The organism is Faecalicatena contorta, from assembly GCF_021531895.1.
Lineage (GTDB): Bacteria > Bacillota > Clostridia > Lachnospirales > Lachnospiraceae > JAFBIX01.
This window is the reverse complement of the sequence record NZ_JAFBIX010000011.1, coordinates 1-57,671: the sequence shown is the minus strand read 5'-3', so window position 1 is coordinate 57,671 and position 57,671 is coordinate 1. Positions and strand designations below refer to the sequence as shown.

The following is a 57,671-nucleotide window of genomic DNA, read 5'->3' as shown; positions in this document are numbered from 1 at the left end:
TTATTTTGACTTCTCCTTCGCAAGCAGCGCTGCACCCAGCGCTCCCGCATATCTTCCATGTTCTGTCGGTTCTACTTTCTGTCCAATCTTGGCAGACAGTATACTTGTAAAATATTGGCTGTGACTTAATCCACCTGTCAATATCACTTTTTCGGGCAGACTCTTTCTCTGACTGAGCTGCGACACTTTTGCTGCCACAGAATCTACCACTCCAGCCGCAATGTCTTCTCGTTTTCTTCCTTCTCCGATATAATTAATTACTTCTGATTCTGCAAATACTGTACACAGCGAACTAATCGGAAGGACCGTACCTGATTCCGCCATATCAAACAGCTCCTGCAAGGCAATTCCAAGGCGATTTGCCATAATTTCCAAAAATTTTCCAGTTCCTGCTGAACACTTATCATTCATGAGAAAATCTTGTACCATTCCATGTTCGACCAGAATCACTTTGGTATCCTGCCCCCCTACATCAATGATTGCACAGTCATTGCCCGCCATCTCTCTGCCACCCCGGGCATGACAGGTAATCTCTGTAATTACATAATCTGCGAAATCTACAGCTACACGTCCGTATCCTGTTGCTACCACTTTAGTGTCATTTGACAAAACATCGATGCCATTTTCTTTCAACTTTTCTTTAATTGTCAGAGTTGTTTCTTTGCTGCTCCATCCAGTCGGCAACACAAACTGCATCTCATGATCTCCTATTGCCACTACCTTTGATGCTGTCGACCCAATATCAATTCCTACATAATTCACTTTTTTTACCTCTTTTAGCAATATTTATCCCTTCTGGGATTGATGTCCCTCTCAACAGCTGCGATTTTCAGAATCTCTATCTCATGCTCTTTAATGCAAGTTCTGATTATATCCAGATCTTCTTCCCTTACCATCAGAGAGATTCCACAGCATTTGCTCGCAGTTCTGGGGGTAGGAGCAATGGTTGCCCGAACCCCCAGATTTTTTAATTCTTTATATAACCGCATGCCGTTATCATGATTGGGAAAAAGCACATAATGCTGTATGTTCTGCATATGTACACTTCCTTTTTGTATTTTAATTATTTAACATCTCAACAAAAGCGCTGATTCTTGTGCGAAGCTGCTGTGCATCACTGTCTGTATAATCTGTCTCAATTCCAAGAACCGGAATTCCGGCTTCTTTCATCGCACGTTCCACGAAATATCCTTCCGTATCATACAGATTACAGAACTTCAAGTTGACATCAATAATACCATCGACCTTATATTCTTTTGCAAAGCGTAAAATATCATCGATTCTTGCCTGGTTTGGAGTGAAGCATGCACAGTTAATTCCCATATATCTTTCAGCCAGCGCATCAATCTGTCCATCGATAGTTGTCTGAGTCTCGTCCACCAATCGCTCAAAATAACGTGTACCTGTACACATCTCTTCACAGACAACGACTGCGCCACTTGTCTCTACTATATTATGCAGCTTCCAGTTCGGAATTGCAAGAGGTGTACCTGTCAACATAATACGTTTTGTTCCGGCTGGAACTACACTTACTCCGTCCTGAATGCGCTGTTCCAACTCATCACACAGCTTGTTCGTCATCTGTGTAAATCTTGCCGGATCATCGTAGAATGCAATCTGTGATATCACAAGTGCATCAGTACCGCTGATTGGAAGATTCTCACTCTTACGCGTCTCATATAATCTTGCCAAAGCTTTTCTCTTCGCATTAATAAGCTTGATACTTTCTGCAAGTGATTCCTCTGTCACTTTATTGCCGGTAAATTCTTCTACTACATTTTTCAGCTCTTTAATCTCTTCGGCCCACGCTTTCACATCTTTCGCGCGTTTCATCTGCGGAAGATCCATTACATGAACCGGAACATCTTCTGACAGGATCTCCCATGCCTTCTTCTTACCATCGCAGGTTGTCTCCCCAATATACATATCTGCAATGCGGAAAAATGGGCAGGTACGGTCTAATCTTGCTCCGACAGATGCCTTGATCAACGGACAAGTATTCGTCGGAAGCACTTTCTCACCGCCTGGAACCCAGAACTGTGATCCGCCGCAAAGTCCCGTTGCAATTGCATCAGCTGCAAAAATGATCTCATCTGGTACATACACACAGAATGTACCGAATACTTTTCCACCTTTCTTCTGATGCTCGATTAATTCTGCCGGGCGAATGCCGTGAATGTCTGCTACAACCATATTGTAGTAATCCATGCACTCCGGGCGATTTTCCTGAGACAAGAAAACATCTCCAAACGCCTGCGGAAGCACCGCGCACAATTGATCATGCAGCTCAATATCCATTCCCAGATCTTCCCACATTTTACGATAATCAGCCATATTATTTTCCTCCTTGTGACTCTTTGTCGTACTTATAATTACTAGCTTAACCGTAACATGTTTGTTTTAATGGGGCAATAAATTCAGGTCAGAATATATATTGATTTTTCTTATATTATTACTAGGTTTATTTATATATTCTATACTGATAATATTTCTCGAAATCCCTCTATGCATTGATCAATCTCGCCTCTCGTATTGGAAGCACTAAAAGCAAAACGAACCGTTCCCTGTGGATAAGTATGCAATGTGCGATGTGCTATTGGTGCACAATGAAGGCCGACTCTTGTCATAATTCCATAATATTGTTCTAACTCAAAAGCAACAACCGCGTTATCCTCCTGCACGAAATCCAACGAAACAACCGCAACACGATCCTTCATTCCTTTTTTTCCCACAATACGGATGTTGGAGAATTCCTTTACATTTTCCAGAAAATACTGTGTCAACTCCATTTTCTTACGATGAATCGTCTCTATTCCAGTTTCTTCTATATACGACAGAGCCGCATGAAGGCCGATGATTCCCGGAAGATTCATAGTTCCGCTTTCATACTTGTCCGGAAGGCTTTCCGGCATCAGAAGTACATCTGACTGACTCCCTGTTCCGCCTGCGATATATGGCTTCATCTGATCATTCAGCTCTTCAGATATAAGAAAACCACCGATGCCCTGCGGCCCCAAAAATCCTTTATGCCCGGTAAATGCAAGGAAATCAACATTACATTCCTGCATATCTACTGGAATTGTACCCGCACTCTGAGCCGTATCAACAACAAAAAACAGATGATGCCTGCGGCAGATCTCTCCAATTGCCTTAATCGGGACAATGGTACCACACACATTTGAAGCGTGAAGCATAATCATTGCTTTTGTATTATTCTTAATGGCAAGCTCCACATCTTCGGGTTGAATCGTCCCATCCACTTCTGTTCTTACCACATCATAGGTAACGCCGATTGCCTCCATCTGTTTTAACGGACGCATAACTGCATTATGCTCCATCCCTGACACCAGGACATGATCTCCTGATTGCAGAAAACCTTTGATGAAGTAATTCAGAGAGTACGTAATTCCAGGTGTAAATATAACACTTCGAGAATCTTTTGCATGAAACAGACGTGCCAGCTGTTCCCGCGTATCCAGAACCGTTGCTTCCACCTCATAAGCACCTTCATAATTACCTCTGTTAATATTGAATGCCCCGTGAGTCAACAGATCAGCCATAGCTTCTGCCACTTTTGGCGCTTTTGGCCATGACGTACTGCCATTGTCAAAATAAATCTTCTCCATATTCAATCCCCACCAATACCAAACCATTCGGCGGCGCTGTCACGCCCGCTTCTGTCCGTTCTTTTGCATCTAATATTTCTTTCACCCGTTCAGGTGTATAGAAACCTCTTCCGACTCGAATTAACGTCCCCGCAATAATGCGCACCATATTATACAAAAAACCATTTCCGGTAATTCGTATGGTAATCTCAGGACCTTGCTGTTCAATCTGTATCTCCTTCACTGTACGAACAGTATCTTCCACATTCGTTCGTACATTACAGAAACTAACAAAATCATGTTCTCCGATTAGATACGATGCTCCTTGCCGCATCTTTTCTACGTCCATCGGGAAAGACACAAAGGTACTATATCTTCGTTTTAAAGGATTCGGCACAGGCGCATTATAAATGTGATATTCATACATCTTCGTCACCTCATCCTGATAACGGGGATGCCAATCCAACGGAACCTCCTCTGATCTTACAATCACAATATCCTCCGGAAGGCGTTGGTTCAATGCATACGCCATCCGTTCTGGCGGAATCGACGATTCCGTATCGAATACCGCCACATTTCCCAATGCATGCACTCCTGAATCCGTACGGCTGGCTCCTATAATACGAATCTTTTCACCTGTCAATTTTTGAAGCTTCGCATTCAACACCTCTTCAACCGTAATTCCATTCGGCTGAACCTGCCATCCACAATAATTTGTACCATCATAAGCAACAACAATTCTGACTCTTCTCATCTCATACCTCAAAAGGGACAGGGTAAATTGCAATTTGGGACGGAGTAAATTGAAAAAACCCCCGTCCCAAATTAATATCACCCTATCAAAACTACAGCAATTACATATACAATTACAACAATATAAGCCACATAATCTCTCTTTTGATAGTGGAGTGGTTTCATTTTTGTCCTTCCTTCTCCGCCGCGGTAACACCTTGCCTCCATGGCCATGGCAAGATCGTTGGCACGGCGAAAGGCGGATACGAACAGTGGAACCAGGATTGGAATCATGCTTTTTGCTTTTTGTATCATATTACCACTTTCCAGATCTGCCCCACGAGCTATCTGTGCTTTCATTATCTTGTCGGTCTCTTCCAGAAGGATCGGTATAAAACGCAATGCGATGGACATCATCATTGCCACTTCATGTACGGGAACATGGATTCTGTTCAATGGGTGCAGCAAGGCTTCAATTCCATCTGTCAATTCGTTTGGTGTCGTCGTAAATGTCATGAGCGAAGAACCGATAATTAAGTATATCAGGCGGATTGCCATATATACCGCCGTAATAAGCCCACCTTCTGTAATGGTAAAAATCCAGGCATGAAACAACACCTCACCGTCTCTTGTAAGGAACAGGTTAAAAAGAACGGTTATCATCAAGAGCATAACGATGGGTTTAAGGCCTCTTACAATATAGGAAAATGGAACCGTCGATATCTTGATTATAATTGCCAGGAAAATTGTTGCCACAATATACCCTGGAACGCTTCTGAATAAAAATAATGATACCAGATACAATAATGTGCATACTAGTTTTACTCTTGGATCCAATCTGTGTAATATACTTTTTGCCGGATAATATTGTCCTATTGTTATATCTCGAATCATCTTTTCTTCTCCAGTACCTTCATAATCTCATCTGCCGCTTCTTCCACCGTTGTAACATTCACCTTTACCGGCAGCCCTTTTTCTGCCAGATCATGCATGATATAAGTAACCTGCGGTGCTGCAAGCCCTATCTTCTCCAATTCCTGATAATGCTCGAACACTTTTTCCGGCTTATCATTATACATCACAGAGCCGTGATTCATTACAATAATGCGATCCGCATATCTCGCAATATCTTCCATGCTATGCGATACAAGAATGACTGTCATATCACTTTGCCGATGCAGATAGGCAATCTGATCCAAGATGTCATCTCGTCCTTTTGGGTCAAGGCCAGCCGTCGGTTCATCTAACACCAACACCTTCGGGCGCATTGCCAAAACACCGGCAATGGCTGCTCTTCTCTTCTGCCCACCAGATAATTCAAACGGAGAAGAGCGGTAGTATTTCTCCTTAAGACCTACAAGCTTCAATGCCTCCAACGCACGCTTCTCGCATTCCTCTGGTGTCAGTCCCTGATTCTTAGGACCAAAACATACATCTGTCATCACATCCACTTCAAACAGCTGATGCTCAGGATACTGAAATACAAGCCCTACCTGATTTCGCAATTCGTGCATGTTGTATCCTTCTGAATAAATATTTTCTCCATTAAAATACAATTCTCCACTGGTAGCTTTAAGCAATCCGTTCAGGTGCTGTATCAGTGTAGACTTTCCCGAGCCAGTGTGACCAATAATTCCTATGAACTCTCCATCTGGGATCTCCAGACAAATATCATTCAAGGCTTTTTTCTCATATGCCGTTCCTGGACTGTATACATAATTCAGATGTTCTAACTTCATTGACATAATGCTTCCACCAACTCTTCTTTTTTTAAAATACCGGCCGGTATATCCAGACCTCGTTTTTTCAACTCATCTGCCAATATAGTAACCTGTGGCACATCCAGACGATATTTTTTTAATACATCTACTTGTGAAAATATTTCCCGCGGTGTTCCTTCCATCACAACATGTCCATGGTCCATAACATAAATCTTATCTGCATCAACCACTTCTTCCATATAATGTGTTATTAGGATTACCGTAACTTTCTTCTGTTCCTGAAGCTTCTGTACTGTCTTCAAAACTTCTTTTCTTCCCACCGGATCCAACATTGCCGTCGGTTCATCCAGGACAATGCATTTTGGTTCCATAGCCACCACTCCGGCGATCGCCACACGCTGCTTTTGTCCACCGGAAAGTTTATTCGGAGAATGATGTCTATATTCTATCATTCCTACTGCTTTTAAGCTTTCTTCTACACGCTGCCAGATCTCGTCCGTCGGTACACCAAGATTCTCCGGTCCAAACCCGACATCTTCTTCCACAACCGTTCCTATAATCTGATTATCCGGATTCTGAAACACCATGCCAGCCGACTGCCGCACATTCCAAAGTTCATTTGGATCACTGGTATCTTTCCCATTGACCCACATCGTTCCTTCTGTAGGGACAAGGATCGCATTGATATGCTTAGCCAATGTAGATTTACCAGAGCCATTGTGGCCTAAGATAGCAATGAATTGACCTTCCTTCACATCTATATCCACTTCATCAATCGCACGAGACATTCCTATGACATTTCCTTCTTCATCGCGCTTTTCATATTCAAATATCAGTTTTTCTGTCTGTACCATATCCATGGATTCTGCCTCCAGCTTTTCTTATGCTTTCTCTGGTTCTGGATAAGTTTCACCCTGTGTATCAACCGTCACTTTCTTCATCTTTTGTTCCTCTAACGGTCTGTCACTATAATCTGTATCCGTCTCTGCAATCTTATTTACCACATCCATACCTTCCACAATCTTTCCGAAAGCTGCATATGCACCATCCAGATGCGGAGAATTTTTATGCATGATGAAGAACTGTGAACCTGCTGAATCTGGATGCATTGCTCTGGCCATTGAAAGGACGCCTTCTGTATGTGCCAGATCATTTTTGAAACCATTCTGTGAAAATTCTCCCTTAATGTTATACCCCGGGCCACCCATTCCAGTTCCATTCGGGCATCCGCCCTGAATCATAAACCCACGGATTACACGATGAAAAATCAATCCATCATAGAATCCTTTCTGTACCAGTGATATAAAATTATTCACGGTATTCGGAGCAATCTCCGGATACAATTCTGCTTTCATAATATCTCCATTTTCCATCTCAAATGTTACAATTGGATTTGCCATAACACTTTCCCCTTTTCTACTATATTTTTCTTTTTTTGACTATGTTTTCTATTGTAACGGATATTGAACCATTCGTAAAGTATACGACTTATTCTTTCTGGCTTCCTGCAAAATAAAACCCTTCAAAATCATATTTATATACACGATATACGAATGTCTCTACATCCATCTGAAAACTTGCAATCAGTTCATGGTTCTTATTATATTCACCAAACACACCTTGCCTGCCAGAATCGACCACTGTATTCTCATCCAGATTCTGAACACTGCTTCCACAATCAGAATAAGGAACTTCAAATGAATCTGTCAACTCGAATGATCCAGTATTTTCATCAATCAGATATTTATAATAATATGAAATTTCATTGATTTCTATATTATTATGAAACAGATCCACATAATACTGTCCTTCCGAAAGGCTTTCATCCTTAACATAGGTAATGCTGTTCTGTCCCCCCTGAATGGTAAAGTCTCCATTTTTCTGGAATACCAGGCTTTCATATTCCGTATCAGCCCAGACTGACTTTTCCCCTATAATATAAGAAACCGTCGGTGAATCATAGACATTATCGATCTTAATAATAGAAGATGTTTCTCTGGAACTTAATAAGATGGATCCATTTCCAATCCACTGAATGGTATTGATATGCATCCAGTCCAACTTCTCGTCAGAATTCTTCTGACATTCTGCCTTGTAACTTCCAAATAAATCTCCAAGATCCAGAATCTCTGTCACTGTTCCTGAATTCACATCCAGTTTTATCACGATATCCTCAACACTATCCTGTGTCTTATCCGTTGCCAGAATCAGCATATTACCGTTGTCATCAAATACATAATCATGATGCAATTCATAGTTTCCAAGTTCATACACTTGTGTGACCTGTCCTAAACGGTTCACTTGCACCATCTTTGTCTCAGAAATACTGTAATACATATAATCCTGCTCAAAAATCAACCTACAGCTTCGATAACCCAGCAATGGGACTTCTCCGCGAAGTACTCCATTGTTATCATAATAGTACATGAAATTCAACTTCTCGCTGTCATTTCCCAGAACAACGTACAATCCTTCTTCCAGATCTTCCACATTTCCTTTTACTTCTTGTTCCAGCTTCACTTCTTCTGTTCCCAGAGCATCTCCCATCTCAAATACAATTTCTTTTGTGTCAGTGGATCCATCTTCCCTTGTCAAGAAAAAAGTAATCTGATTCTCCATATTTGGCACGAGACCGATAACTTGAAATTCATGCTCTGTCTGATATCTTTCTGTTTGATATACATTCTGGGCGAAATCGCTGACAGAAGAGTCTTTCACATGAATAGTATAGCTGACATTCATTGGTTCATCCGTATTAAAATAAACATACAATGACTGATTGTTAGTGCCAAAAGGGTTCTGCTCGATCAGCATATTATTGATCGTATAATCCTGAGACTTTTTCTTCTCTTCCAGACGGCTGGCAATCTCTTTTTGCTCTTCTACATCATAAGTCTTACTTATCTTTTCCAGCATCTCCTGCTGTTCCCGGGATAGTCCATCCTCTTCTTTTTCTGTCGACTCCGTCTGTTCCTCGACAGCTTCCGGTTCTTCCTTCATATCACTATTCGCACCAGACCTTCCCAGTACCACTGCAATGCAAAGAGCTGCTGCCACAATGCCTCCTTGTATAATCCGTCTTTTTTTCATCCTGTAAACCTGCCTTTTCTCTATGATGTCATAATCAAAAGCCCCACCTATGAGTAAGCTCATGTGAGTTTAGGCCTTTGGACCCTGGTATCATATAATACAATTCCACCTTTTTCATCCATTCCGGTATCCCATAATTCCTTCATTGATAATCTGGTCTCTTCTCCATAAGTCGCCACATAGATATCCATACCTTCTTTTGTCTCTTCATACCCAACGACCAGGAACCAGTGCCATATAAAGTCTTTATACTTTTCCGGCTTCTTGTGCTTCAGCATTAAATATGGCACGGGAATTCCAGCATCAATCTGGTATTTGACTGCACGGGAAGCTTCCTCATAAGAACATTCCCCGCTAAGTCCGCGCATTCCGATCTTAATCTGTGTATTTTCCCGGTGATTCACATCTTGAATATATTTGTTCAATCCTTCCATATACCATTCCAGCTTTTTTACACCACCAACTCTGGGACGGATATAGGGCTTCATTATCTGGCTGAACCTGCGGTACTCTTCCTTCGTAAGATGATTGATATCATAAGGATATAAGGCTGTCATTCCCATCTGTTTTGCAAAATAAATACAGCTGTCGCATGCAGTCGCCGCGCCACAACCTCCGATATTCATTACAACATTGGTGAACCATTCCTGATTGCCGCCATATGCATCTTCTATCGTAAAATAAGCTAAACTTTTCTTCAAATGCCCACCTTCTTTTTATATCTTTTCTCAAATCTTTATTATCTTACCACATTTTATTTTTTATGAACAGCAAAAAGTATCCTGACCAAACGGCCGGATACTTTTCGCTACTTGAGGGATTCTTATGTCAATTATTATTGGATTATAAGCTCTTGGAAATCTCTTCGCATACTTTCATTGCTTCGATGATCGCACTTCTAAATCCACGTTCTTCCAACGTACGAACAGCTTCAATTGTGGTTCCTGCAGGAGAACATACCATGTCTTTTAACTCACCCGGATGCTTTCCTGTGTCTAATACCATCTTCGCACTTCCCAAAACTGCCTGAGCAGCAAACTGATATGCCTGTGCTCTTGGCATTCCACCAGATACTGCTGCATCTGCCATTGCTTCAATCATAACAAATACATAAGCCGGAGAACTTCCGCTGACAGATACTACTACGTCCATCAAACGCTCTGGAACGATCTCTACACGACTAAAGCTTTCCAGAAGTGTACGCACATATGCGATCTCTTCCTCTGTCATATGCTCATTCGGGCAGGCAGCTGTCATACCTTCACCTACCATTGCCGGAGTATTTGGCATAGTGCGGACAAGTTTTACATCTTTACCAAACTTTTCAGAGAGCCAAGCCAGGGTCTTACCTGGAGCAATTGTTATAACAATCTGATCTTTCTTAATATCATCTTTAATCTCATTGATTACACTTTCATAAAACTGTGGCTTAACAGACAGGATGATGACTTCTGCTTTTTCAACGACCTCTTTGTTGCTGTCAGTCACATGAATGCCAAATTGCTTTTGTACACGTTCTCTTCCTGGCGCGAACAGATCGGCACCGATAATCTCCTCTGCCGGAATGATCGCTTTCTTAATAATACCACCCATAATTGCTGATGCCATGTTACCCGTACCGATAAATCCTAATTTCATCTTTCCTACCTTCCTTATCTCAAAAATCAGCTTTATTTTGTATACGTTTTTTAAATTTGTATACAATTTGTTTTCTGTATCGACTATACCATGTATAGAATCAAAAGTCAACATTTTTCTTGAGTTTTTCTTGAAAATACGTTATAATTTGTATACATTTTCAAAAAACGTATACGCTCATGATGTATATTTCCCCAAAAGCAAAGAATAATTTGAACGGAAGGTGTCCTATGGCTGAAAAAAACACATCCCTGGCAGATCAGGCTTATGAAACAATCAAAAACAACATTCTAAATCTGACATATCCACCTGGAATGCCACTTACAGAAGCTTTTCTTACGAAAGAACTGGGAATGAGCAGAAGCCCGGTACGAACCGCCATCCAGATGTTGCAGGCAGAAGGATTGATCGTATCTGACTATTACAAATCAATGACCGTCAAAGAGATTACCGACCAAGATATTAACGAGATCTATCAATTACGTGAATTATTAGAGGGGGCTGCATTCCGGTTAATCTTCACTTCCGGACGCAACGAAGAATATTCTTATCGAATTGAAGAGAAGATCGTCCGCATGTGTGCCGTCGCATCTGACGTGTATGAATGGGAGATTGCAGATACTGCTATGCATATGGAGATCATCAGTATTTTTGAAAATGAACGGATTAACAGAATCTATGAAAACAACTTATCAGAGCTGATCCGTATCGGACAATACTCTATCAAAAACGGTATGCGTATACCAAAGACAAACGAAAATTTAAAGGAAATGATAAAATACATGCGCAGCGGGAATTATGAAAAAGCATATGAAATTCTGAAAGCTGATCATTTTGGCATTGGGAAAAACAGCGCTTTAAAAGGGAGGTAGAACGCCTCCCTTTATCTATACTTTAAAATGTTCCATCATGTATGGCATGCACTCTTTACTGTACTCTCCCAAAGAGTATTTTCCTTTATTCAGACACCAGTCTGATACCAGTGCACGTTCACACAATGCATAATATCTTGTCACCTCACTGACAGAAATATCGGCACGGATCTGCCCACGCTTCTGTCCTTCATCCACAATCTTTGTAATCAATTTATAATAATTACGATTCTGATCCAGAAGATGACTTTGTCTCTCTGACACGAGCTGTGTAGAATAAAGAGATGCCAGCAATTCCCTGCTGATCTTCTCTTCCATCATTGTATGCACCTTATAATTCAGATATAATAATTTGTGAAAACTATTCATCTTCGGATCCATCTCAGTCTCCAACTCTTCATAGTAATCATCCAAAATTAATGACAATGTATCCAAAAGTTCATCCTTAGTACTAAAATAATAGTAAAAAGAGCCTTTTGAAGTGTCCGACAACGCAATAATGTCATCTACGGTTGTTCCATTATACCCCTTCTCATAAAATAACTGCCACGCCGCCGCAACAATTCTGCTCTTAACATCTTTCTTTTTCACACTTTTTTCCATAATCCTCACCTTTTTGTAAATCGGGGACGGGGGTTTTCTCATTTTCCTCCGTCCCTAATTCAATTTGCCGTGTCCCTTTTTATCCTTTTATATATCTTATCATACTAACGTACATAAAAACAACTTTCTGGTTCTACAGGAATTTCTTCCGTATCAATCCACTCAATGGTTATAAACATATTATGATTCAATCCTTCCATCAGCTTATATATCATCGGCTCACGACCTTGAATTTCCATTACTACAGTGCCATCATACTCATTTTTTACCCACCCTGTCAATCCCAATGACTGTGCCAGGCGCTTTGCTGTATAACGAAATCCTACACCTTGTACTCTTCCATAAAATACGATACGTTTTCTTACTTCTGCCATCTACTTAACCATCCCCTCAAAAACTGGAATACATTTCTGGCAAATCGAACAAAGAGATCTGGTTATCTCTACTCGACTTTACTTCCCGATCCGTAATAACTTCATCACCCTTCAGATGTCCTATCAACAATGGTGATTTTGCATCATGCTGCTGATTTTTTTTCTTTGCACTCTCCAATCCACTATTCGCATAACAATATTTACATCCATGAATGCAAGTATCATACATACCGATATCAATACTTTCTACGCATCTGCATTCTCTGCGCTGTCCGGTATCTTTCTTAAGATCCAGCTTATACCCAATGAGCTGGTGTATCTTCTCCTTATCAATACAAGATCCATGCATAATACCATATTTACTTAAATCAATCTTTTCTGCACATGTATACAACGGAAGCTGATACCTTCGGGCTATGTCCGAAAGGCCTTTCGCAAGTTCTTCCATCTCTTCTCTTTCCAATTCCAGATAAGGGCTTTCTCTTCCAGAATCGACAAAACTGATGATACATCTTGTCGTTGCATGATGCAGCCATTCACACATAAGTTCAAACTTTTCCAAATGATATGCAATGGTATATTTCTTTGTCAAGAGAATCGGATCAAACCGCCAGTCAATTCTTTCTTTTCCCAACCGTTCGCTCATTAAGAGAAATGTTGCCATGGACGCTGCCATATCCGGAAGATTTTCTTCAATATCGTCTTCATAATCTGTAATCGTCATCTGAAAATAATAATCATAATCCATGTCATCTATCTCTTTCAAGAACGGAAGCATCGGTTCTGGATTCTTTGTCCAGAACACAATGCAGTCTACCGTATCCGGTGACAGGAGGATACGGCTGACTTTTTTTCGATTGTATGGATTAGGAACCAATACTTCTCCCGCTTTGAGGCGATTCACAAACCACTCTGGATACAAAGCCGGAATATCCGTTCTTCTGCTTGCACTGATAATCATCTTTACACTCCTGACTACCTTTTATTTTTATCCAAAATTCTTCTCGATCAGCCGACAATATTCCTCATAAAATTCTACGCCGCTGAACGCTTCTTTCAATGCATCCCTGATTCCTTTATAATACCAGCCTATAATCTCTTTATCCTTCATCCGGAATCGATTCCACAATTCTTCCCCGTACACTGGATAATCCCGATCTATATCCCTCATATTCGACAGCTTATCCGCAAGACCGACCATCTGCACTTCTCTCGGTGCATTACGAATATGTTCAATGGTACTCCGTTTTCTCTCCATCCAGGTCTTTGATTTATCTTCACTTTCCTGAGCCACAATATAGGCAACTCTTTCCGAAAATTCCTGCGCAAGGATCCTCTGCGTTATCCCTTCGCAATCTTCAATTGTATCATGCAATACTGCCGCACTGATTACTTCCTCATCTTTTGTCATAGAAGATACAATATCACTTACTTCAATTGGATGGACAATGTAGGGACGTTTTGTTCCTTTTCTGAATTGTCCTTCATGTGCTTTGGTTGCGAATTCGATTGCCTTGTTAATCATAACTGTACCTCTCCTATCATTTCTGATCTATCAGGGGTTCATTCTCTTCAATCTCCTCACGAAGCCTTGCTTTCTCTCTTCTGTGAAACAAATCGAAAATACAGGGAACTACCACCAGGGTTAGTATTGTACCATATATTAAGCCTCCGATAGTCACGACTGCCATCGGCTGCACCATATCGGCTCCCATTCCGAATCCAAGTGCCATAGTGGACAAGCCCAGAATGGTTGTTAAAGCGGTCATGATAATCGGTCGCAGTCTGGTCTTTCCAGCTTCTACCAATGCATCCTTTTGAGTCATTCCGCCTTCCATCAGTTGATTTGTATAGTCAATGAACACAATTCCATTATTGACAATAATACCAGATAACATTACAAATCCAATCATTGCAATGACACTGACCGGCATTCCTGCCAGCCAAAGTGCCAGCAGACCTCCGGTAAATGCAAGGGGCACTGTAAACATAACAATAAATGGAGACCTGAGAGACTGGAACTGTGCCACCATGATCAGGTACATGAATACAAGTGCCAGCCCCATCATTTTAAACAACTCTATCATTGCTTCATTAATCGTCTCATCTTCCCCTGTCATTTCAATCTCATATCCCTCTGGCGCATCATAAGCAGCAAGTGCTTTTTTCACTCGATTGCTGACCAGCCCAATATTATCGTCATCTTTGATCTCTGCCGTTACATTCATATATCTGCTCTGGTCAATTCGACTGATTGCCTGAAGTCCAGATGCGTCCTCAAAAGTCGCGATATCTGCCAATTTCAGCTCTTCCGTTGTACCATCCTGCTTCTCAATCTGTAGTGTCATATTTCGAATATCATCACGACTCATGCTTTCATTAGCATCATCCAGAACATAGACATCATAATCATTCGTATCGGTCGTCAAAGTTGTTGCTTTCTGTGCCTCCGCAAGCTTTCCATACAATTCCTGATATACCTGTGCTACAGTAAGCCCGTGCTGTGTTGCTTTTGCCTTATCCACTACAACCCGAAGTTCTTCTTTGTTGTCCTCTGTTCCATCCGATACATTCTGTGTTCCTTTGACATCTTCCACAATCTTTTTCACATCTTTTGCAACGCTCTGTAGCTTATCCAGATCTTTTCCTTTAATCTGAATATTGATTCCAGAAGCGCCAAGGGAACTCATATCCATATTGGACATATTGACCGTCAGTTCACCATCTATTCCTTTGGTAACCTTCTCAATCTCTTTTTTAAGTTCCGCATTTGACATGGACGGATTTTCCTTTGTTATTGCATAGAAGGAAACGAGATTCGTATCCTGACTACCTCCCATCATGGATGAAGATGACACAAGACCACCAATATCTTCAATATCATCGATGGCACCTACTTTGTCCATGACTTCATCAGCAACCTTTGACGTATCTTCCAGACTGGTTCCCTTTTCTGTCTCTAAAGTCATACTGACCTGTGTGCTTTCCATGCTAGGCATAAATTCTGTTCCTTTTGACAATTCCAATGCAATGCTTATTATAAATAATGCCAGTGCACCGATCAATACGAAGACTTTTTTATTCAATGCTTTCCGAAGAATGATTCCATACTTCTCCCGAACCACAGCAAATAAGCGAGATTCTTTTTCCTCCGTCTTTCTCAACAGACCAGCAGACATCATTGGAACCAGCGTCAATGCCACGAGCAGACTGGCAAGCAAAGAATAAGCAATGGTAAGCCCCATATCTACGAATAACTGTCTGGTAATTCCCGAAGTAAACACAATTGGCAAGAATACACACACCGTCGTCAGCGTAGATGCCGTAATCGCACCAGCCACCTGTCTTGCTCCCTGAATAGCCGCATCTTTCGCAGACGCCCTTTCTTCATTTCGCATACGATAAATATTCTCAATTACAACAATCGAATTATCTACCAGCATACCTACACCCAGAGCTAATCCTGACAGTGATATGATATTCAATGTAACTCCGGAGAAATACATAGTAACCAATGCCGTCACAATACTGATTGGAATAGAGCATGCAATGACAAACGTAGGTCTGACACTCTTTAGGAATACCAGTAGAATAATAATTGCCAGTACTGCACCATATACAAGATTCTTCAGCACAGAATTCACGATCAGATCAATATAGACTCCCTGATCCATGAGTGTAATCGTCTGGATTTCCTTATGTTCTTTTTCTACCTGCTCTAACCTTTCCAGAACTCTGTCACTCACATCTCCAGTAGAATAGCCTGTCTGTTTCTGAATCGTCAACATCACACCCGGATTGCCATTGATCTTCGCATAAGTCTCATCCGAATTATCTACAAGTTCTACACTGGCCACATCAGACAGTTTTACCGGATCAATTCCTTCCATATCGACTAGAACCAGATCTTTCAACTCATCAAGACTCTGGAATTTTTCTCCGATTCGCACCAGATAATCCAGTCCATCTTCTTCCGTCACGTATCCTGCCGGCATACTGAAATTCTGTGCCGTCAATATAGTTTTAATCGTATCAATCGATAAGATACTTTCTGCATTCATTGACGCTGCAGATTCAGTCAATGCGGAATTCATCTGAGATTCTTGCATCTGGATCGCTACCTGTCCTGCCGCCAGCTGGGCAGCACCTTCTCCAAGACCTGCTGCCGCCTCCAGCTGACCGGATGCCAGTTGTCCTCTGGCCTGGGCCAGAGTCATAGCTCCATCATTGACCTGTTGCTGAATCGTATTCAACTGCTGCCTTCCTGCATCAATCTGCTGTTGCGCCGACTGTAGCTGCTGAACCTGTCCCTGAACTTCCTGAATTTTATCATTCAAAGACACAAAAGTAATTCCCTGCTGTTCCAGCTGAGCACGGAGCTGCTCTAATTGTTCCTGTGCCTGAGCTTTCTGCTCTTCATCGAGACTTCCATTGATGATATCTGATAATTTCTGATACTGTTCTTGCACTGCCTGCAATGTCTGGAGTTCTATCTGCACGATTGCAAGCTGCTGTTGTATCTGTGTCTCTGCAAGATCTAGCTCAGACTTTTTTTCATTGATCTCAAGCTGAGCCTGATTAATCTCTTCACCCTTCATCGACAATTGTGCTTCTGCCTGTGAAAGTCCGGCTGCCGCCTGTGCTTTTCCAGCTGCAAGTGCGTTCTGTCCACTTTCCACCTGAGCTTTCGCTTCGTCCAATGCACTTTTCGCCTCATTAACTTTTGCTTCCATCTCTGCTTTAATATCGCCACTAAGCTCATTAATCTTCTGTTCATTCAGGACAATTTCAACCGTCTCTTCAATACTTCCGGTCGTTATTACAGAAGCAACACCTTCGACACTTTCCACCTCAGGAATAACCTGCTCTTCTATCAACTTGCTGGCTTTTACCGCATCTGCATCTTTGACACTGACAGCAGTGACCAGCACCGGCATCATATCAGGATTTAATTTCATAATAATGGGATTAGATACAGCATCCGGCCAAAAACCCTGAATCTGGTCAAGATTCTCTCTCATCTCAATCGTGACCGAATCCATATTGGCAGTCTGATCGAACTCTAGAATAACTGTGGATGCATTTTCATTAGATATAGACTGAACCGTCTTGATATTACTGACAGTAGCCATTGCCTGCTCAACCGGCTTTGTCACTACCTCTTCTACTTCTTCCGGGCTTGCGCCTACATAGGTTGTCATGACCATCGCATACGGAAGATTCATATTGGGCAGTAAGTCTACCGTCATTTTCGTAAACGATACCACTCCCAGTATAATAATTAAAACCACTCCTACCACAACGGTATATGGTTTCTTTACACTGAATTTTGATAACATATAGTGTCCTCTTCTTTCTTATCCGTCTCCGTTACTTCCTGCATGTAAAAATGAAATTAACTATGTAAATCATAACACTTGACACTTTAATTCGCAACAATTCCGAGATATAATAACGGTGTATAAAACCTAGATTTAATAAATATTTAATAAATAAAAGACAGGAGTTCTATATGAATAAGAAAAACATCTTGATTACCGGTGCCTCCCGGGGAATCGGAAAGGCCACTGCATTATTATTTGCCAAGAAAGGATATCATGTATTTTTGAACTGCCGTACATCAGTTGCTGAATTAGAAGACGTCAAAAAAATCATTGAGAATAAATATCAGAGTACTTGTACGATTGTTACCGGGGATGTTGGAAACCCCGACGATGTTACTCAGATATTCCAAACCATCTATCAATCCTGTGATTATCTGGATATTTTAGTCAATAATGCGGGCATCTCACACATTGGATTAATGATGGATATGAGCAATGATGAATGGGAGCGAATCATACAGACCAACCTCTCTTCCGTATTCTATTGCAGTCGTGCCGCCGTACCTGCAATGATCTCTCGAAAATCTGGAAAGATTATTAATATTTCCTCTATGTGGGGCACTTCTGGAGCCTCTTGCGAAGTAGCTTATTCTGCCTCCAAATCCGGCATGAATGGATTCACCAGAGCTCTTGCCAAAGAACTGGCGCCAAGCAATATTCAGGTAAATGCTATTGCCTGCGGCGTCATTGATACAATTATGAATCAACAGCTATCGGCTGAAGAGAGAAAAGCATTAGAAGAAGAGATTCCTGCCGGAAGATATGGTACGGTAGAAGAAATCGCTGATATGATCTGGAACGTAGCCAATGCTCCGGCCTACATGACCGGACAAGTCATCGGAATAGATGGGGGAATCTTGTAGTTTAACACCACAAGATTCCCCCTTGAAACTTATTATTTTATTGAAAATCCAGCTCTACCGGGCAATGATCAGATCCCATCACATCCGTCAGGATCTTAGCATCTACAAGACGTTCTTTTAAAGCTTCAGATACACAGAAGTAGTCAATACGCCACCCTGCATTCTTTGCTCTTGCACTGAATCGATAAGACCACCAGGAATAGATCCCTTCAGCATCCGGATAAAAATATCGGAAAGTATCAATAAACCCAGCATCCAAAAGCGAAGAGAATTTTTCTCTCTCTTCATCCGTAAAACCGGCATTCTTCCGGTTCGTCTTAGGATTCTTAAGGTCAATCTCCTTGTGTGCAACATTCAGATCCCCGCAGAAGACTACTGGTTTCTTCTCTTCCAGCTTCTTGAGATATGCCAGAAAATCATCTTCCCACTGCATTCTGTATGGAAGTCTTGCCAATTCATTTTGAGAATTCGGTGTATATACCGTAATAAAATAATAGTCTTCAAATTCCAGTGTAATCACGCGGCCTTCCTGGTCATGCTCTTCAATCCCAATACCATAGGACACAGAAATCGGCTCTTTTTTTGTAAATATTGCTGTCCCTGAATATCCTTTTCTTTTCGCATAGTTCCAATACTGGTAATATCCAGGAGTATTCAACTCCAGCTGACCTTCCTGCATCTTAGATTCCTGGATACAGAATATATCCGCATCCGCCTGCTGAAAGAATTCCTCAAATCCCTTCTGCACACAGGCACGGATTCCATTAACATTCCATGAAATAAACTTCATTGATTATCCTCCCACTCTTTCGAGAATCTTTATTTTTAATAATATACTTTCCGCAGGAACAATCCTCTTGCCGGTGCCAGAAAACCAGCCAGACTTCTGTCCTCCGCAGCAATAACGACCGGAAGCTTAGACGCATCCCTCTTGCCAGTACCAATCTCTAATAATGTTCCAGTCAATATTCTTACCATATGATATAAAAATCCGGTACCATAGTAGGTGATCCTGACTTTCTCACCATTACTTACGATCTTAATATTGGTAATCCGGCGGATAGGATCTTTGCATTCCTTATCGTCGGTAAAACTGGTAAAATTCTTCGGCCCGATCAAATACTTGGTCGCATCACGCATCGCTTCAATATCCAGTTTCTCAGGATAATGATAGCAGTATCTGCGTGAAAATACATCCGGCTTCTCTCTACAGTCAATATAATATTCATATTTTTTCCCTTTTGCACTCTTGCGGGCATGGAAACCATTCTTTACAAGTTCCACCTTCACAATACGAATATCTTCAGGAAGATACCGGTTCAATGAATCTTTTAACTCTTTGGTATCATATAACTTTGTTAATTTTACGCTCGCCACCTGGCCTCGGGCATGCACTCCGGCATCCGTTCTGCCAGACCCATCAACATGTACCCGATATCCGACCAGCTTCCCAATGCTCCATTCCAGAATAAACTGAATGGTGTTGTCAGTGGTAGCCTGACGCTGCCATCCCTGGTATCTGCTGCCATCATAAGAAATGGTTAACTTGTATGTTCTCATATATCTCACCCAATCTATAATCGTATCTCTATAGCACCATCTGTTTCTGTTAAAAATATATAATATAAAAAAGGAAGAAGCAATCCCTTTTTCTTGCTTCTTCCCTTATTCTATCACTTTATTACTATCTAAGCAAATATCTTCTTATTTTAATATTTTTTTCAGTTCATCCATAAAGGTGTTCACATCTTTGAATTCTCTGTATACAGACGCAAAACGCACATATGCAACTTCATCGAGTTCTTTTAATTCTTCCATTACAAGTTCTCCAATCATACTGCTTGGAATCTCCTTCGCCTCCTGGTTAAATATCTTCGTCTCGATCCTGTCGATTGCATGCTGTATAGCTTCAGCAGATACCGGTCTTTTGTAACAGGCCCTTAAAATTCCATTCTCAATCTTACCGCGGTTATACTGCTCACGGTTATTATCCTTCTTGATAATGATCAATGGAATCGTCTCTACCTTTTCATATGTCGTAAACCGCTTTCCACACACATCACAGGAACGGCGCCGGCGAATTGAATTGCCATCCTCGGCAGGTCTGGAATCAATAACTCTGGTATCTGGATGATTACAATATGGACACTTCATCTTGCGTTATTCCTTTCTCATCGTACTTGTATACAGTATATCGGTTAAATGAACAGAAGTCAAATTACTTTTGGCTGATATCTAATTTTAAATTCACAATCCGCCTTACAGATTCATTGATTCGTTCTTCTGTCAGCCTGCCATCTCCTACCGCAGATAACACACCCTGATACGCTTCCTGAAAATTCTCTGGCATTAACAGGATATCTACGCCAGCCTGCAATGCCTGTACAGCTGCCTGTCCTGATGAATATTCTTCAGCAATTGCACCCATATTCAATGCATCTGTCGTTACAACTCCCTGATAGCCTAACTGACCACGCAAGATATCGTTGATCATAACTCCAGACAGAGAAGACGGCGTATTATCTCCGACAATATTCGGGCAGGAAATATGCGCAGCCATTATAACTTTCACTCCGGCATTGATACCATTGATAAACGGAACCAGCTCATTTGCCATCATCTCATTCAAGGTTTTATTCGTATACGCATATCCGGCATGCGTATCAGCCTCTGTCGCTCCATGCCCGGGATAGTGCTTTATGACTGGGATAATATTCTGATCCTGTAGTCCCTTCATCTCTGCCAGCATCATCTCAGAAACCAGATTACAGTCTGTTCCAAATGATCTGGAACCAATCACAGTATTCGACGGATTCGTCAGCACATCTGCATCCGGTGCATTATCCATATTAAATCCCAGATCATACAGGAAGCTTCCAATCTTTGCTCCTACATTATAGGCATTCTGAGGGTCTCCAGTTGCACCGATCACACTCATACTGTCAATCTTCTCCAGATTAAAATTCGGATTATTGCTAAACCGGCTGACTGTACCGCCTTCTTCATCCACACTGATAAATAATGGCAGTCCTATTCTCTGATAAGAATACTCCTGGACATTCTTCACCATTTCCCGTACTTGTTCCGGATTCTCAAGATTCTGTGACATGTAGATAAAGCCGCCGACCGGATACTGGCTGATTGCATTCTGAGTCGTCTCGCCTGCGGCAATGACAACTCCTACTCCTGTCAATTCTTCTGGGGTTACAATGAATAACTGTGCTACTTTCTCATCTAAAGTCAGAGAATTTACGATTTCCTCTACTTCTTCCTTGCGCTGTTCCTCTTCGGATAACTCAGGTTCCACAGTCTGAACAGATTCCTGCTTTTTATCAGATTCTGATTTTACTTCTGACTGTGTCTCTTCAAACTTATCATTCTGTTTTACGATCTGATGATACCAAAGACCGGCCGCGACTGCCAGTAGAGCCGCAGCAGTAATTGCTATGATTCCAATATATTTCTTCATATTATTCAAACTCTATGATATATCCAACTTTTCCACTCAGAAGGCTCGGATAATTAGCCGCCAGATTATCTGAGGAGTCATTGAGATACCATGTTCCATTTACATAGAACAGATTCATTACATTTTCCTGAATATTTCCGTTCGCATCAGATCCCGTATCGACAAAGCTCGGTTCATTGATATACCAATATCCATTGCTCCAGGATTCAGAACGGTTTAGAGCATCTCCTATAAATTCGTTATTCTGGTTCACCCAGTAATAATCGCTTCCGCTTGCATCTCTGCGTCCACCAAGATAAAAATGCTGTTTTGTATACCCTCTTGATGTCAGCATATTCGTAATATAATTGTATTCTTCTACAGAGTTGATTCTGGCAAGATATCCTCCGGCACTTTCACATGCTTCTTTTGCCTGACTCCAGGAGACATCAGAAATCACTACATTATATTCATGGATTGCAGTATCATCCTCATCTACTTCATCCGTCCAGGCATCTGTTACACTCATCAGTATCCGATCATTGTCAATCGTAAGCGAACCTGTCACCGTCGTCATCTTTCCATCAAAATCTCTCATATCAATGCTGCTGGAAGAATCAATACACACCTCGCTTACATCTTCTAATAAGGCCTTCTTATTGTCCGTTGTGTAAGCATAGAAATTAAGTGGTGGATCTAATCTGACCACTGCCGGTGAAACCATATAATCGATTTTCCCCGTATACTCCCAATGGTTCACATTCACTGCATTGACATCTACCAGCGAAAGATCAATCTCTTCTTCTGTAGTTTCGGGTTCTTCCGCAGGCACATCCTGCTCATACTGATACATCTGCTCTGCTTCTTTCTTTGCTTTCATGCCGCGCACGATGAAGACTGCTGCAACAATCAATAACAATATAACTACCACTGCCACGACATAAGCCGGCTTGAAACTAATGGTTACCTTCCCATCATGGCTTACATTGTCCCCAGATGATCTTCCTCCAGATGAACTGCTCCCGGACGAAGAACCGCCAGTTGATGCAGGTTTAACTCCCAGACCATAGATATCTTCTTCCTGTGCTTCTCGGACAGAATCTTTTTTTACTGAAGATTTTTCTTCTGGTTCTTTCACAGCAGGTTCTTCCTCTATTGCAGGTTCTTCTACTATTGCATATTCTTCTGCCGGATTCGGGATTATCGGTTCCTCTATAACTGGCTCTTCCACTGCTGGTTCTTCTTTTTTCTTTTTGGTACTGAACCGCTTTTTCTTTTCCGGTTCACTTGCCACTGCGCTGTTCGTCTCTGTATCAATCAGCGGTATCCCACATATCGGGCACACATTTTCATGTTCATACTCGTTCCCACATATTGGACATTTTTTCATCCTATGTTCCTCCCTCTTTTCCTAACTCTCTGGAATATAATCCATTTCTACCGGATATGCATCTGTATCTTCAAAATGCCACCACTCGCCATAATATGGTTCAAAACCATACTTCACCATGATTTCTTCGAGAAATCTGGCATTCTGGGCCTCTTCTTTCAGACAGTCGCTGTAATCTCGGTCTGCTTTTGCTGAAAAATCATCAAATCCTGTCGGCATCGGGATCTCTGTCCCATCTTTATTTACGATCGTCAAATCTACGGTATTTCCTTTACTATGTGAAGAATATCCCTTATTAGGATTGGCAACGTAGATGCTGTTTGGGCATATTTCCCACAGATCGAACTGAGCGTATACCGGCCGATAGGCATCCCATATTTTCAGCACATACCCTTTTCCCTGAATCTCTTGCTGCACTTGCAGCAGTTTTTCTATCGTTCCATAGCGCAGATATGCATCATGAAAATCGTAGATAATCTCTCCGGTAAAGTTGTTCTGTGTTGCATATCTTAGCTCAACTATAATATCCGGTATATAATCCTTAACGCAGACCAATTCCTCCTTCTCCGGAATTTTTTTTATTTTAATTTGACCTTTGATCTCTGTCACACTTGTCCTGACTGCTTCTGTCATCCACGTGACATCATGACATGAAAGTGCCGGAACACTCTCTGCACCTGAACATCCGGTGCTGCTCAAGACAAATGCGAGCAGGCTATACAAAGCTATTCTTTTTATCCTCATACTCAAAACAGTTTGATTTCTGATATACAGGTATCTTCGTACTTTGTTCCCGGATATACAGAGTTAATGATAATCCGGATATAACTCGTTTCTTTCGGTGTCGAAAATGTTACGACCTGTTCCTGATCATACACATCTGCTAATGAATAATTTTCAACACTGCCATCTGAGAATTCCACACTGATAGTCTCAGGCCTTGAATTATTGTAATATACATAATCATTTTTCTGATAACCTGCGCATATTCTCAGACCGCTGACCTGATAGGTTCCGTCAAATGTCAATACAAGCTTCTCACCGATACCTTGCCCTGCTGCACCTTCTACCCAGGCCGTATCAGGATCTCCATCCAGAACACGCCCTGCAAAATGTGTCATGTTAGATTCTGACAGTTCAGAAGAAGCCATCACATCTTCCACATGATCCATAGAAATCACCGGGATATTGGTATTTTCCCCTTCCTCCAGATCATTTTCAGCCTCTGAGATATCGGTATCCTCCACAATATCCTTATCATCTTGATTATCTTGTTGTTCCACTTCTGCAGCCGCCTGAGCCTGCATTCTCTGCTCCGCCTCTTTTTTTGCTCTAGTATTCGATACCATAAATACTGCCGCTGCGATAACAAGCACTATAACAACGACAAGCACAGCCGCCATAATATAACCTTTTGGTATTGGTTTCTTCTCTCTGTTCATACGGCTTTTTTTCTCAGGCTCTTTTGCCACAGCGGTGTTTGTCGCTGTATCGATTAACATAACCCTGCATTCAGGGCACATATCTTCCTGTTCATATTCCTTTCCACAAAGCGGACATCTCTTCATTCCTGTATCCTCCTAGCGATAACCCTTACTCTCTTCGTATTTTACAATGGTCTGCACATTCGCATATTCCACACTATTTAACATACTTTCCTGGAAAGCTTCTGGTTCAATCGTTCCGTTATACCAGCTCTTTGAGTTAAAATATGCCTGGATTCCTGAATCCTGGAATTTACGTCCGTGACGTGCATAGATTTCATTTCTTGCATACATCAGTTCTTCTTTCGTCAAAGACTCTAATTCTGAAGAAGAGATAACTCTTGTACTGCTGTCAGGGATAATATAGTCGCCAGTAAGCGCAGACTCTTCTTCTTTGAATCCTTCAAATGTGTCAAATACATAATGTACATCCTCTTCCAGGCGCTGATATTCCTTGCTTACATACTCATCTTCAACATCATAACTTACATCCGATGGATACTCTACCACATAGATCACGTTACCGTCTTCTTTTATTGTCGTATAATTATTCAGAGAATCCCTATCCTCACTTGACACTGCTGCCACACTGAACAGATACCCTCCATATTCACTGGACTTCTTCTGATAGAATGAAATATAGTCATCATAGACATCTACTCCGCACAAGTCTTTCCAGTACGCCGGAAGCTGGAAGGAAAAACTGTCAGTCTCAAAATCAACCAATTCATTTCTCGCAAAATCTTCTTCATTTAATTCGACATCCTCTGCCATATCTTCTGTGACAGTTCCTGTACCGGATGGCTGTACATATTGTGGCTCTTCCTTGCCTCCTAAGACAAATTTCAAAATTACAATAATTAGTATAAGGATAACAACCCCTGCTCCAATGAGCATTAAAAGCTTTGAATCCATGCTTTTTGCCTGGGAAACTACCTGAGACGCCGTTTCTTTTGCCTGTGTTGCTACCTGAGCCGCCGTCTCCTTTGCCTGTTCTTTCGCCTGTTCCTTAGCTTGATCACGCTGTTCTCTTTGCTCACGCCTTTTTCTCTCTTTTGCACTTTCATTGCTGACAGCACAATTGGAATCTGTATCAATCAATAAGATATTACAAATGGGACATACATTTTCTGTCTCGTATTCTTTTCCACACAAAGGGCACTTTTTCATATTGGTATTCCTCCTGATCTATCTTCCAATTATCCGTTAATTGCCAAGTTTTAGCTGACGGTTACGTTCTCCAGCCAGACGGTAGATCTTATCTGCACACATGCCGACAGCTTCTGCATCTCCACCGGATGCAATCATACGCAGCTGTTCTATCTCACTGATAATCTGGAACTCCAGATCTGCAACATTCCGATTGGATTTTGCAGGGCTAGACTGAATCAGGTCATATACTTTCTCAACCTTTTTATTCGCTGTTTTATCATCTACCATGCCCATAACTTCTTTTAAGATCATAGCCGCTTCTTTCAGATATTTCACTTCCAACTCATGACGCTCTACACTGTCTGCCGTGGAATCATTTGCCTGTATATTGGCAATCAGAAGAACTACATAAACTGATGCAATGACAGCCTGTACGATCAGCGGCGCTTTATAACTCTCAGATGCTACCTTGATAAAGATAATACCGACGATCAATTCAACCACAAAATATACCCCTGAGATAGAATTCAGCGTCATTCCAAATAATGCAGCATTACTTCCTTTCCGCACAAACAATGTCGTACACACCAGTAAAAGATATGCAATATGGATAAACACATATGATATCCATACGGAAGCCGGATGCTCTGTTCCACCCAGCATATAAAATATCAGATTAAATATAATCAGAAATACCAAATATACTATTGTTGATAATACGTTCTTTTTCATCTCTCACTCTCATCCTTTTCTATATCTATGCCCGCGGTGTTCCACACTGGCTGCAGAACTTTGCCCCCGGTGCTAGTTCTGCTCCACACGTTGTACAAAATGCCTTCTGACTGACAGGAGTTCCACAAGCAGCGCAGAATTTTGCTCCTGGTGCAAGACTGGCCCCACATGCCGTACAAGTCATGCCTGCTGCTTGTCCCATATTCTGTTGTCCCATCTGTCCCATATTCTGCTGGCCGGCATCTGCCTGTCCCGGCGCCATCCCTCGTCTCTGTGAGAATCTTCCGCTCGGTCCCGGATTCGCATTCTGCTGGCCGCTATTCTGATTATTATTCATCGGTGCAAACATCTGCTGTGCCATACCTCCGAACACACCACCGGCAGCCATTCCCATTCCCATTCCTGCTCCAGCAGCGGCCATTCCTCCTGCTCCAGGGTTATTCGCAAGATCTCTTAAAATCTCGCTTGCCTGTACTCTGCCCCAGTCATCGCCAAGAATATTGACAACACCTTTTTTCGCAAATGCTTCTTCCAACGCTGCACGGTTCGGATCATTTTGCGGAATATCTAATCCCATAATAGAAAAACTGATCAGTTTCAATCCATAGTCATCTAAGATTTCCTGCAATTGCGGCTTAATATTTTCTGCCAGTACATCCTGCTCTGCACAGATTCCAAGAATCTCTTCCTGAGAGTTTTTCACATATTTTGCGATCGTCGTTTTAATATGCTGCTGGAATTCACTGATAAAGAAGTTATCAAGTTCATCCTGCATCAGGAACTGAATGTTATTTCCCAATAATTTGGTCAGGAATTTTGCTCCATCTTCTACCTGTACTTTGTATGCTCCACGAGCCTGCAGACTGGTCATAATCTGCATAACCGGGTCGCGGACCTGAATCGGAGATTCTGTCCCCCACTTGATCTCCAGTCCAGAAGCCTTACGCACAAAATACACAACGCAATTAAAGGTACTGATTCCCCCTGAAAATGCATTTCGTAATCTGCTGATGAATGGATAGTTTTCTGTAGAAAGCTTATATGTACCATTATCAAATACCTGCTCAATCACGCCGCCTTTAATAAAAACAGCTTCCTCTCCCGGCATTACGACCAATGTCGAATTCGTATTAAAATCCTCCTCCGGCTGCCTCCAGATCAGAAGATCGCCGGGTCCGGAATTCTTGATTACGTCAGTCCAGTGTTTTTTTCCTCCTGTATAATTTACTTCGTTTGGATTTTTACTAAAAAGTCCCATCTACGTTTCCTCCTTTTTAATTCTTGGAATCCATAATGTCTCTTCTTTTTCCGTCATCGTACCATCTTCCTGAATTACCGTTCTTCGAAGACTTGCCTTTCCCAGTTCGATCTCTGGCAATTCACAGCCTTCCGGTAATTCTATCCCCTCTGGCAGTTCCAATTTATATTTTATTTTTTCTTCCAAAAGAATCTCCCCTTTCTTCTCTGATTTAATTGCATCAGTCTCTCATAGATCTTCGTTGCATATTCCCTAGGCTGTGGATTATTCCGATATTCTGAATATCCTTCTGCAATAAATTCTTTTATATTGGTCTGTGAATATCCTGACAACACATCCTGTGCATTGCCATTACTCATCATCTCTTCATATAGCCCAATCATTTTCTCATCATGACATGCATCCAACATATTATCTATCTCGTGTCCCAACTCATGATCAATCGTTGCACGCGGTGTATCACAGCCAATTGGTTTATGCTTAATGCGTACTTCCTCCTGCTTTGCATCCGTAAAAGCCTCATAATCCGAAGCATAAGTATTGTTAATAGCAACTCCTGTATATTGATCCAGCTTTCCTCCTGTCGGATCAACATTCTCAGGAATATGCAGTGACCACGCAAATGTTCCATCTGTGTCATCCAGTCCCCAATTCGAGATAAGTTTATCCGCATTATGTTCTGCAATCGACCTTATCTCATCCTCATTCCATCCAGAATTCGGTATCTTCTTCAATTCCTTTGTATAATAATCAATATATTCATCCCGAATACCTGCCACCTGGGTATCGATACTTCCAAGAAACTTCACTTCCAGATCCGGGAAATCTTTCTTGGCGTCGTGTACAGCATCTGATACGGAACTTGCAACGTCTGGATTAAAATCATGAAAATCTGCCTTACCAACATCATAATTGTCCATCAAATCTTTTGCAATCTCTTCTTTGATATCTTTCATATCCTGATTGCCCACAGAATTCTCAATCGGCCCCTGTACAGATGGCTCCTGTTGATTGGCAGATGGAATTACTGGTTCTGTCGGAATCGTTCCGGTTGGATCTGCATTCATCGGCTCTGTATATCCATATGGGATATTATCATTATCATATGCCGGAACATCTGCCGGAATTCCCAGTTCATTCTTCAATGCAGCATTCAATCTCTGCCATTCTGGATCCTGAGAATATTCTGGATAATCTCCCTTTCCATAATTGTGTTCACACATGTAATCATACATCTGGGCCTGCGCCGGTCCCATGCCAAAATGACTGTTCTCAGACATTGTCTGGTCTGCGGTTTCTCCATGAACACCTGCGGATTCTTCCAAGTCAAGTTCCGGGGCTTCTTTGATGAATGGCTTTGGAGGTATCTCTGTGCCATCTGGCGTATCGCGATTTGAATCCCAGCGGTTATCATCGGTAAGGCTGTCCGGATTCTCTACAAAATGTCCACTTGCATCATAGTTCTTCGGATCTAACCATGCCTCCATCGCACTCTGCTTTGGCTTCTCCTCATTGACAGTATCTGCATTCATATCTTCTGTTGTAACTTCATCTGTATTCATATCTTCTGTTGTAACCGCATCTATGTTGATGTCTTCAACTGTCAAATCATCTGAAATTACATCGTCCTCAATATCCTGAATCACCTCATTACTGTCAACAGACAGATCATCTGCATCATCTGAAATATCCTCCAAAATATCTTCCGGAATCATATCATCTGATACATCTGTCACTTCTTCCAGTTCTTCTGGGGTTTTTCCGTAATTATCCAAAGCTTCTGCATATTCCGCATAAGCCTGTGCCTGATCTTCCATCGGCATATGCTGCTGCTTAATATGCTCTGCATAGGCATCTTTCGCATCCTGAGTTATCTGCTCACCGTATTCTGATGCTTCCATTCCTCCCGGTTTATATCCGAAGTCCTGTCCATCTCCTATGTAATGACCATTCTCATCATAATTATCCGGATTGATCCAATCTTCAAACGTATGCTTTCCTGATCCTGTTGTATCATCCGGAACAATCTCTGAAACTCCTGAGCCTCCGCCTGAATCGCCTCCGGCACCTGCCGTATCTGTATCTGCCGTATCTGTATCTGCCGTATCAGTATCTGCCACATCCGAGTCCGCCATTGCATCTTCCTGCGCAAGATGTTCTGCATAAGAATCCTGCGCCTGCTGATCAATCTGTTCTCCGTATTCTGATGCTTCCATTCCTTCCGGTTTATATCCGAAGTCTTGTCCATCTCCTATGTAATGTCCGTCTTCATCATAGTTATCCGGATTGATCCAATCTTCAAACGTATGCTGTTCCTGCTGAGGTTTGTCAGCCATCTCTTCCGTGAGAACTTCAACGGAACCTATATCCTCCTGATCAATTAGATTCTCAGCTTGTTCTGGAACAGCTTCTTCGAGATCATCTGTATCCTCTATCGGCTCTTCAGTCTCTGTTCCTTCCAGATCCGTTGGATTTTCCTCTTCTTCTATGGATTCATCGGTCGTGATATCTTCATCCCCCTCGACCACTTCATCTTCTGCAGTTACTTCCCCAATCGTTTCGTCTTCTACAGCAGTATCATCTTCTGCTTCGATTACTTCATCGCTCTCGACATCTCCTTCCAGATCATCTGCATCTTCGACTACTTCTTCATCTTCTTCAGTTGCATCCTCACTGACTTCGTCTTCCGCAATGGTGTCCTCTTCTTCAACTGTATCCTCTGCTTCGATTACTTCATCACTCTCGACATCTCCTTCCAGATCATCTGTATCCTCTATCGGCTCTTCAGTCTCTGTTCCTTCCAGATCCGTTGGATTTTCCTCTTCTTCTACAGATTCATCGGCTGTGATATCTGCTTCTTCCTCGACCATTTCATCGGCTTCAGTTGCTTCCTCACTGACTTCGTCTTCCGCAATGGTATCCTCTTCTTCAACTGTATCCTCTGCTTCGATTACTTCATCACTCTCGACATCTCCTTCCAGATTATCTGTTTCCTCTATCGGCTCTTCAGTCTCCGTTCCTTCCAGATCCGTTGGATTTTCCTCTTCTTCTATGGATTCATCGGCTGTGATATCTGTATCTTCCTCGACCATTTCATCGGCTTCAGTTGCTTCCTCACTGACTTCGTCTTCTACAGCAGTATCATCTTCCGCTTCGATTACTTCATCACTCTCAACATCTCCATCTTCTTCCAAATCATCTGTATCTTCGACTACTTCTTCATCTTCAACTACTTCTTCATCTTCAACTACTTCTTCATCTTCAACTACTTCTTCATCTTCGACTACTTCTTCATCTTCGACTACTTCTTCATCTTCGACGATATCATCTTCTATTACCTCGTCATCCATCTCTATATCATCATCAATGATTTCATCGTCATAATCTATATCATCGTCGATAATTTCATCATCCATCTCTATATCTTCATCAATATCCATGTCTACATCTGTATCCACATCGATATCATCATCGATATCCATGTCTACATCTGTATCCATATCGACATCCATGTCCATATCGGCATCCATGTCCACATCGACATCCATATCTACATCGACATCCGTGTCCACATCAAAATCCATATCTTCTGAAAATTCATCCATGGTACATCCTCCTTATCGTAATGGCAGTCCCTGCTTCAACTTTGCCAATGCAGTTTCGGGTTTATTGCGAAGATAAATCAGATAATTATATGCTCCAACAGGCTTTAAATAGGTCGTCGATTCCAGCATCTTTGCTGTATAACCCTCTACTGTTACCGGATGCTCCTCCTCAAACTTGCCCGTCTGAATATATTGGTATAGTTCACCCATAATATCTGGATGTTTCTCCAATTTATCGCACATCTGAGAAGCCAGTTTTGGCGTCTGATTTTCCTTTTCAACAAGATATTCAAATATCTGTTCTCTCATAAACTTTCCTTTCCGGCACATTACGAAATCATATCTCTGTATGCCTGTGCATAATCACGTGCGTCTGCCTCTACGATCTGATCTTCATACCCTTCAAAATCCATATCTGGTGTGACATAATTATCGAAATTATCTCTGAATGCATAATCCTGTTCTGTCTTCGGATGATCGGCACACTCATGCTGGTAACAGTGCCTTGTTTCATGGGTAATCGTATCTGCTGTCTCCACCGCATTATCCATATTGAACTCATTAATATAAATGGTATTTTCGTCAGGAGAGTAACTTCCAAAATCTCCGCTGTCTTCATTATTATAAAATTCTATCTTCGGTTTATCCTTTATATTCAGATCCTGCGCCACATATTCGCTCAACTCATCAATCGCTTCCTTGCGGGCATCATCGGAGAGTCCTTCCCAATTTTCAGACTGGAATGCCTCCATAATCTCACTGATATCGCGACAATCATTCCCTTCCTGCTGCTCTTTCGTCTCATAGTGAGCACCAGGTGCATCCATATCTTCATCCGTATCCACCTGGCTTCCCGGCACATCCATGTCTTCCTCTTCCTGAAAATCTTCCCCCGGAACACCCATATCCTGTTCTTCATTGAACGTCTCTCCCGGTGCCCCGACTTCTACATCTTTCGCCACTTGCGAGCCAGGAATATTAACATCCGGTTCTGGTTCATGCATTTCACTGACTGGTGTAGGTGCTGCCATCTCCCAGTAATCCGGTTCATCACCGATGATATCTTCCGGAATATCCTGAATCTCATTTTCAGGCATCAGATATTCCTCTGCATAATATCCTTCCATATCATCAGGTATATCCTGCACTTCCTGCTGCACATCCTGATATTCTTCCGCATAATATCCTTCTATATCATCAGGTATATCCTGCACTTCCTGCTGTACATCAGAAAAAATATCACGGGATGATGGACGATAGCCGAACTCCTGCAGGTCGTTCATTTCTCTATAATCTAACATCTTCCCACCTATGCTTTCGAAAGATTCGCCTGAATGGTTGCATCATGAATTTCGATTCTGGTATTATATTTTATCTTTCTAAAAAGATGAACCTTTACACAAGCAACTAATTCATTATCCATTACCTCGTTATTGATTTCTGCCTGAATCAAAGGACGTAGTCTCGGAATGATCTGCCTTACTAGTTCAAAATCTTTTGATTCCGGCGTGAAATTACGGTTAAAGATACGCCGTGCCACTTCTCTTGCTAATACCCTGCGGTTATAATCACAAGTCTTATTACAATATTTGACATATGGACATTCTGGATAAGGGCGCAATTTCTCCTGCTTATCATTCCAATAAGTCGACAGCTCTTTAATGCCGTCGTCAGATAATGAGATGCTGATCTTATTCTGCAGACGATAATCCGGTGTCTTGATCTCCTCCGGTTCTTCCAACTTGTTAAAGAAGAAGAACGCTTCACCTGGTTTTAGTTTTGCAAGACGCTTTGTCTGCACTTCATCCATATTTGCAGAATCTGCCAGAATCTGCTTATCTGTTGCCTCCACCAGACGAAATGCCACTTTTATATCCGTCAGGGCTACCACATCTGTGGATACTTTTCTTGGAGACTGATCTGCGATCACCAGACCAACTCCATACGAACGGATCTCAGCTAACATGCGTTTTACCAGTCCCTGCGCAATTGCGCTTGGATTGGCATCCCCTTGTCCTGCATTCGTATCTGCATCCAGAAGCACATGGGCCTCCTCCAATAAGATGACGTTCTTCAGGCCTCCTTCGCCTACATAATTGCTGTTTACATAGGCCAGAATAGAAAGTAACAGCAACGAGATAATCAGTGCCTTCTGATCGCTGTTTTCAATCGCTGCCAACTCAATAATCGTCGGTTTTTTCAACATATCTTCAATCGGGATTGAATAATAATTATCGAACAAGTTGACCAGTGAATTCAGACGGACCACTCCGGCACGCCCGATATTCTTCGCATCCCCGGTGTATCCGATCGCATCAAACGTTTCCTGAAAACATTTAACAAAGTCTGTGATATTGAATACTTTTCCCATATCATCACTGGTATAGGTATCCAGCCATCGAAAATCCGAATAGCAATTATTAATAGATTCCTCAAATATCTTATCCAGCGGTGTAGACATGGAAACCGCTGCTGCAAATGCTGTCTTAAGTGTAGATTTGTACGTCTCCAACTTCACATTTTTCGGTGGAATAAATGGATTATATACAAACGGTGATATAAAATTCTTTCCAGGGGTGAATACCTGCAGTTCCGGAATACTCTGCACCAGTGCGCGATATTCATTCTTTGCAGGTTCAATTACAAGGAATGGAATTCCATGGTCTTTCCAGAGACGATCTAACAATCCTACAGAAAAGGTTGTTTTACCAGAGCCAGGAGTTCCTACCACCAACATATGTTTTGCCAGATCTTTTAGGGAGATTCCAATCTTATCTCCCCTCGAAGATGACTTCAGCACACCAATCTCAATATCCCCGGCATTGATAATATTATCGGCATACGTTTTACTTGATTTCCCTGCCTCATTTACCGGAAGTCCGGCAGACACGCGGTCGCTTCCCACCGGAAGGCGGAACAATTCGCAGGCTTCTTCTGCAGTAATAATATATGGCAGTCGGTAATAGTTTTGACTGAAGTTTCCACTATTCCATATATTCATATCGCGGTCTGCACCTGTCAGAATCTCGTTTACTGCCCATGGTAGTGGATACAGATTACTGTCCTTTTGCACTTCATCTGCATAGAGATCCAGAAGCTTCATATTGACCGGCGCTTCCGGATTCGTAATCTGACCATATACACGTGTTGCGATATTCGGCACTGCCTGAGCATCCCCATAGACGAGAATATTATACAAGAACAGAGGGCTGTTGTTCTGTTGTACATAGTAACGGTAATTATCTGCCTGCTTTTGCGCCATAGCAAATGTAACATTAGCCATTCCCATATCCATAACTCCATGTCCCAGAGAATCAACTATCTGAAGCACGTTATTCAACTCCGCCATCTCACCTGCATCAAATACCGTCGGGATCAATTGAACAGATAATGCACAATCCGGATAATGTATCAACGTATTAAGAATATAACTCAGATCTTTTCCGGTATCTGTAATACGATCATACGCATAGCAATAAGGAAGAATCTGGTTCTGAAGATTCTCTATCCGCTCTTCCTTTACCAATGCTTTAACTGCAGTATCTTTTATACGATACATCTCTTTCTGCAACTCTACAGCCGTAACATCCTGATATTCATATTTTTGCAGCTCAACCGTTGATTTAATAATAGAGAGCAGCCCATTTACAAGACGAATCGCGTTCGGTTCTGCCACATCAATCGCACGCACAACGAAATACATCTTCACCCGCGCTTTATACGGCTGATTCTTGACCTCTTCCGTTGTCCAGATCATTTCCAGCGCAATATCCTTATATTGACCCGCAACTGTACTCTCTTCTTTATAATGCTGGTAAATCTCACTTAAAAGCTGTCCCATATCTCGCTTATATTCTGCGACTACAGCATCAACATCCATTCTCTTTCCATCAATAACTGAAATATCCGGGATTGCCGTGATCTCCACTGCTCCCATCGCAACCGCTTCATTGCTCTGTAAATATTCCACTGAAATCTGATTCTCTGTCATACCGTCTTACGCCCTCTCTTCTTATCATTCTACGGATAGTCCACTCCGCAGTTTGGTCCATGGCATCTTCGAAGCCGATTAATACCTTTATGAACACCACGTATCACACCATATTTTTCAACTGCAAGAATCATATATTCCGAACAGCTGGGTTCAAATACACACTGCAGGCGCATCTCATCAGAAGCCTTATTCTGATAGAGATGTACCAGCCAGATAATCGCCCGCTTTGCGATTAACATCATATATATCACACCCATGCCAAAACACAGGCAGACTGTAAATATCACCGGTCTCTGGCTGTCACTGAACAGATACCTTCCTGCGAATCCCCCTGCAATCATTAATATTATGAAACCAATCAATGCAATCCAGAATCTGGTATAATGTATCTCTGGCCGCTTCAAAGGGTTATACGGTGCTTTTGGAATATTTGAATATGCAACTTTTACACCTTCAACATAATATTTTTCTTCCATATTTATATAAAACGGGAGAATTGTGCCAAAGGCACAGTTCTCCCCCTTCTCCCTATGTAATTAATATTTTGCAAATTTACGTTCACGAAGCATTGCTTTCGCAGCCTGAATACTCTGCTCCAATGATTCGTTGTTACGCATAGAAAAACTGAATGAATTACCAGGAACAATAATTTTAAGGCTGTCTACGATATAATTATTCTTCATGATATTTTCACCCTTCTTGATACATCCTGTGCTGGTGATATCGATTTTCTCAACAACCTTCTGCAATGTTGTAAATGAGGTAATATCCTGATAGAAGAAATCCTGCGTCTGCTCCCAGGTATTATCACTGATCGTCTCAAATGTATATGTATAAGCATATAGCTGTGTTGCACTAAAGAAGATCCATGAAACACTGAATCTTGATGATACCGCCACATCATCAATAACTCGCACAAGCACATCGTTAGAATCAAAATCATAGCCGCTCAGAACAATTGGCGGAATCTCATTGATCTCGCTTTCATCCAGACCGATCTTGTCCATCGCTCTTTGCTTCAGATTCAATGAATATAACTTATTCGATACAATCTGCTGATACTGATTCATGGTCATCTTTGCTCCTCTGGAGCCGACACCGCAGCCACATCCGGCATACAGATTCATAAAGAAGTCAATTACATTCTTCTGCTCTTCCGTCTTTCCTTTCTTCATATTCTCCAATCTTGCCTTCTGCTCTGCAACTGCTGCTGTTCCTCCTAACGCATAGCCAATCATTTCTGCACATCCCATAATTGTGCCCTCCTCTTTTTTTCTTTTAGTTTTTTATTCTCATTCGTAAATAACTATAAATCTGCCGGACGATCCACGCCTAATACACCATATAACTGATCTACATCATATGGTGATAATCCGTACGCCTCTGCCTGTGCCAGCATATCCTGCCAGTTTGGTGTTGTATTCAAATATTTTCTCTTATAGTAATCATATTTGATATACGCCCAAAAATAATAATAGATTCCCAACGGTTCAATCATCGTTGCTGCCTGAATATACTCCTCAATCTTATTGATTGTAGGACGCTGCTGTACAAATGCTTTCTTTCCTTTTAATAAACACACGGCAGCATAAAAAAATGTCTCTGAATTATCAAAATTATCCTCCATTGCTTTTTCAAATGCTTCCAGTGCCTTATCGTACAGCTTAAGCTTCAGATAACACATCGCAATTGATGTATTCAATTGCTGATCATCCGGATAATCGGCCAATGCTTTTCGGTATGCTCCTGCATATTTATTCACCTCCGGCATCGGCATAGAATATACACTGTTGAATGTTGAGATTGTAATCGGTTTGTGACAAAAATCACAGACCGTCTGACTTGTTGTGACGCGTGCCCCACATCCTGGGCAGGCCATTTCTATTACCTGACTCGCCATATCTTTTCCTTTCTTTTTCACGTTAATACACTAATGTAATTATTATAGCATATAATTGTCATATTTTGATATAAAACTATGAAATATGTCAAAAAAAGTTCTATAAATGTTATTTTTTTCTTTCTTCATGTATCTCAACCAGAATAATATCTGGCCCAATCTTTTTGATACATTTAAAAGGAATAATATATTCTGACCCATCACATAAAAAGCCACAGATCTTTCCTGCCTTTGGAATCACCAGTGCTTCGATACATCCATTACACTCATCTATAATCAGATCTACCACGTACCCTAGTTTTTTGCAATCACATGCATTAATCACTTCTTTATTCTCCAATTCACACAGACGCATATCCACACCACCCATATTCAAACCGCAGATTCTGCCATCGTCACCTTCTTTGTCACCATAACAAAACCCGCATCCACTACTTACTTGTAGTATATGCGGGTTTTCATATTCTGGACTATCCGAATCCAGCTATTCATCAATATCTATGACATTTACTGGACATCCATCTCTTGCTTCAATTGCTGTACTTTCGTATTCTGGTGCTACATCTGTGTATGCCTCTGCAACTCCGTCATCATTAAACCGGAATACTTCCGGGCAGGCAGCAACACAGGCACCACATGAGATACATCCATCATTTACTCTGGCTTTCATGGGTCATTCCTCCTTATATTTTTCAAGTAGTATGTCCCATTTTTATCCAAATATTCGCCTGTTATCTGATCAATGTTCCGGTCTTTCCTTTTAATGCATCTTTTAATTTATCAAAAGATGTGATCAACGCACTTCTTCCTTCTCTCTTTTCAATAAATTCTACGGATGCACTGAGTTTTGGAAGCATATTGTATTCTCCGAAATGGCCTTCTTCCATGTACTGCTTTGCCTGTTCCAGATTGATCTCTCCCAGCTCCTCTTCGTTTTCTCTGCCCATATTGATCTTAACCTTCTCGACACTGGTCAAAATAATCAATTCATCTGCATCAACTTCTTCTGCCATCTTACCTGCAGTTAAGTCTTTCTCAATGACAGCACTTGCACCTTTCAGATGATGATCCTGTTCCAGGACAGGAATTCCACCTCCGCCACAGGCAATTACAATCTGATCCGCATCTAAAAGAGCTTTAATCGCATCAATCTCTACTATGCTTACTGGATTCGGGGCAGATACGATACGACGATAACCTTTTCCCGGCTCTTCCACAACATAATTTCCTTTTTTGCGCTCTTCATTCGCTTCTTCCACGTTCATATAACGGCCTAATATCTTGGTTGGTGTATAGAAAGCCTCATCGTATGGATCTACGATTACCTGTGTAAGTATTGTACTGACAGTTCTGTAAATTCCTCGGTTCAACAATTCTTCACGAATTCCATTCTGAAGGTCATACCCGACATATCCTTGACTCATTGCAGAACATACAGACATTGGTGCTGCTGTATAATCTTGATGTACTTTTCCAAATTCATTCATCGCTGTATGGATCATTCCAACCTGTGGTGCATTACTGTGAGTAATAGCTACCTGATAACCAGCTTCGATCAGATCTGCGATTACTTTTGCTGTCTTCTTCACTGCTTCTTTCTGCTCTGGCAGCGTTGTACCAAGGGCACGGTGTCCTAATGCAACTACAACTCTTTTTTTCATAATCTATACCTCTGCTTTTCTTTATTTTTCTGATAAAAGATGAGATAAAAAAATTATAGTATTTTTCTATGTAAATTGCAACGTCTGAATTCTGTGAAAAACTGATTTTCTGTCTGTTTTACAGATTCTTATTCATAAATGCTACAATTCCGTCTTCTACTTCATCCTTTATATCTGAATAATTATGGATTTCGTGCCGATAGCCAGAGTATAACTTTGTCTCAACCTTATGACCTGTCTCATACAGCCAGTTGCTGACTTCACATACCCCTTTTCCATACATTCCAACCGGGTCTTCATTTCCGGCAATATTGTATATCGGAAGTTTCGCCGGAACTTTTTCTGCCCACTCTTTTCCAGTGATTACCAACATCATCTGGACAAAATATAACAAAGACTGGTTTGTTGTTGGTTTTGTAAATGCATCGAACGGATCCATTGCATGATCTTCTTGCACATATGGATCTGAGCAGATCCATTCATTCCCGAGCTTAATTTCGCCACATCTCTCACACATCCATCCCATTAATGCTCCTGCATAAGATGGGTCAGATTCTTTTCCTTTTCCCTCAGCTACGACCTGCTTCAACACTTTTTCTGACTCTTCTGCTCCCGGAAATACTCCTGCAGTTCCGCACAACGTTACGCCTGCCAACTCATCACCATACTTTGCAATAAAATCTCTTGCTATGAATGACCCCATACTATGACCGTATATAAAATATGGCAGTTCTGGATACATCTTACATACCATTTCCTTCAACGTATGCTCATCTTCCATCATGGTATGACATCCCTTGTCGCCCCAGTCGCCCCAGGTATCATTCTCCAATGCCGTCTTTCCATGTCCAACATGATCATCTGCAGCTACAATATATCCGGCATCCAGAAACTTCACAATCATGTGCAGGTATCTTCTTGAGTGCTCACCAAATCCATGGATGATCTGTACAATCCCTTTTGGCCTGGCAGCAGGAACATATACCCAGCCATAGACCTCATCCCGCTCATTAAAAGACTGAAATTTTACTTCATGTAACATATAACATACCTCCTTTAATATTGTTTTTTAATTTATCATTGACATCCCGTGGCATAAAAAAATAAAATCGGGGTAACAGGATTCGAACCTGCGACCTCACGGCCCCCAGCCGTGCGCTCTAACCAAACTGAGCCATACCCCGATATAATCATTCTACCCAATTAAAATCTATAATGCAAGCACTAATTTCCCATTTATCTGCCATCGGATTTTAAATCTCTGAAAATGAAAAATAATAAAAAAATATGTATATAAATTCTATTTATTCCCACTTTTTTATGCTATTATATAAATATGAATTTATATACTTTTTCAAGTATACATTTTTACAAAAGGATTATTGTCACTATGAAAAACATTATTCATCATAAGACGCTGCGGGAACAGGTCGCAGACGCCGTACGAAAAAAAATATTACATCATGAACTTGAACCTGGTATGCGGATTACTGAATCTGAACTTGCTACTCAATTTGGAGTCAGTCATGGCCCTGTTCGCGAAGCACTTCGCCAATTGGAACAGGAAGGATTGATTGAATATACGCGAAATGTTGGCTGTTCTGTACGCAACGTTTCTCTTTCAGATGTCATCGAAGCTCTTCTGATTCGCGGAACCTATGAACTTTCTGCTGCTCGTGCATGTGCCGGCACCATCTCCGATGCAGCCTTCAAAGAGATGGAGGATGTATTAGAATCCATGAAGAATATGGATGATTCCGACTATACAGAATCAATTATTTACGATAATGAGTTTCACAAAATCTTGATTAACGAAGCGCATATGCCATATCTCGTCAGCGCTTGGAACGCATTAGATTTTGTATCATTCTTTTCTTTCTATTGTCAAGTAGATGATTGTTCAAAAGTAACCGGAAAGCAATACAAAGTACACAAAGAACTTTTTGACATCTATGCTACAAAAGATTGCCATGCAATCTGTGATATTATATATTCACATTATAAGCTTTCGATTGATAAGATGTTGCGGGATAATCACATGTGTGAAAAAGATTTCCCATTTTCTTTCGATATTATTAACCCGCATATATAATCATGTATCATTTTGCAGTCTTTATCATATGTATAAAAAGTACTGGAGTGCATTGTTCAACACAACGCACTCCAGTACTTTTTATATATAAGGCCATTTGGATTAGATTGCTCTGGTATACTTCGCAAGCCATTCCTTTTCTTCATCATTCAGATATGGAGAAATGGTATCATATACTTTCTTATGGTAATCATTTAAGAGCTTCTTATCTTCTGCTGTCATGATATCAGGATTGATTGCATCCAGATCCATTGGAATCAGTGTAATCGCATCAAAATACATAAACTGTCCATATTCGTTCTTCTCACCCTTACAGCAGAGAAGTTCGTTCTCCAGACGAATACCATGAGAGCCCTCGATATAGATTCCCGGCTCATCTGTAATAACCATACCTTCACGCAACACCTCTGTCTCGCCCTTACGATATCTCCAACGGAAACCAGCAGGTCCTTCATGGATGTTCAGAAGGTATCCTACACCATGTCCGGTTCCATGATTGAAGTTCATATTACGATCCCAGAATGGTTTTCTTGACAGGATATCAAGTACCATACCTGTACATCCTTCCAGGAACTTCGCACTGCCAAGCTGAAGGTTACTGATTGCAACTAAAGTAAAGTCGTCTTTCATCTGCTGTGTTACTTCACCAAGCGCATAAGTTCTTGTAACATCTGTAGAACCTTCCCAGAATCCTGCACCCGTATCAGTCAGGAAGAAGCTTCCTTCTTTCAGCTCAACATCAGTCTCTGGTGATGATGTGTAGTGAACGATTGCACCATGTTCACCATAAGAAGCAATCGGCTCAAAGCTTGGGCGGATAAAGTTGCCCATCTCAGCACGGAGTTCATCCAGTTTTTCTGTAGCACTCATCTCTGTGATCTTCATCTTGCCCACATTTTCTTTCAACCATTTCATGAATCTTACATGCGCAACACTGTCTTTGATCTGTGCTTTACGGATATTTTCAATCTCTACCGGATTCTTCATTGCTTTCATAAGAATCGCCGGATTTCTCTCTTCTACTCTCTTAACATTTTCCGGAATATTATTATACAGAGCATAATTTAACTTACTTGGGTCAACCATAACTACCGTATTCTCATCCAACGTACGGATATCTTCATAGATATCATTATATGGATGGAGGTTGACATTCAGTTCTGCCAGCGAAGCTTTGATATCATCATCCAGCTTACTCTCATCAACATAGAGTTCCATGCAGTCCATCTTAATAATGGCATAAGATAAAAGTAACGGGAAGAATTCAATATCATCACCACGGATATTCAGTGTCCAGCAGATGTCATCCAATGTCGTGAGCACATGTGCATTTGCTCCGGCTTTCTCCATCTCCTCGCGAGTCCTCTTAAGCTTATCTGCTGCGGATTCGCCTGCATACTCAATTCCAAGAGAAAATGCAGGTGCTTTGGAAAGTTCCGGACGATCTTCCCAGATCAGATCGATCAGATCCTCATGATACTCGACCTTTGCTCCTTTTTTAGCTGCAATGTCTGCATATTCCTGTCCTTCTCCGACAGAAACCACACGTCCATCAAACCCAAGAGTATCTCCTTCTTTCAGGATATCTTCCAGATATGCTGTGAGTTCCGGTACTCCTGGTTCTCCCATCTTCATTAATTCTACAGTTGTACCTTCCAACTGCTTTGCTGCCTGAATGAAGTAACGTCCATCCGTCCAAAGACGGGCTTCATCTTTTGTGATAACTGCTGTACCTGCAGAGCCAGAAAATCCAGTAATATACTTTCTTGCCTTAAAATATTCCCCAACATATTCGCTCTGGTGAAAGTCTGCAGTTGGAACGATATAAGCATCGATTCCTTTCTCTGCCATTTTTGCACGTAAATTTGTTAATCTCTCAGGAATACTCATTGTATTACGCCTCCTAAAATAATTGTTATTATGGGTTTTTTCTCCCCAATAATATTAGGATTGACAGGCATTCCATATGTAATCCCGCAATCCTAATATCATTGTACATAATTATATTCTAATAATCCACTCTATTTTTCGTCATCTTTCTTCTCAACCAGTGCTGTTAATGGTTTATCCAGGATAACCAAAAGTGCGACAGCAACAAATGCGATTACTGCAATGATAATACATGCGGTCGTGAACTTAATAGCTCCTCCGAATAATGCATTATAAACATATCCATAACTGATTGCTGCGAAGAATATTGCAAGTCCCCATACAGACTGCATTGTAGAGTAAATACGGCTTGGTGCATACTTAGCGATAAATGCATTTCCCAGTGGAGAGAAGAACATCTCACCCAATGTAATCAGAACTGCAAAAGCTAAAAGCCACAGACAGCTGATCTGTCCATCACCACGGATAATATCCATCAATGCAAAGAACAGATATCCAACACCAAGAGTACCAATACCTAATGCACATTTCTTGTAAATACTCATATCACCCTTCGGTCTGTTTGCCAGGTAACTCCAAAGCTTTGGTGTTACAAACATACCAACTAATACACAGAATAAAGCATTTGCAGCATCAAACCATGTAAGAGGTACATTGTAGCCTCCAACTACCCAGTTTGCATTTTCACCCCAGAAGTAATATACCGGCAGATAAGCCAGATACCAGAAGATCCAGAAGATAATAGCAAATACACAGATCAGAATGATTGCTGCAATTCTCTTCTTTTCAATTGTTGTATAAGGCATCTTCTTTTCTTCTTTATTCTTTGCCTTCAACTCTGCTTCACGGGCAATCTCTTCTTCTGTCAATTCTTTCTTGAAAGGTGTCTTTCCTGCTTCACCCATAAAACGTGTTCCAATGGTGAACCAGATTGCTCCTAAGAACATCAGGATAGCTGCAATCTTGAAGCATGGTCTGTATCCCATCATATCTCCACTTGCGAATACATCCTGATACAGAATACCTGCAAGGAATGGGCCTGCAAATGCACCGATGTTAACAAGTCCATAACGAACAGAATATGCATTGTTAAGCTGATCACTGGATACGATACGACCAATCAACGGACCAGTTTTATAGAATGCAAGACCGATACTGATACACCAGATCATCGCATATACCATTCCACTGCTTGTTGCCATAGATCCAATCCAGTAACCAACGCCACAGAGAACCATACCAATTGGGGTGGTATACCTTGCGCCAATCAGACGGTCACAGATAATGGAACACAGAATCGGAAGTCCATAAGAAAATGCTGTCAACTGTGACTGCATGGTCGCAGCGGTTCCTTCTGACAGACCAAGACCACCTGATGCTACACTTGCTGCTACGAAAACTAACAGGATAGAACGTCCGGTATAATAAGCAAAACGTTCAAAAATCTCCGTCGTAGAGCATGCCCAAAAACCCATAGGGAGCTTCTTTTTTGTTTGAGTACTCATTATTACTCATCCTCCTTTTTCCCCGCACCTTTTCTCAATAACCTCTTCGTTAGCATTTGATACAAGGCACTTCTCTAGAAATTTGTTTATTATAGATTATTAATTATTGATAATCTATAATTTATTATACATTATGCACATTTTCATGTCAAGAAAACTCCTTTGTGATTCTTATATTTTGTGATAAAATAGACATAATTAGTCATATCATGTATGCGAAAGGAGTTTACATTTATGAAAGTTATTGTAGTAGGTCCACGGGGAAAAATGGGAAAATTAATCACGCAGGTTGCAGCAGAAAGAGAGGATATGGAACTGGTTGCCGGCGTTGCTCCAAAGGGGCGTGATTACATAGGAAGTGATCTGGGAATGGTTGCTATGATCGGAAAAGAAATAGGTGTCCCGGTTGTGGATGATCTGGAAAGCGTCATCGATTCCTGTGATGTCATCATTGACTTTTCTACCAAAGAGAACGCTATGGAAGTCCTTGATCTGGCAATCGCACATAAAAAGGCATTGGTATGCGGCACTACAGGATTTAGCGAAGAAGAGATGCAGCGGTTTCAGGATGCTGCTTCCCAGATCCCGATGTTGTATGCAGCAAACACTTCAAAACTGGTCAATATCATGAATAAATTACTGGAAATGGTAACAACGATCGCCGGAAATGATCTGGATATTGAGATTTTAGAAATGCACGACCAGTGGAAGAAAGATGCTCCAAGTGGAACTTCGAAGGAAATGGGCGAGATTATGGCCCATGCCCTTGGCAAAGAACTGAATGACATCGCCGTATACGGTCGAGAAGGTGCCTCTCCGAGAGTTCCCGGAACTATCGGCTACCACTCTCTTCGCGCCGGCAATATTCCTAGCAGCCACACCGTATTCTTCGGCGGAATGGGAGAGCGTCTGGAAATCACTCATCACTCCTACAACTGGGAATGCTTTGCACGCGGTGCCTGTGACTGCGCTGCTTATCTTGCTGATAAAGAACCTGGCTTTTATACCATTAAGGATGTATTAAATTTATAAATCAGCTATATTGCATATTGTCTTTGCTTCATTTTTATAGTATAATTGTATTAATAAAATAATACAATTATATCTTGAGAGGAGAACAGGTATGATATTAGTAAATACGGATTATATTCCAGGAAAAAAATTTGAGATGATCGGACTAGTAAGAGGTACTATGATTCAATCCGTACATCTTGGTAAGGACATCATGAACAGCTTCAAGACACTGGTCGGTGGAGAACTTACCTCCTACACAGAGATGATGAACGAAGCCAGAGCTGTTGCTACCAAACGTATGGCAGATGATGCTGCTGCAATGGGCGCAGATGCTGTGGTAAATATCCACTACGCTTCCAGCTCCATCGTACAGGGCGCAGCAGAAGTTCTGGCATACGGAACCGCAGTAAAATTCGTAGATTAAAATTTATTATACCACAAAAGAAACGGTGCACATGAAACACCGTTTCTTTTTTATATCATGATCTCACATCAGTCTCTGCCATTATACTACAAAAGAAGCAAGCAGACATACTAAAAACACGCATTCATCTTCTCCTCTATCCGCATCAATTCCAGTCTTTTTATCTTTTTATCCATCTCATTTTCTGTCAGATATCGATATACACTTTTCGGCACGAACTTCGCCCACTCTTGTTCCATTGCAATACAATTTCGTACCATGGCACCAGTGATTCCTTTTTCCTCTAATGGTCTGTGCCACAGCACTTCTATATTAAGCCCGAGACTTCGCAGTATCTTATATTTTTCTTCATCCCACTCATCGTACATTCCCAGGTAATATACTGCATCTTTCGGAGTATACTGTAACAGATATTCCGGACAGTTAATCGGAAACGGAATAATATCGTATTCACTTTCCGGAACCTTAAATTCCTGCATCGCACCTCTGATCATCTGATACCGTTCAAAATAAGACAACGGATTAGCAGAAGGTTCGCTTCGATTGACATCATTGACCGAATCTCTGGTGTGCATGTTGTCAGGATTGGAAATCCCGATGTATAATTTGTTGCAGCGCATTTTTGCTGCCAGTATATATTCCATATGTTTTAAATGTAACACTTGAAATCTTCCGTTAATTACTCCAGTCTCTATCATATGTTTCTCTCCCTCATTGATTATACTCTTTCGAACGTATATTTAGTATACTCTGAAGTACGGTAAGAATGCAAGGACTTCCCCATTTTCAGATTCAGCCAAGACAAGATAAAACCTCAAGATATCGTTACAACAGTAAGTCTATCTTGAGGTTTTTGTGATCTTCATTTTCTTTCTCTTACTTCAGCAATGCCAGAAGTTCTTCCTTTGGCTTTGCTCCCATATCTCTTTTTACCATCTGTCCGTCCTTGAACACCAAAAATGTCGGAATTGACATTACCCGATACTCTCTTGCCAGATCTGGATTCGCATCGACATCCACTTTACAGATCTTCGCATCTGTAACTTCTTCTCCCAATTCCTCTACGATTGGTCCTACCATCTGGCACGGTCCGCACCATGTTGCCCAGAAATCCACCAACACTGGCACCTTAGATTCTAATACTTCTTCTTTGAAATTATCACTGGTTAAATGAATCACTGACATAATGATTACCTCTCTTTTTATGATTTGTATTTTTCTGCCATCCAATATCTGACAGTTTGTTTTCTACACAAAATAGTATAACCCATTTTCGGCAATAATACCATCTATATTCATCATTTGCTCTCATCTGACAGCTTCTTTTTTAAAAAGCGGCGACGATATTTCAAATCCGCATAATCTGTTATTTTCTTCAGATATACACTGTCTGCCAGGCCACCTGCGACTCCGACAATCGGAATTCCCTGAAGAAACTTCATATAAAGAAGTCTCAATGATACCTGTCCCATATTCAAAGACCATTTCAAAAGCCTTCACGAAAGCAGCGTGCAGTGTATCTTCCAATTTGTCCGGGATCTTATCCGAAAGCTTTTGCTTAAGGACAGATTCCTTCTCCTGGATATTCTTCTTAAGGAAACTTTGTTCCTTTTTCTCCAGAGCTTCCCATTCCTTTTTCCATTTATCCTTTGTAAAAAACATGCCGGAATCCTCCTGATTATGCTTTAATCAGAAAAAACGAGAGGCATCCAGCCTCTCACTTAACAACTTCATCATTCGGTCAATTTTTATTTTACTGTCCTGTCAGAACCGTCACAGGACTCATCAAGATGAAGGAGAACTTCTCTGTTCTCACATATATTATATGTAATTTATCACTAAAAAACAATATCCTCATTAAAATGTTATGATTTTTTGCAAATAATTTCAAGGAATTGTACTGGCATTACGCCAGTACAACTACTCGATACTCTGCTTCAAAGGTTTCTCCTGCTTCCAGGGTATTTCCCCATTCCCGGTCTTTTAATTCGCCATCGAACACCTCGCTGTCACATCTTCCATACCATGGTTCAATGCAGACGAATGGTGCATGTTTTTTCGGCGGTGACCAGATTCCGACTAACGGCGCATTGAATTCCACTGCCAGATATTCTTTTTTATCACTGTCCATTAAGGCAACTCGCTGTACCTGATGATTCTCGATGACAAGTGCATCTCCATCAAAGAGATTCTCCGCGATCGGAAGAGTTCCTTCCTGAAGGGTATACTCCTTTTTCTCTGTGGTCACCATACCACCCTGGCCGAAGATGGTATTGGTGAAACTCTCTGGCACGGTTCCATCTTCTTTACGGAAAGCTATGTAATCATCAGACTGCTTCTCTCCTTCTCTGACCGGACAGAAGAATGCCGGATGTGCCCCAATGGAAAAGTACATGGTCTTATCATTGGTATTCTTCACCTTCCACATGACCTTAACAGCATTTTCTTCCAGATGATAGCCAATCTCCAAATGAAAATCAAATGGATATACTTTTTTCGTCTCTTCTGTTGCATCCAATGCAAACCATACCTCATTCTCTGTCTGGCTAAGAAGGTCAAAATCCATATCCCTTGCAAATCCATGCTGATTCATCGGATATTCCACACCTTCGTGACGATATACCTTATCCTTGACCCCACCGACAAATGGGAAAAGAACCGGTGATGACCGATTCCAATACTTTGGATCTGCATTCCAGAGGTACTGCGTATCATTTTTCTTTTCTCGGATAGAACTTAATTCTGCACCGTGAATATTTACGGTAATCTCAAGTTTCTCATTTTCCAACTTTACTTTCTTCATATGATTATTTCCTTTCTGTTTTTTTCTCGATTAAAATTTTTGCTTTTTCAGATATTCTCCAACCATACGGAATTCATCTTCATAGATACAATTGGGCAAGGTTCCATCTGCTACTTTCTGCCTGCATTCTTCATAATCCATCCAGATTACTTCTTCTACTTCTGATTCCTGAAGTTTCAGATTTTCAATTTCTACCGGTTCTGTATACACGTACACCGAACTTAATTCGTTATCTTTAAACAATCGACCATAAAATACCGCTTCAAAGGATCCCCGATGCTCTCCTACATAATGTAATTGCTCTTTCGCCGCATGGATGCCCAGTTCTTCCTGCATCTCACGGACTGCTGACTCCAGGATCTCATCTCCTGCTGCTACATGACCTGCCGAAGAGATGTCGTAGCATCCGGGATTCGAATCCTTGTACGCACTCCGCTTCTGTAACAGTACATCATAACCACTCTTCTGATTCTTTCTTACAACCCACATGTGTACCGTTGCATGAAGACTTCCTTCCCTGTGTGCAACTCCACGTTCTCGTATCACTCCCGACTTCGTACCGTCTTCATTTAATACATCGAATAATTCCATCGGTTTCCCATCCAGCGATGCATCCACCAGTTTATCCTGCCCGTCATAGACTAATTTCAAGGAGAAGAAGTCCTTCCTTTCATCCATCAGACGAAAGAAGATCTTATCACCTTCCCAGATATTCAACTTCCAGACATCGTCGATATCCACCCATTCCAGTTCTCCTTCATCACAAAGTATAGGCTCCCCTTCAAAACCATCTGCCGTAAAAAGAGACATATATTCTGTCACTCCATTGCCGGATACAAAGGTAACAATTCCACGATACTGGTAAGAAGTCAGCGTATATCCGGTCTCTTCTCGTACTTCCCTAAGCAGACACTCCTCAGGACTTTCATCTGCCTCAAAATGTCCTCCGACCCCAATCCATTTATCCTTATTTACATCATGTTTCTTAACGGTTCTATGGAGCATCAGATATTGGCCATCCCGTTCCATATAACACAAAGTACTTAAACCTGTCATCTTATTTCTGCCTCTTAATTCCCTGATATTTTCTTTCAAATTATGTTATACTGTCTACTATGAATATCATACCGAAAATACAGGAGAATTGCAATGAATCGTGTCATTGATTATATCATAGATGAGGCCGGCGATGGCCTTCGAATCGAACAATACCTACGCCGCAAGGGCTATTCCGGGCAGAATCTGGCAGAGATTAAGCGGATGCCCAAAAGCGTTCTGGTCAATGGAGAACATTATTATATGAAGCAGAAGCTTAATACCGGAGACCATCTGTCTATCCATATCTGCGAGACCAAATGTTCCGAGAAGATTCCGCCGGTACAGATACCGTTGGATATTGTGTATGAAGATGAGGATATTATCGTTATTAACAAACAAGCCGGCATGCCCATCCACCCTTCTTTGAATAACTATATGAATTCCATGGCAAATGCACTGGCATGGTACTATCAGGAACAGGGAAAACCGTTCATCTTCCGCTGCTGTAACCGTCTGGACCGGGATACCTCCGGCCTTACCGTTGTCGCCAAGCATCTGGTCAGTGGTAATATCTTATCCGATATGGTGCGCCGCCGAGATATCCATCGAGAATACCTTGCCATTGTCCGGGGACATGTCTCCCCAGAAGCCGGGACGATTAATGCTCCCCTTGCCAGAAAGCCCGGAACCATCATTGAGAGGACGGTTGACTGGGAACAGGGCGAAACTGCCATTACTCATTATCGTCTTGTGGAAGAAAGAAATGGGCACAGCCTTATCTCCCTTCGTCTGGAAACAGGCCGCACCCATCAGATACGGATCCATATGAAATATCTCGGTTATCCCCTCATCGGAGACTACCTCTATAACCCGGACATGGAATATATCGGACGACAGGCACTACACTCCCATCGTCTTTCCTTTACACATCCGATTACCGGCAAGCCAATGGAATTTACTGCACCGCTGCCGAAAGATATGGAAAAAGTACTTATTTAATCTCTGCAATATGATACTCATACCCGCTTTCATCCATCAGGTTCAGATATGGAAGCGGGTCAAAATATTCTGGGGAAAAGACTCCTCTGTCTTTCCAGATACCTCTTGCAATCAATTCGATGGCAAGTGCCGCACCGAATCCCGTCTGTGCCACAACCGCCTGAGAGCCCCATTTCTTCATAGATTCCTGATTGTCAAATGCCTGATATATGAAATATGCCTTTTCTTCCCCATCTTTCTTTCCAATACATTCCACGCCAACCAGCATCTCGCCGATCATCTCATCCCCGATATCCCTCGGCTGGGGAGCACATGCAGCCACCACGTCTCTTGGGATGACTTCTGTCTCTCCAATCTGTATCGGATGAATACTGCGAAGCCCCAGCTTATCAACAACTTTCAGTGCCGTGATCAGATTCTCATCCAGACTAATCTTAAATGTGGCCCGCTGCAATCCATATTGCTTCAGATATCGGGGCATGGTAACCACTTCTTCGTGCTCTACTTTTACCAAGGTATTCTGCCCAACACCATCCGGCATCTCCCAGACTTCTTTCCCGGCAAAAGGCTTTTCCACCAGCAAGCCTCCTCTGGATGCATCGTATTCCACATTCGGATTCATCACTTCATCTAATACCGTCCACACATTAAATCCGAACATAATATCATCCGGATCTGCTCCCGGTACTGAGAGATTACCGCCGTCCTTTACATGGACTTCCGTAATCTCGTCCAATAATTCCGTGGCAGCATATTTCGCAAAGACATTGACGACTCCGGGGTCAATTCCCATACAAATAACCGCCATGCTGCCTTTCTCTTTCCATGCCTCATGACGGTCAAAATTATATTTGGTCATGGGTTCCGTATAGCTGTTCTCGATTCCCAATCCATAAGCTGGATGATCCATCGGTACCGACCAGGTCCCCATATTACCATAATTAATTCCGGTCTCATAAGCTGCATCAAAGATATAGTTGCTGGCAAAGGGTGGTGCCGCATCCATCAGGAAATCAATCTGGTGCATCAAGGCAAGCCGCATCATCGATTCCTTATCGGTTGCATTCACCTCAGCAACTTCAAATCGACAGTCTTTTTCTAACTTTTCAACCACTTCCTGCGCCCTGTTCTGGTCAAAATCACATACCAGCACATACTCCAGCCATTCACCCTTCGGATCCCGCCACTTCATGACCTTTAAGATACTTTCACCTACTGCTCCCGCTCCAACTAACATCATTCTCATAGTTCCAGCCTCCATTGTTCATTCATGTCATCTGTCACACTCTGTCCTTTTGCCAGTTGGTTCTAGCCTCGTAGGCGATGCTGTTCGCATTCTCTCCAAAGTTCCGTGGGACTACCTTCCTTTTGCCTGTCAGTTTCCGCCAGAGTAAGATGCATAACCCTGGGTTTGCTTCTTCGGCCCCTTATATGGTGTCTAGGGCAGCCGTTAACCGGATCTATTCAATTGTCTGTTTCTAATAATTCATTTTATCGAATCCGGGCATCCCCAGTCAAGTATGAATCTTCTATAATATCCATAATATACAGCTCATGGAGTGCCCGTGTCGCGCAGATATACCGGAATTGTCGGAAGAACGGATGCTCCTGTGTCCCTCCTGCGACAAAGACCTGATCAAACTCCAGACCCTTGGCCATATAGAATGTCGTAACCGTAATTCCTTTCCGGAAGTTTGAACTGTCCCTGTCAATATAGAAGACATCTTCTCGCTTCTTTTTCAGATATTCATAAACCTTTCGGGCTTCCTCTTCTGTCATTGTAAGTACCGCTGCCGTTTCATATGGTTCCACTTCTGGGCAGCCGGTTACCCCAGTACTTACATTGACTCGCTTCAGAACGGCTTCAACAGCATCCTCCCAGATTGACAGCTGCATCTCTTCTACTTCTTTTCCATGGCGCTTAATATACTCAATTCCTGATACGCCATTCATCGATTCCGCATATCTCGCAATCTCTATGGTGTTACGGTAACTCTTGTTCATCTCAATCTTACATATATTCTTTCCGAATATTTGGGGAAGAAATCTTAATACATCCTGCATCTTCTCCCCGATTGTCTGCGCCCGGTCACCCAGGATCGTCATCTTGCAGGAGAACATTCGCTCCAGAATCACATACTGCAGATAAGAATAATCTTGCATCTCATCGATGACCAGATGGCGGATATTCTTATGGGCTGTCACCGCACAGAGACGATATCGAAGATAGAGAATCGGATAAACATCCTCATAATCCAGAATTCTCCGCTCTCTAGGAAGTTCCGGGAGAAGCGTCCATCCATTCTCTTCCAGCAGCCAATTGTATATCTCATACAAGTCTGTCGTTACGTACATTTTCTGGAACTGTTCTCGAACCACTTCCAGTTCTTCTTCCGACAGATCTCTTTTATTCAGTGTCTCGTATTCGTCGATAAAATAATCCATCAATGCTTCTACTCTGGACAGAAGCGGCACATTCTGGAATTTAAAATAGAACATCTCCAGCAATTCTTCTGCCGTCTTCTCATAACCTTTATACTTCACACCATGGAAATCAATCAGCCGGTCTTCCAATTCTACCAGGAATCCCTCTACTGCACGCACATATTCCTTCGACTGCTTCCATTGATATCTCTCCTGATCCTGTATACTCTGCCCGTGTAACATCTTTTCAATCTGATGCCACCTGTCTTCACAGTCGGCCACAGTTCCCTGGAGTTCCCGGTAGGCAAACAGATCAAAACTCATCTCCTGGATATTCTCTTCCCCCAATTCCGGCAGAATATGGGAAATATAATCGGAGAACACACCATTTGGTGACAGAATCAATATATTCGATGAATTCAGGTTCTTCCTGTCATGGTACAACAGATAAGCGATCCGATGCAGCGCTACCGAAGTCTTTCCACTTCCTGCCGCTCCCTGGATCACCAGAATCTTATCCTTCGTATTGCGGATGATCGCATTCTGCTCCTTCTGAATGGTGCGTACAATATTCTTAAGCTGCACATCACTGTTCGCACCCAACTCCTGCTTCAGGATATCATCATCAATCTTCAGGTCACTTTCAAATTCATAGATCATCCTGCCACTGCGGATCTTATACTGCCATTTTGAAAGAATCTCTCCTTCCATGGTACCGGCAGGCGCTTCATAAGACGCAGATCCCTTATCGTAATCATAGAACAAACCACTGACTGGTGCACGCCAGTCATAGATCAACGGCACACTGCCTCTTTCTTCTGCAAAATTCTCGATTCCGATATAGAAAGTCTCTGCTTCCTCTTCCCCTTCATACTGAAAATCTACACTTCCAAAGAACGGCGAATCCAACATCTTCTTCATTCTATGACGCTTCTTTTGATTTTCCTGATTAGCATTCACCTGTGCCAGAAGAGCCTGCTGATTATCAAAATTCTCATAGCCATACTGGTCCATCTCCGTATAGTTCTCCCAGTAATACTCATTCATTCCTGCAATATCCTTCTGTACTTCCTGAATGGTATCTCCAAGTTCCAGGATTCGCTGCCTTAATTTTTCCGTTACCATATTCAGGAAATCTGTTCCTCTGCTCATACCATGTCTGCCTTTCTGCCATCTTATCTAATATCGTGTCGTGCAAAATCCCACAGGCATAAATATCAATGTGCCCTTGGTTTTTGCTGTTTACAATAATGTAGTATGTCTCAGTATACACTGTGAAAAGTCAGAAGTCAAAAAAAGTGACAGGTAAATTATTCCCTGCCACTTCACGCTATCCTATATTCTATTCAAATACTGTCTGTTCTTCTACCGGAGTCTGAAGTGCTTTTAATGCACGTCTTACCATACTCTTACGAATCTTCTTTGAATCCACTTCGCCCTGTGTTGGATCACCTAATGGGTAAGGAATACCAACACCCGGAATGATTCTATTTGCGCCAATTGTCAATGAAATTGGAACTACTGTTGCCATATGAACAACCGGGAGACCATATCTTTCAATGCCTTTTACCATCGTTGCACCGCAACGTGTACAGGTACCTCATGTGCTGACGAGGATGACGCCATCTACATGATCCTCTACCAGTTTTTTACCGATTGCATCTCCGAACTTGGCCGCAGAACCTGTTGCCGTACCAGTTCCTGTCGTTGAACAGAAGTAATTTGCCAGTTCCCCAAATTCTCCGTCCTTCTCCATCTCACGCATAACATCCAGAGGGATGACCAAGTTCGGATTCTTCATAACGAACTGACGGTCATATCCACCATGAATCGTAGTAAAATCATCTGGTGACATCTCATCCATACCTTCAATGGAATATATGCCGAACTTCGTTGCATTGGAGGATTCAATATGATCCGGATTACCCTGTGGTACGATACCACCAGAAGTAACCAGTGCAATCTTTGCCTTAGTAATATCAGCAATTGGAGCTGCCGGATCGACACGGTCGAACTTCGGCATAGGAAGGTCTGTGTCATATTTCTCGCCTTTCATCTTCTTGACCAACATCTGAATGGCTCTCTCAGATCCCCTCTCCTCTGCGAAGTAATTCACACGGATTCCTCTTTCATGATAGCCTTCTTCTTCCGGTCCAAGAACCTCTACTCCTGCCGCCAGCTTTTTCACCAATGCTGCCAGGTTCGGCATAGATTTTCTCAATGTGGCTGCCGAATCTCCTGTCTTGACAATGATCAGATCCTTACGGAACATATCAACACCTGGATTCTCTTCATATTCTGCTGTGATAACCGGAATGCCCAGTCTCTCTTCCACTGCTTTACAGATTGTGCCGCAGGCAACACCATAACGTCCTGCATTAAAAGCCGGTCCTGCCACGAACACATCCGGGGCATATCCTTTTATCATCTCTATAATCGCATCTGTCGCTTCATCCAGATTCTCACCGAAATAATTATCACCACAGATGACGGTTGCAACAATCTCATAGTCCTCACCAAGAGCTGCTGAAAGCGCAAGTCCTGGTCCTACTTTTCCTTCCTGGATCGCTGGCTTATAATCTGCCTTGTCTTCCCCACCGATTCCTCCGAAGAACTGATTAAGATAATGCACAATCTTATATTTTGCCATAACCATTGTTCTCCTTTCTTAATATCCTTTTGCAGCCAGTTTGTTAAATCCATTTGCGATAGTAGACGCAATGATAATCTGAAGCTCTGCCTCAAAAGAACCATCTGGATTCACACATCCTGCCCATCCGCCGATCTGACTCTCGATATATTCCATTGTACCAATGACTTTGTCCATTGCCGGAAACTGAAGTGTCGCATTTCCCTGACCACAAGATGCCAATGCAGTTGCTTCTTCACAGGTATCTGCAAGAGACTGTGACTTTCCATCTTTCCCCGGGAACTCATCGGTGATCAATACCACTTTAACACCTTTGCGCTCTACTTTCCGGCAGTTCATCATCAAGTCTGTATCCGGATTACCGTATCCTTCTTCTGTAATCAACACGCCATCAAGGCCCATCCACTCTGCAAGCTTTGCAACCATATCGGAATGTCTCTCTTTATCTGCAAGGAATACATTCTCATTTGTAAGGATAACACCCATAAAATTAATATCTTTTCCATGATGCTTGAAGCAGTCTTCAATAACCGGATTGTGCAGATGATGATATGTCGTAACCTTGTCACATGGAGCCACACAGTTACCGGAAACAATCGCACCGTCCATGATCTCTGTCGGATACATAAATGTCGGTACCATCTGCTTTGCATCTACTCCGTAATAATAGGTATCATGCAGAAGCCCCTGTGACTGCAGCATATGTACATATCCTACCTTCGGAAGATCTGGGTACATCGCAGCCTGTTCAAAGATTGGCTTGGTCTCAAATACTTCCAGTGTATCAGGCTCTACGTCTCTTCCTGCCTCACCAAGATAAGCTGCAACTTTCAATCCGGCCATTCTCCCTGCCTTCTCATATACATGAGTCTCCAGTCCTTCTTTCGGCTCAATTACCACGCACAGATTCACTGTCTTTGAAAATGGGCAATAATCTGCTGCCGGTCCGCTCATGTCAATGACACCTTCCTGGAAGCCAACGATTCTTCCGACCGTTACCACACAGCAACCATCCAATGCATGAGTACGTCCGCCGCCTACCTGCGGGGTTACCTTTCCGATCACTCCCGGAAACATCTCGCCTCCACTTACCTTTACACGCGGTTCAATAACATCCTTAACCGGTGTAATTCTTGTGGAATCTCCAGGCCTTGCAATCTCCAAATGACATTCCAGTAATTTGTCATCTTCCAGCACCATGGCTTCCACTTCACCTTTGTTCACATAGAGCACATGATTCTCGACATAAGTCCGGTCCGCAAACTGAATGTCATTGATAGCAATTTTTCCAAGTTCCAGTTTCATGCTTAATCCCTCCTTCTAGTT

55 protein-coding genes, 1 tRNA gene and 1 pseudogene are annotated in these 57,671 nt (G+C 41.9%); 6 read left to right on the top strand and 51 right to left on the bottom strand.

Features of this window, described 5'->3' with window-relative positions; genetic code table 11:
• From JQM81_RS05660 to proC, 12 genes are all read right to left on the bottom strand, one after another.
• A complete protein-coding gene (locus JQM81_RS05660; protein ID WP_235232568.1) occupies positions 1-762 on the bottom strand; it encodes an acyl-CoA dehydratase activase in 762 nt (253 codons plus the stop codon).
• Between the two features lie 14 nt (positions 763-776).
• Positions 777-1,037, bottom strand: a complete 261-nt coding sequence (locus JQM81_RS05655) for a DUF3343 domain-containing protein (protein ID WP_235232567.1) — start codon at positions 1,035-1,037, stop codon at positions 777-779.
• Positions 1,038-1,059: 22 nt separating this feature from the next.
• Positions 1,060-2,334, bottom strand: a complete 1,275-nt coding sequence (locus JQM81_RS05650; protein WP_235232566.1) for a double-cubane-cluster-containing anaerobic reductase — start codon at positions 2,332-2,334, stop codon at positions 1,060-1,062.
• Between the two features lie 140 nt (positions 2,335-2,474).
• A complete protein-coding gene (locus tag JQM81_RS05645) occupies positions 2,475-3,626 on the bottom strand; it encodes an aminotransferase class V-fold PLP-dependent enzyme (protein ID WP_235232565.1) in 1,152 nt (383 codons plus the stop codon).
• Positions 3,607-4,359, bottom strand: coding sequence for a tRNA pseudouridine(38-40) synthase TruA (gene truA, locus JQM81_RS05640; RefSeq protein WP_235232564.1), 753 nt, complete (start codon positions 4,357-4,359; stop codon positions 3,607-3,609). Before truA (JQM81_RS05640) ends, JQM81_RS05645 begins: the two co-directional genes overlap by 20 nt.
• A 77-nt stretch (positions 4,360-4,436) precedes the next feature.
• Entirely contained in the window at positions 4,437-5,231 is a 795-nt protein-coding gene (locus JQM81_RS05635) for an energy-coupling factor transporter transmembrane component T family protein (RefSeq protein ID WP_235232563.1), read from the bottom strand.
• Positions 5,228-6,082 (bottom strand): energy-coupling factor transporter ATPase, encoded by an 855-nt coding sequence (locus JQM81_RS05630; RefSeq protein WP_235232562.1) that lies wholly within the window; start codon positions 6,080-6,082, stop codon positions 5,228-5,230. The genes JQM81_RS05635 and JQM81_RS05630 overlap by 4 nt, the downstream gene beginning before the upstream one ends.
• Positions 6,073-6,918, bottom strand: a complete 846-nt coding sequence (locus JQM81_RS05625; RefSeq protein ID WP_235232561.1) for an energy-coupling factor transporter ATPase — start codon at positions 6,916-6,918, stop codon at positions 6,073-6,075. Before JQM81_RS05625 ends, JQM81_RS05630 begins: the two co-directional genes overlap by 10 nt.
• Before the next feature lie 21 nt (positions 6,919-6,939).
• A complete protein-coding gene (locus JQM81_RS05620) occupies positions 6,940-7,458 on the bottom strand; it encodes a peptidylprolyl isomerase (RefSeq protein WP_235232560.1) in 519 nt (172 codons plus the stop codon).
• A gap of 88 nt (positions 7,459-7,546) precedes the next feature.
• Entirely contained in the window at positions 7,547-9,148 is a 1,602-nt protein-coding gene (locus tag JQM81_RS05615; RefSeq protein ID WP_235232559.1) for an aryl-sulfate sulfotransferase, read from the bottom strand.
• A gap of 59 nt (positions 9,149-9,207) precedes the next feature.
• A complete protein-coding gene (locus JQM81_RS05610) occupies positions 9,208-9,849 on the bottom strand; it encodes a BtrH N-terminal domain-containing protein (protein WP_235232558.1) in 642 nt (213 codons plus the stop codon).
• A 142-nt stretch (positions 9,850-9,991) separates the two neighbouring features.
• Positions 9,992-10,786 (bottom strand): pyrroline-5-carboxylate reductase, encoded by a 795-nt coding sequence (proC, locus tag JQM81_RS05605; RefSeq protein ID WP_235232557.1) that lies wholly within the window; start codon positions 10,784-10,786, stop codon positions 9,992-9,994.
• 230 nt (positions 10,787-11,016) lie between these two features.
• Between proC and JQM81_RS05600 the strand changes: the two genes are divergently transcribed.
• Positions 11,017-11,658 (top strand): GntR family transcriptional regulator, encoded by a 642-nt coding sequence (locus JQM81_RS05600; RefSeq protein ID WP_235232556.1) that lies wholly within the window; start codon positions 11,017-11,019, stop codon positions 11,656-11,658.
• Positions 11,659-11,673: 15 nt separating this feature from the next.
• Here the strand turns inward: JQM81_RS05600 and JQM81_RS05595 are convergent, their stop codons facing one another.
• The 5 genes from JQM81_RS05595 to JQM81_RS05575 all read right to left on the bottom strand — a co-directional run bounded on the left by JQM81_RS05595 (position 11,674) and on the right by JQM81_RS05575 (position 17,974).
• The gene (locus JQM81_RS05595; protein WP_235232555.1) at positions 11,674-12,261 is read right to left on the bottom strand and encodes a TetR/AcrR family transcriptional regulator; all 588 of its coding nucleotides are present in this window, start codon (positions 12,259-12,261) and stop codon (positions 11,674-11,676) included.
• A gap of 104 nt (positions 12,262-12,365) precedes the next feature.
• Positions 12,366-12,635 carry an acylphosphatase gene (locus tag JQM81_RS05590; protein ID WP_235232554.1) on the bottom strand — a complete coding sequence of 90 codons (270 nt, stop codon included), beginning with the start codon at positions 12,633-12,635 and terminating at the stop codon, positions 12,366-12,368.
• Positions 12,636-12,651: 16 nt separating this feature from the next.
• A complete protein-coding gene (locus JQM81_RS05585) occupies positions 12,652-13,596 on the bottom strand; it encodes a DUF1848 domain-containing protein (RefSeq protein WP_235232553.1) in 945 nt (314 codons plus the stop codon).
• Between the two features lie 27 nt (positions 13,597-13,623).
• A complete protein-coding gene (locus JQM81_RS05580) occupies positions 13,624-14,160 on the bottom strand; it encodes an HD domain-containing protein (protein ID WP_235232552.1) in 537 nt (178 codons plus the stop codon).
• Between the two features lie 16 nt (positions 14,161-14,176).
• Positions 14,177-17,974: an efflux RND transporter permease subunit gene (locus JQM81_RS05575; RefSeq protein ID WP_235232551.1), complete on the bottom strand. Its 3,798-nt coding sequence runs from the start codon at positions 17,972-17,974 to the stop codon at positions 14,177-14,179.
• Positions 17,975-18,147: 173 nt separating this feature from the next.
• Between JQM81_RS05575 and ymfI the strand changes: the two genes are divergently transcribed.
• Entirely contained in the window at positions 18,148-18,882 is a 735-nt protein-coding gene (gene ymfI / locus JQM81_RS05570; RefSeq protein ID WP_235232550.1) for an elongation factor P 5-aminopentanone reductase, read from the top strand.
• A 37-nt stretch (positions 18,883-18,919) separates the two neighbouring features.
• On the opposite strand, the gene JQM81_RS05565 is transcribed toward ymfI, so the two are convergent.
• The 23 genes from JQM81_RS05565 to JQM81_RS05455 form a co-directional block, all read right to left on the bottom strand.
• Entirely contained in the window at positions 18,920-19,672 is a 753-nt protein-coding gene (locus tag JQM81_RS05565; protein ID WP_235232549.1) for an exodeoxyribonuclease III, read from the bottom strand.
• A 35-nt stretch (positions 19,673-19,707) separates the two neighbouring features.
• On the bottom strand, positions 19,708-20,442 hold the full coding sequence (gene truA, locus JQM81_RS05560) for a tRNA pseudouridine(38-40) synthase TruA (RefSeq protein WP_235232548.1): 735 nt from the start codon (positions 20,440-20,442) through the stop codon (positions 19,708-19,710).
• 144 nt (positions 20,443-20,586) lie between these two features.
• A complete protein-coding gene (gene nrdR / locus JQM81_RS05555) occupies positions 20,587-21,036 on the bottom strand; it encodes a transcriptional regulator NrdR (RefSeq protein WP_235232547.1) in 450 nt (149 codons plus the stop codon).
• Positions 21,037-21,100: 64 nt separating this feature from the next.
• A complete protein-coding gene (locus JQM81_RS05550) occupies positions 21,101-22,351 on the bottom strand; it encodes a glycoside hydrolase family 3 protein (protein ID WP_235232546.1) in 1,251 nt (416 codons plus the stop codon).
• A gap of 1 nt (position 22,352) precedes the next feature.
• Entirely contained in the window at positions 22,353-23,720 is a 1,368-nt protein-coding gene (locus JQM81_RS05545; protein ID WP_235232545.1) for a lectin-like protein, read from the bottom strand.
• Between the two features lie 21 nt (positions 23,721-23,741).
• Entirely contained in the window at positions 23,742-24,353 is a 612-nt protein-coding gene (locus tag JQM81_RS05540) for a M15 family metallopeptidase (protein WP_235232544.1), read from the bottom strand.
• A gap of 113 nt (positions 24,354-24,466) precedes the next feature.
• Positions 24,467-25,288, bottom strand: a complete 822-nt coding sequence (locus tag JQM81_RS05535) for a discoidin domain-containing protein (RefSeq protein WP_235232543.1) — start codon at positions 25,286-25,288, stop codon at positions 24,467-24,469.
• Between the two features lie 12 nt (positions 25,289-25,300).
• Positions 25,301-26,374, bottom strand: coding sequence for a YARHG domain-containing protein (locus JQM81_RS05530; RefSeq protein WP_235232542.1), 1,074 nt, complete (start codon positions 26,372-26,374; stop codon positions 25,301-25,303).
• Between the two features lie 36 nt (positions 26,375-26,410).
• A complete protein-coding gene (locus JQM81_RS05525; protein ID WP_235232541.1) occupies positions 26,411-27,088 on the bottom strand; it encodes a hypothetical protein in 678 nt (225 codons plus the stop codon).
• A gap of 25 nt (positions 27,089-27,113) precedes the next feature.
• Positions 27,114-28,346 carry an SPFH domain-containing protein gene (locus tag JQM81_RS05520; protein WP_235232540.1) on the bottom strand — a complete coding sequence of 411 codons (1,233 nt, stop codon included), beginning with the start codon at positions 28,344-28,346 and terminating at the stop codon, positions 27,114-27,116.
• The gene (locus JQM81_RS05515) at positions 28,347-28,532 is read right to left on the bottom strand and encodes a hypothetical protein (protein WP_235232539.1); all 186 of its coding nucleotides are present in this window, start codon (positions 28,530-28,532) and stop codon (positions 28,347-28,349) included. It lies immediately after the preceding gene.
• Positions 28,517-31,951, bottom strand: coding sequence for a hypothetical protein (locus JQM81_RS05510; RefSeq protein WP_235232538.1), 3,435 nt, complete (start codon positions 31,949-31,951; stop codon positions 28,517-28,519). Before JQM81_RS05510 ends, JQM81_RS05515 begins: the two co-directional genes overlap by 16 nt.
• Positions 31,952-31,963: 12 nt before the next feature.
• A complete protein-coding gene (locus JQM81_RS05505) occupies positions 31,964-32,260 on the bottom strand; it encodes a hypothetical protein (RefSeq protein WP_235232537.1) in 297 nt (98 codons plus the stop codon).
• Between the two features lie 20 nt (positions 32,261-32,280).
• Positions 32,281-33,252: a hypothetical protein gene (locus JQM81_RS05500; RefSeq protein ID WP_235232536.1), complete on the bottom strand. Its 972-nt coding sequence runs from the start codon at positions 33,250-33,252 to the stop codon at positions 32,281-32,283.
• A gap of 8 nt (positions 33,253-33,260) precedes the next feature.
• On the bottom strand, positions 33,261-35,942 hold the full coding sequence (locus JQM81_RS05495) for an ATP-binding protein (RefSeq protein ID WP_235232535.1): 2,682 nt from the start codon (positions 35,940-35,942) through the stop codon (positions 33,261-33,263).
• A gap of 29 nt (positions 35,943-35,971) precedes the next feature.
• Positions 35,972-36,421, bottom strand: a complete 450-nt coding sequence (yidD, locus tag JQM81_RS05490) for a membrane protein insertion efficiency factor YidD (RefSeq protein ID WP_235232534.1) — start codon at positions 36,419-36,421, stop codon at positions 35,972-35,974.
• A gap of 60 nt (positions 36,422-36,481) precedes the next feature.
• Entirely contained in the window at positions 36,482-37,198 is a 717-nt protein-coding gene (locus JQM81_RS05485; protein WP_235232533.1) for a hypothetical protein, read from the bottom strand.
• Between the two features lie 53 nt (positions 37,199-37,251).
• A complete protein-coding gene (locus tag JQM81_RS05480; RefSeq protein WP_235232532.1) occupies positions 37,252-37,845 on the bottom strand; it encodes a tetratricopeptide repeat protein in 594 nt (197 codons plus the stop codon).
• A gap of 109 nt (positions 37,846-37,954) precedes the next feature.
• Positions 37,955-38,200, bottom strand: coding sequence for a PRC-barrel domain-containing protein (locus tag JQM81_RS05475; protein WP_235232597.1), 246 nt, complete (start codon positions 38,198-38,200; stop codon positions 37,955-37,957).
• A 129-nt stretch (positions 38,201-38,329) separates the two neighbouring features.
• Positions 38,330-38,515, bottom strand: coding sequence for a ferredoxin (locus JQM81_RS05470; protein ID WP_235232531.1), 186 nt, complete (start codon positions 38,513-38,515; stop codon positions 38,330-38,332).
• A gap of 61 nt (positions 38,516-38,576) precedes the next feature.
• Positions 38,577-39,506, bottom strand: a complete 930-nt coding sequence (arcC, locus tag JQM81_RS05465) for a carbamate kinase (protein WP_235232530.1) — start codon at positions 39,504-39,506, stop codon at positions 38,577-38,579.
• A 118-nt stretch (positions 39,507-39,624) separates the two neighbouring features.
• Positions 39,625-40,548 carry an alpha/beta fold hydrolase gene (locus JQM81_RS05460; RefSeq protein WP_235232529.1) on the bottom strand — a complete coding sequence of 308 codons (924 nt, stop codon included), beginning with the start codon at positions 40,546-40,548 and terminating at the stop codon, positions 39,625-39,627.
• A gap of 67 nt (positions 40,549-40,615) precedes the next feature.
• Positions 40,616-40,690 (bottom strand) — tRNA-Pro (locus JQM81_RS05455).
• 206 nt (positions 40,691-40,896) lie between these two features.
• Here JQM81_RS05455 and JQM81_RS05450 point away from each other — a divergent pair.
• Complete coding sequence (locus tag JQM81_RS05450) at positions 40,897-41,598, top strand: GntR family transcriptional regulator (protein WP_235232528.1); 702 nt, start codon at positions 40,897-40,899, stop codon at positions 41,596-41,598.
• Positions 41,599-41,700: 102 nt separating this feature from the next.
• On the opposite strand, the gene JQM81_RS05445 is transcribed toward JQM81_RS05450, so the two are convergent.
• Positions 41,701-43,488, bottom strand: a complete 1,788-nt coding sequence (locus JQM81_RS05445; RefSeq protein WP_235232527.1) for an aminopeptidase P family N-terminal domain-containing protein — start codon at positions 43,486-43,488, stop codon at positions 41,701-41,703.
• Between the two features lie 131 nt (positions 43,489-43,619).
• Complete coding sequence (locus JQM81_RS05440) at positions 43,620-44,993, bottom strand: peptide MFS transporter (RefSeq protein ID WP_235232526.1); 1,374 nt, start codon at positions 44,991-44,993, stop codon at positions 43,620-43,622.
• 234 nt (positions 44,994-45,227) lie between these two features.
• On the opposite strand from JQM81_RS05440, the gene dapB reads away from it, so the two are divergent.
• Together dapB and JQM81_RS05430 are read left to right on the top strand one after the other, a co-directional pair.
• The gene (gene dapB, locus JQM81_RS05435; RefSeq protein ID WP_235232525.1) at positions 45,228-46,025 is read left to right on the top strand and encodes a 4-hydroxy-tetrahydrodipicolinate reductase; all 798 of its coding nucleotides are present in this window, start codon (positions 45,228-45,230) and stop codon (positions 46,023-46,025) included.
• Positions 46,026-46,116: 91 nt separating this feature from the next.
• Positions 46,117-46,431, top strand: coding sequence for a YbjQ family protein (locus tag JQM81_RS05430; RefSeq protein WP_235232524.1), 315 nt, complete (start codon positions 46,117-46,119; stop codon positions 46,429-46,431).
• A 110-nt stretch (positions 46,432-46,541) separates the two neighbouring features.
• Here JQM81_RS05430 and JQM81_RS05425 read toward each other — a convergent pair whose 3' ends face one another.
• The 5 genes and pseudogenes from JQM81_RS05425 to JQM81_RS05405 form a co-directional block, all read right to left on the bottom strand.
• The gene (locus tag JQM81_RS05425) at positions 46,542-47,129 is read right to left on the bottom strand and encodes a nicotinate-nucleotide adenylyltransferase (protein ID WP_235232523.1); all 588 of its coding nucleotides are present in this window, start codon (positions 47,127-47,129) and stop codon (positions 46,542-46,544) included.
• A 178-nt stretch (positions 47,130-47,307) separates the two neighbouring features.
• Entirely contained in the window at positions 47,308-47,616 is a 309-nt protein-coding gene (gene trxA / locus JQM81_RS05420; protein ID WP_235232522.1) for a thioredoxin, read from the bottom strand.
• A gap of 113 nt (positions 47,617-47,729) precedes the next feature.
• Positions 47,730-47,894 (bottom strand): annotated as a pseudogene (locus tag JQM81_RS05415) (EcsC family protein); the annotation flags it as partial.
• A gap of 443 nt (positions 47,895-48,337) precedes the next feature.
• Positions 48,338-49,234: an aldose 1-epimerase family protein gene (locus tag JQM81_RS05410; protein WP_235232520.1), complete on the bottom strand. Its 897-nt coding sequence runs from the start codon at positions 49,232-49,234 to the stop codon at positions 48,338-48,340.
• 30 nt (positions 49,235-49,264) lie between these two features.
• Positions 49,265-50,290: an NUDIX domain-containing protein gene (locus tag JQM81_RS05405; protein WP_235232519.1), complete on the bottom strand. Its 1,026-nt coding sequence runs from the start codon at positions 50,288-50,290 to the stop codon at positions 49,265-49,267.
• A 93-nt stretch (positions 50,291-50,383) separates the two neighbouring features.
• On the opposite strand from JQM81_RS05405, the gene JQM81_RS05400 reads away from it, so the two are divergent.
• Complete coding sequence (locus JQM81_RS05400; protein WP_235232518.1) at positions 50,384-51,271, top strand: RluA family pseudouridine synthase; 888 nt, start codon at positions 50,384-50,386, stop codon at positions 51,269-51,271.
• On the opposite strand, the gene JQM81_RS05395 is transcribed toward JQM81_RS05400, so the two are convergent.
• The 4 genes from JQM81_RS05395 to grdG form a co-directional block, all read right to left on the bottom strand.
• Positions 51,264-52,517, bottom strand: a complete 1,254-nt coding sequence (locus tag JQM81_RS05395) for a saccharopine dehydrogenase family protein (protein WP_235232517.1) — start codon at positions 52,515-52,517, stop codon at positions 51,264-51,266. The two genes, JQM81_RS05400 and JQM81_RS05395, sit on opposite strands and share 8 nt — an antisense overlap.
• A 245-nt stretch (positions 52,518-52,762) precedes the next feature.
• Positions 52,763-54,847, bottom strand: a complete 2,085-nt coding sequence (locus JQM81_RS05390) for a HelD family protein (protein WP_235232516.1) — start codon at positions 54,845-54,847, stop codon at positions 52,763-52,765.
• 190 nt (positions 54,848-55,037) lie between these two features.
• Positions 55,038-56,345, bottom strand: a complete 1,308-nt coding sequence (gene grdF, locus JQM81_RS05385; RefSeq protein WP_235232515.1) for a sarcosine reductase complex component B subunit beta — start codon at positions 56,343-56,345, stop codon at positions 55,038-55,040.
• A gap of 18 nt (positions 56,346-56,363) precedes the next feature.
• Positions 56,364-57,650, bottom strand: coding sequence for a sarcosine reductase complex component B subunit alpha (grdG, locus tag JQM81_RS05380; RefSeq protein ID WP_235232514.1), 1,287 nt, complete (start codon positions 57,648-57,650; stop codon positions 56,364-56,366).
• Between the last annotated feature and the right edge of the window lie 21 nt (positions 57,651-57,671).

What these genes read in the sequence shown, in the direction of transcription:
- JQM81_RS05540 (WP_235232544.1), bottom strand. Translation starts at nt 24,353, where the DNA reads ATGACAGAAGCAGTCAGGACAAGTGTGACAGAGATCAAAGGTCAAATT.
- JQM81_RS05530 (WP_235232542.1), bottom strand. Translation starts at nt 26,374, where the DNA reads ATGAAAAAGTGCCCTTTGTGTGGAAAAGAATACGAGACAGAAAATGTA.
- proC (WP_235232557.1), bottom strand. Translation starts at nt 10,786, where the DNA reads ATGAAATTAGGATTTATCGGTACGGGTAACATGGCATCAGCAATTATG.
- JQM81_RS05650 (WP_235232566.1), bottom strand. Translation starts at nt 2,334, where the DNA reads ATGGCTGATTATCGTAAAATGTGGGAAGATCTGGGAATGGATATTGAG.
- yidD (WP_235232534.1), bottom strand. Translation starts at nt 36,421, where the DNA reads ATGGAAGAAAAATATTATGTTGAAGGTGTAAAAGTTGCATATTCAAAT.
- JQM81_RS05595 (WP_235232555.1), bottom strand. Translation starts at nt 12,261, where the DNA reads ATGGAAAAAAGTGTGAAAAAGAAAGATGTTAAGAGCAGAATTGTTGCG.
- JQM81_RS05585 (WP_235232553.1), bottom strand. Translation starts at nt 13,596, where the DNA reads ATGATTATCAGTGCAAGCAGAAGAACGGATATTCCGGCTTTGTATCCA.
- JQM81_RS05535 (WP_235232543.1), bottom strand. Translation starts at nt 25,288, where the DNA reads ATGAAGAGATGTCCGCTTTGTGGAAAGGAATATGAACAGGAAGATATG.
- JQM81_RS05460 (WP_235232529.1), bottom strand. Translation starts at nt 40,548, where the DNA reads ATGTTACATGAAGTAAAATTTCAGTCTTTTAATGAGCGGGATGAGGTC.
- dapB (WP_235232525.1), top strand. Translation starts at nt 45,228, where the DNA reads ATGAAAGTTATTGTAGTAGGTCCACGGGGAAAAATGGGAAAATTAATC.
- arcC (WP_235232530.1), bottom strand. Translation starts at nt 39,506, where the DNA reads ATGAAAAAAAGAGTTGTAGTTGCATTAGGACACCGTGCCCTTGGTACA.
- JQM81_RS05485 (WP_235232533.1), bottom strand. Translation starts at nt 37,198, where the DNA reads ATGGGATGTGCAGAAATGATTGGCTATGCGTTAGGAGGAACAGCAGCA.
- ymfI (WP_235232550.1), top strand. Translation starts at nt 18,148, where the DNA reads ATGAATAAGAAAAACATCTTGATTACCGGTGCCTCCCGGGGAATCGGA.
- JQM81_RS05580 (WP_235232552.1), bottom strand. Translation starts at nt 14,160, where the DNA reads ATGATTAACAAGGCAATCGAATTCGCAACCAAAGCACATGAAGGACAA.
- JQM81_RS05600 (WP_235232556.1), top strand. Translation starts at nt 11,017, where the DNA reads ATGGCTGAAAAAAACACATCCCTGGCAGATCAGGCTTATGAAACAATC.
- JQM81_RS05395 (WP_235232517.1), bottom strand. Translation starts at nt 52,517, where the DNA reads ATGAGAATGATGTTAGTTGGAGCGGGAGCAGTAGGTGAAAGTATCTTA.
- trxA (WP_235232522.1), bottom strand. Translation starts at nt 47,616, where the DNA reads ATGTCAGTGATTCATTTAACCAGTGATAATTTCAAAGAAGAAGTATTA.
- JQM81_RS05625 (WP_235232561.1), bottom strand. Translation starts at nt 6,918, where the DNA reads ATGGATATGGTACAGACAGAAAAACTGATATTTGAATATGAAAAGCGC.
- JQM81_RS05575 (WP_235232551.1), bottom strand. Translation starts at nt 17,974, where the DNA reads ATGTTATCAAAATTCAGTGTAAAGAAACCATATACCGTTGTGGTAGGA.
- JQM81_RS05550 (WP_235232546.1), bottom strand. Translation starts at nt 22,351, where the DNA reads ATGAAGAAATATATTGGAATCATAGCAATTACTGCTGCGGCTCTACTG.
- JQM81_RS05620 (WP_235232560.1), bottom strand. Translation starts at nt 7,458, where the DNA reads ATGGCAAATCCAATTGTAACATTTGAGATGGAAAATGGAGATATTATG.
- truA (WP_235232548.1), bottom strand. Translation starts at nt 20,442, where the DNA reads ATGAGAACATACAAGTTAACCATTTCTTATGATGGCAGCAGATACCAG.
- JQM81_RS05645 (WP_235232565.1), bottom strand. Translation starts at nt 3,626, where the DNA reads ATGGAGAAGATTTATTTTGACAATGGCAGTACGTCATGGCCAAAAGCG.
- JQM81_RS05400 (WP_235232518.1), top strand. Translation starts at nt 50,384, where the DNA reads ATGAATCGTGTCATTGATTATATCATAGATGAGGCCGGCGATGGCCTT.
- JQM81_RS05470 (WP_235232531.1), bottom strand. Translation starts at nt 38,515, where the DNA reads ATGAAAGCCAGAGTAAATGATGGATGTATCTCATGTGGTGCCTGTGTT.
- JQM81_RS05390 (WP_235232516.1), bottom strand. Translation starts at nt 54,847, where the DNA reads ATGAGCAGAGGAACAGATTTCCTGAATATGGTAACGGAAAAATTAAGG.
- JQM81_RS05505 (WP_235232537.1), bottom strand. Translation starts at nt 32,260, where the DNA reads ATGAGAGAACAGATATTTGAATATCTTGTTGAAAAGGAAAATCAGACG.
- JQM81_RS05500 (WP_235232536.1), bottom strand. Translation starts at nt 33,252, where the DNA reads ATGTTAGATTATAGAGAAATGAACGACCTGCAGGAGTTCGGCTATCGT.
- grdG (WP_235232514.1), bottom strand. Translation starts at nt 57,650, where the DNA reads ATGAAACTGGAACTTGGAAAAATTGCTATCAATGACATTCAGTTTGCG.
- JQM81_RS05565 (WP_235232549.1), bottom strand. Translation starts at nt 19,672, where the DNA reads ATGAAGTTTATTTCATGGAATGTTAATGGAATCCGTGCCTGTGTGCAG.
- JQM81_RS05510 (WP_235232538.1), bottom strand. Translation starts at nt 31,951, where the DNA reads ATGGATGAATTTTCAGAAGATATGGATTTTGATGTGGACACGGATGTC.
- JQM81_RS05445 (WP_235232527.1), bottom strand. Translation starts at nt 43,488, where the DNA reads ATGAGTATTCCTGAGAGATTAACAAATTTACGTGCAAAAATGGCAGAG.
- JQM81_RS05450 (WP_235232528.1), top strand. Translation starts at nt 40,897, where the DNA reads ATGAAAAACATTATTCATCATAAGACGCTGCGGGAACAGGTCGCAGAC.
- JQM81_RS05405 (WP_235232519.1), bottom strand. Translation starts at nt 50,290, where the DNA reads ATGACAGGTTTAAGTACTTTGTGTTATATGGAACGGGATGGCCAATAT.
- JQM81_RS05425 (WP_235232523.1), bottom strand. Translation starts at nt 47,129, where the DNA reads ATGATAGAGACTGGAGTAATTAACGGAAGATTTCAAGTGTTACATTTA.
- JQM81_RS05525 (WP_235232541.1), bottom strand. Translation starts at nt 27,088, where the DNA reads ATGAAAAAGAACGTATTATCAACAATAGTATATTTGGTATTTCTGATT.
- JQM81_RS05520 (WP_235232540.1), bottom strand. Translation starts at nt 28,346, where the DNA reads ATGGGACTTTTTAGTAAAAATCCAAACGAAGTAAATTATACAGGAGGA.
- JQM81_RS05545 (WP_235232545.1), bottom strand. Translation starts at nt 23,720, where the DNA reads ATGAAAAAATGTCCAATATGTGGGAACGAGTATGAACATGAAAATGTG.
- JQM81_RS05615 (WP_235232559.1), bottom strand. Translation starts at nt 9,148, where the DNA reads ATGAAAAAAAGACGGATTATACAAGGAGGCATTGTGGCAGCAGCTCTT.
- nrdR (WP_235232547.1), bottom strand. Translation starts at nt 21,036, where the DNA reads ATGAAGTGTCCATATTGTAATCATCCAGATACCAGAGTTATTGATTCC.
- truA (WP_235232564.1), bottom strand. Translation starts at nt 4,359, where the DNA reads ATGAGAAGAGTCAGAATTGTTGTTGCTTATGATGGTACAAATTATTGT.
- JQM81_RS05480 (WP_235232532.1), bottom strand. Translation starts at nt 37,845, where the DNA reads ATGGCGAGTCAGGTAATAGAAATGGCCTGCCCAGGATGTGGGGCACGC.
- JQM81_RS05635 (WP_235232563.1), bottom strand. Translation starts at nt 5,231, where the DNA reads ATGATTCGAGATATAACAATAGGACAATATTATCCGGCAAAAAGTATA.
- JQM81_RS05475 (WP_235232597.1), bottom strand. Translation starts at nt 38,200, where the DNA reads ATGCGTCTGTGTGAATTGGAGAATAAAGAAGTGATTAATGCATGTGAT.
- JQM81_RS05655 (WP_235232567.1), bottom strand. Translation starts at nt 1,037, where the DNA reads ATGCAGAACATACAGCATTATGTGCTTTTTCCCAATCATGATAACGGC.
- JQM81_RS05590 (WP_235232554.1), bottom strand. Translation starts at nt 12,635, where the DNA reads ATGGCAGAAGTAAGAAAACGTATCGTATTTTATGGAAGAGTACAAGGT.
- JQM81_RS05440 (WP_235232526.1), bottom strand. Translation starts at nt 44,993, where the DNA reads ATGAGTACTCAAACAAAAAAGAAGCTCCCTATGGGTTTTTGGGCATGC.
- JQM81_RS05495 (WP_235232535.1), bottom strand. Translation starts at nt 35,942, where the DNA reads ATGACAGAGAATCAGATTTCAGTGGAATATTTACAGAGCAATGAAGCG.
- JQM81_RS05630 (WP_235232562.1), bottom strand. Translation starts at nt 6,082, where the DNA reads ATGTCAATGAAGTTAGAACATCTGAATTATGTATACAGTCCAGGAACG.
- JQM81_RS05410 (WP_235232520.1), bottom strand. Translation starts at nt 49,234, where the DNA reads ATGAAGAAAGTAAAGTTGGAAAATGAGAAACTTGAGATTACCGTAAAT.
- JQM81_RS05430 (WP_235232524.1), top strand. Translation starts at nt 46,117, where the DNA reads ATGATATTAGTAAATACGGATTATATTCCAGGAAAAAAATTTGAGATG.